Below are 45,960 nucleotides of genomic sequence, written 5' to 3'. Positions count from 1 at the left end.
TTTCGCAGTGGAGGGAGAGGGCGCACCAGGTGCCGTCGGCCCAACTCAGTACGCTAACCACGCGGCCTCGCTTTTCCTGTCGCCTGCGGTGGCGTTCGAGGCGCTGCATGAGACGAGTAGAAAATCCGATCCGGCGCAGTACGGAGAACGGATGCATCAAGGCGTTATCAGCGATCTTGCGATTCATGCTGCCCCCTGCGTATTCGCGAACAGTGGAGGCGGTGTTTCGCCTTTGAGCCAAGCGAGGATCTTGCTGTCTTCAGCACAGCGGCGACGGTGTACAACGGCCATTTGCTCGCGGCGTTGTGCAACACACTCCTCGACATAACCGTTCAGGTCGGAGGTCAAGCGCATATCTTGATGAGCGCGCTCGCTTGTCGTCTTCTCGACGGCAAGATCCTCATCCATGATCCGTTGCCATACCGCCGGATCGTTCGCGAATCCCGCTGATTGATCGACGAGCCAGTAGGTAACCCAGTCGGTCATGCCCCGCGATTTCAACGAGGCGAGTCGGCTTTCGCTCATAGCAAAATAGCCGGAGCCGTGAACGCTCGAAAACTCTCTGCGCACCGCATTTTTGCGGATCAGTTCGGGCAGCTCCCAAGGATTGGCTTTGAGTGGAAGTACGAGACCGTCAGGGCTGAAAAAAAACGCTTCCTGCTCTTCACCGTTCCAGCTCACACCCGCGATGGTGCGATGGCGCCAGTTGATTTCACCAGGTTGATAGAGTCGGAATCCGATGCTGTACGAGTCAAAGAATGGTCCCTTGAAAGGGCAGTAATTGCGCTTCATGCGGCCACCTGATCACGGGCCTCAATGCGGCTTTTGACCCAGCTCTGGACTTCAGAAAGAACCCACGCGACAGGAGCTCCGCGTGCGTTGCTATTGCTCAGTTTTACTGGTCGTGGAAAACCACTTTCAGGGCACTGCATCAGCTTGTAGAGAGTCGAGCGCTTGAGTCCCGTAGCTATCTCAAGACGCGGCATGCGAATGAGGGTAGTGGCGGGATCAAACGGAGTGGCTAGATCTGGTACGGCGGAAGGAGAGTCGAAAGGATTAGCAAGATTTGAAAAGGTTGGAGCGGTGAATTGGGTGAGGTTCTTTGTCATTGGTATTGCTCTCGATTGGTTTGGACGAGAGCAATGGTCTAGAGATTGGGCGGCGGTGAGCAGTTCACTTCCATTTGAAATTTCAGGTTTACACCACGAAGTTGCGCTTGAGAATTGCCTCGACACTTTTACGAGACAACGCCTTTTCGGTTTCAAGGGCGATCCATCCAGCGCGCTGCGCGGGTGGTTTTGCGACTTCCTGCTCGAGCCAGGAATGTACCTTCGAAGTTATGTCCCTGTGTGACATGCCGCTCGCCAAGTAATGAAGGCCCTGCTTAGTGATAGCCGCATCGCGGGTGGTCATGTCTTGAGCACGCCCTATCCCACTGACGACGCCACCTTTCTTGCGAATGGCGTTTTTTATAGCTCTATCTGCGGTTGGGGTCAGCTCATCATCGATAAGGCAGGGAAGTGAAGTAATCGGTTCCAGATGAAGCGCGTATTGCTCGAGCGCCTCAATGCGTTCGTGCGGGTCAATCTGAGTCTCGACGAAATTACAGTAGAAGCTCCAAGGCCAGTCGGTCGGATGCTTCGACACGTATGACCAGACCTTTTGATCGGCTTCACGCATCCAGTCGCTCAAAATGCCGAGTGCCTTCACAGCGCAGGCCATGATGTAGGCCGCATGTGCCTCTCGATCCGAAGCAGCGTGACACCCGCTGTATTGGCGAACCCAGTGTGCGAGGCGCGCTCTGTGGTCGGTAGAGGCGTACTGAAAAATGGTTTCCTCATGCATGGTCGCCTTGATGCACATGCTGCTGAGATCGCTGCTGATGCCGCTGCTCTGGATGCGCTGACAGCACTGATCGATCAAGTAACACACATCGGTGAGCTGTTCGCGGCACAGTGCATAAAGCGACTGGTCCGATAGGAAACCCCTCAAGCCAGAAGTGAGTGCCGAATGCGCGATGCTTTGGTTAGTAGTCATTGGTCAGTGGCTCGCGCATCGTCTCCGCTTTGATCCCACGCCCTATATTTTGCGAGCGTAACCAGCGAAAGCCCTTTGTCAGCGCGGAGCAAGCAGCGGCCCGCAGCAGGGCGAAGCCTCGTTTTGGCGTTACACGTTTGTGCCGAGTTACATCGGGTGTACGAGCATCCGCGCAATCGTGTAACAAGCCTTAGAGTCAATAAATTCAGGCGTTTGGTAACAGTCGTTACATGCGTAACACCTGTAACACCGTTTTTTGGGAGGATATGGAAACCCACGTTCATACCACTTCTTCAAAATGCCCGTGAGCGACATTTCCGGCAGCCAACTGATCCAGGTAATCCGCGTACCACTGCATCATCGTTGTACGTTGTTTGAGGTAGACGGCTTTGTTGTAAACACCGGCAACTCCATCCTTCACGTGTGAAAGTTGGGCCTCAATGTGGTTTTCATCAAAACCATGCTCGTTAAGGAGCGTGCTTGCGATGTGTCGGAATCCGTGGCCAGTTTGTCGACCTTCATAACCGAGGCGACGTAACGCCATCAGGAAGACAGTATTGGAGCGCGCTTTGGTTGTGTCGCTGCGGCCTGGGAAAAGTAACTGATAGCTGCCGGTCAAAACATACAGCTCTTTCAGCAGGGTTACTGCTTGGTGCGGAAGTGGCACTAGGTGCTCTCGGCGGCGTTTCATTCGCTCCGCCGGGATTGTCCATAGCGCTTTTTTTAAGTCGAACTCCGACCACCGAGCCTCCCGAATTTCGGACGGACGACATGCCAGCATGGAAAGCAGATGCAGGCCGATACGGATATCCATAGCACTTGGATACGCTCGGATTGCACGGAGCAGCGGAGGCAGTTCTTCTTGGGATACATGGGCGTAGTTTTCCGCCGGTTTCGTCTGAAGAAATTTGTGAAGGCCTTCCAACGGATTGTGGGTTGCCCGGCCGGTTACCCTAGCAAGATCGTATATCTCACGACACATTCCCCGTACACGGCTGGTCTGCTCAATAATCCCTTTCCGTTCCATAGAGCGAAGAAAGTCCATCCACTCCATCGGAAGGATCTCGCGATAGGAGCGCGTTCCGAAAACTGGGAAGACGTGAAGCTCTAAAGCGCCGATGGTTCGAACGGCGGTGCCGTTGGTCCAGCCTTTTCGTTTGGACGCGTACCACTCCCGAGCAAGTTTCTCAAAGGTATTACTGGCACTTTCCAACTCCGCAGCTTTCTTGGCTCGCATCGTTGCCAAGGGGTTGCTCCCTTCAGCTGTACTAGCCCGCAGTTCGGTCGCTTTCTGTCGTGCAGCAGATCCAGTAACTGCCGGGTAACTGCCTAGCCCTATCCAGGACCACTTACCGTCAGCCTTCTTGTATCGAAGCTGCCATGACTTTTTGCCATCCGGCCGCACTCGGAGATATACGTTGTTTCCATCGTGCTCGCGGTATTCCTTGGAGTCGGGTTCCAGAGTCGCTACGACCGTGTCTGCCAGAGGACGACGTTTGATTTCAGTGCGTTTCATTTCCTTGTACCCATCAGTTTCAATTTACATCCGTGGTACACGGGAGGATACAGCGCATGCTGGGATAGGGGTAGACAGGGACGGATAGCCAGAAACAAGAAAGCCCGCACAGGGCGGGCTTCTTGAGGTGTTTCGTAGACTGTCTGAGACAGGTCTAGATTGCTATTTGGTGGAGCCGGGGGGATTTGAACCCCCGTCCGCCAGTACTCCGCTGTCGGTACTACATGCGTAGCCGTGTCTATTAAGTTAACCCTCAGCGACCCGACGGGCAGGGTGCTTTGGGCGAGTTGTGTAAGTTTTAGCCGCTTCGTCCACAACGTACTGCACGGCGATTCTGTTCTATATGACAATCATTTCGGGTTTACAGACATCCCCTGATGATTGCTGGACCCGAAGGTACCAGGAGCATTGTCAGCTGCAATTAAGCAGCGAGAGCAACACCGTATTGGTCGTCATTGGCAACTATAAGTAGTTGCAACAGTGGATTTACGACTTCTGTTACCAAGTCGGCATGCACCTAGAGTTTCGCAACCGGCGTCGAATCCTAAACGGCCCCGAACTCATTGCCCGGTGAATCTGTTCGGGCAACAAGCGTGCACAGTGTACGTCAAAACGCTTGGCAGGCCAACCCGAAGGTTGGCCTGCGCGACATCAGTTACGCGTCGGGTTACGGATCTGCATCTTGCTGATGATGCCGTTGGTAACCTCGATGCATTCCTTGTCGTTGCCGGACGCCTGGGCCGCAGTGGCTTTTTCCTGTGCTTCCTTGATGTTATTCATGGAGCTTTCAGGAAGGGACGGCTGGCTGGTGACGAAGTCTTTGATGCTTTGAAGATTCCCGGCACAAAGGTCTTTGTCGGCCGCGAACACCGGCGAGGCCAGAAGTGCACCAGTGATAAACAATCCAGCAATTGCAGAATGCTTCATGGGTATCTCCTTGAACGATGGGGGCTCGGTGCTGCCGGACGGTCTGGCCGCGATGCCGAGGTCAAAACAAGCGAGGTCAGTATAGGACCTGTCTGGTTGACCGCTTCGCTGCGCAGGAATTCGGTTTTATTTGCAACGAATGTCAAATGGCCAGATCGGTCGACCAAGTGCCGATGCAGCCGACCTGTAAAAGGTCGGCGCATGAATCATTTTTTGGTGTCACCGGTAGCGTTTTGAATGTCCAGCAGGGTTTGCTGGGTTTCAGCGAGGCAGTCGTCAATCTTGCCTTGTGCTTTCAGGGCGCGGGCTTTGCTGACACTGGCCGAGACGCGCGCATTCAGATCCGGTGACGTCTGGTATTGAGTCTTGGCGCTATCGATTCTCTGCAGATTGGCATCGCACAAATCGGCGGGTTTTTCAGCGGCGAACGAAGTGGACGCCATCATCGAGGCAGTGACAAACAGACCTAACATTACAGAGCGGTTCATGTGTATCTCCTTGAACTGAGGGTTCAGACTTCGCTGACCGTTGAACAGGCCCCGAATGGTCCGGGGCATGTGCAGTGGACTACCGCCTCGCTCAAGGGTTCTGATTTTTGTTCAGCAGACTTTGGCCTGTGTCACCCGATCCACCAGATAAACCAGCCCGTGGTAGTCGATGCCACCGTGCTGGGTCAGGCCGATTTCGCAGGTGCGGCTCGTGGAAATGCCCTCGCTGCAGTGCTGCACGGCGTCCTTGAGCGTACGCAGCGAATGGCTGTTCAGCTCCGGTGTGGTGAAGCCTTTGTCGCCGGCAAATCCGCAGCAATGTATGCCTTCGGGAATCACCACGGTGTTGCTGCATTTGCGCGCCAGATCGATCAGCGCCTGGCTTTCGCCCAAGTGTTGAGTGCTGCAGGTCACATGCACGGCAATGGGCGCTTCCTGGGGTGTGAAGTCCAGACGATCCAGCAGATGCGTACGGATGAAGCGCACCGGATCGTACAGATCCAGTCGCGTTTCGCCGATGTCCTGCACCAGTCGCAACGTACACGGGCTGGTGTCGCAATAGATCGGATCGAGGCCGCCGCGACTGGCGTGGAGCAGGGCGCTGATCAGTTCCTGGCGCTTGTGCTCGGCCTGTTCGGCGTAGCCTTTGGAGGCGAACGGCTGGCCGCAGCAGAGATTGTCCTGGTTGTCGGGAAAGACGACCTGGTAGCCGGCCTTTTCCAGCAGGCCACGGGTTTTGTCGTACAGCGACATTTGTTCTTTATCACCCGCCGCCGGGCCCATCACCCGCGACACGCAAGCCGCCAGATAAACCACGCGCGGGCGCTCGTCGGCCACGCTCGGGCTGAAGCGAATGGCTTTTTCCGGCTGTGGCATGGCGTTGGTCCACAACGGCACCTGGCCTTTGGACAAGCGCGTCAGCGTCGCCGACAACTTCGCCAGACGCGGTGCGCCGAGCATCATCCGCGCGCCGTTGGCGACGTGCAGCGTGAAGCGTGCGCCTTGCAGGGTTTTGGCGAAATTTCCTTCGATCCAGTCAGCGGTTTTCTGATGCTTGGCGTGTCGGCCACGGAGTTTTTTCACCAGTTCGCCGGTGTTGATGCCTACAGGGCAGCGTTGCGCGCACAGACCGGTGGCGGCGCAGGTGTCGATGCCTTGGTAGTCGTAGGCTTTTTCCAGTTCGGTGGTGTCGACGCCGGCGCGTTTTTTCGCCTGGATATCGCGCCAGATCACGATGCGCTGGCGCGGGCTCAAGGTCAGGCCTTTCGATGGGCAGACCGGTTCGCAGAAACCGCACTCGATGCACTTATCCACAATCTCGTCCGCCGCCGGCAGCGGTTTCAGGTGCTTGAGGTGGATCTGCGGATCTTCGCTGAGCACCACGTCCGGATTGAGAATGCCGTTGGGGTCGAGCAGGCGTTTGAGCTGCCACATCAGTTGATAGGCGTCGCTGCCCCATTCCAGTTCCACGAACGGCGCCATGTTGCGGCCGGTGCCGTGTTCGGCCTTCAGCGAGCCGCCGAATTCCACCGCGACCAGTTGCGCGACGTCGTCCATGAACGCTTGGTAGCGTGCGATTTCTTCCGGGCTGTTGAAGCCTTGGGTGAAGACGAAGTGCAGATTGCCTTCCAGTGCGTGTCCGAAAAGGATCGCTTCGTCGTAGGCATGTTTGTCGAACAGCTCGATCAGGCGATTGACGCCGATCGCCAGTTGTTCGACCGGGAAGGTCACGTCTTCGATGATCACTGTGGTGCCGGTTTTGCGCACGGCGCCGACGGCGGGGAAGGTGTCTTTGCGGATGGCCCAGAGGCGGGCGTTTTCCACCGGGTCTTCAGTGAAGTCGACCTGCTTCTCAACGGGGAAATCGCGCAGGGACGCCATGATTTGCGCCAGTTGTTCCTGCAGCAATGTTGACGAAGCCGCGCGGGATTCGATGAGCAGCGCGCAGGCATTTTCCGACAGCAGCTGTACGAAAGCGGGCATGCCTTTTTTGTCCTGCACCGAGCGCAGACTGCGTCGGTCGAGCAACTCCACCGCTGACACTGGTTGGCTTTTCAGCACGGTGACCGCGTTGCAGCAGGTCTCGACATCGGGGAACACGATCAGCGCCGAGGCCTTGTTCGGGTGATCGATGACGGTGTCGTAAGTCACCGCGCTGATGAAGCCGAGCGTGCCTTCGGAGCCGACCAGCAGGTGGCTCAGGATATCCACAGGCTCGTCGAAATCCACCAGGGCGTTGAGCGACAGGCCGGTGGTATTTTTCAGACGGTATTTGTGGCGAATTCTTGCGGCCAGTTCGGTGTTGGCGCGGGTCTCGCGGCCTAATGTCGCCAAGCGTTCAAGCAGGTCGCCGTGGCTGGAGCGAAATGCCGCGACGCTGGCAGGGTCTTCGCTGTCGAGGCGCGTGCCGTCGGCCAGCACCAGACGAATCCCGGCCAGGGTGTGATAGGTATTCTGCGCGGTGCCACAGCACATGCCGCTGGCGTTGTTGGCGACGATGCCGCCGATCTTGCAGGCATTGATCGACGCCGGGTCCGGGCCGATCTTGCGCCCGAACGGTGCCAGCCAGGCATTGGCCTGCGCGCCGATCACCCCTGGTTGCAGGCGGATCTGCGTGCCTTGGCCGCGAATCTCGCGGGCGTTCCAGTTATCCCCAAGCACGATCAGCACGGAGTCGCTGATCGCCTGCCCGGACAGGCTGGTGCCGGCAGCGCGGAAGGTCACCGGCACGTGGTCGCGCTGGGCCAATTGCAGCAGCGCCACCACTTCGTCTTCAGACTCGACGCGGATCACCAGTTTCGGGATCAGCCGATAGAAACTGGCGTCGGTGCCAAAGGCCAGGGTCGACAGCGGGTCGTCGAAGCGCCGGTCTGCTGGAATCAGTCGCTCGGCATCACGCAGGAAAGCAGCAGGAAGACTCATTGATCCTCCAGAATCAGCACGACCAGATCTTTCGGGCCATGTGCGCCATACGCCAGCACCTGTTCAATATCGGCGGTTTTCGACGGGCCGGAGACCAGCAGCGCGTTGGTCGGCATGCCTTGCGCCCATTCGAATTCCTCTTGCACTTGATAGAAGTTGTCGCGGATTTCGCTGGCCTTGAGCAGGGCGAAATGCACCGGCGGCACCAGGCTCATCAAGCGCGGTTCCTCACGGGTAGGCCAGATGATCAGGCTGCCGGTTGCGGCGATGGCACCGAGGGTGCCAGTGAGGCTGGCCGGGGTGTCGTTGAACAGCTCGGCTTTCCACTCTTCCATTGGCCGGTCGTAGGACTTCAGTTCTGGCAGCTCGGGATTGTTCGCCCAGTGCTGTGCGATGCGTTGCCCGTGCGGTGTGGTCGGTGCGATCAGCAGGCTCGGCAACTGGCGGTCACGCAGCAGTTGCGCCAGTAATGCCGGCCACTCGGCGCCCGAGGTCAGGTGGATTTCGGTGTGCACCGCCTCCATCAGTTTGCGCAGTTGCGGGATGCGTTGCTCGGCGCTGTAGGTGTAGGGCTGGGTGACCAGATCGACATCGAAGTTGTCGGCAATTGGCGTGGTGCCGGTCAGACTTTTCCGCAGTTTGCCGAGGATATTTTGCTTGGCGCTCATCGACGCTCTCCCTGTTTGGCCAGATGCTCGCGGGCCATGTCATGCAACGAACGCGCGGCCGGTTTTGGCGCGCTGTGGTTTTGCGTCCATGGGCCGACATTGCTCGGCGTAAGGGCGCGCAGGCGCGTGGCGAAAAAAGCGAACAAGCGGTACAGCGTCGGCGAGCTGTTGAGTCTGGCCCAGGCGTTCCAGATGAAGCGCTCCTTGCGCGAATACTTGCTGCCCTGGCCACGCATCACCTGATTCGGTGCGTCCGGGGCTTTGACGTTTTCCTCGCGCAGACGGCGCAGGATCGCCGGGATCGGAATTTTCACCGGGCAGACTTCACCGCAGGCGCCGCACAGTGAGGACGCGCTCGGGTGGTCCGGGACCTTGGCCAGGCCGACCATGTGCGGGGTGATGATTTTGCCAATCGGCCCCGGGTAGACCTCGCCATAAGTGTGGCCGCCCACTCGGGTGTACACCGGGCAGTGATTCATGCAGGCGCCGCAGCGGATGCAGTTCAGGGTCTGGCGCAATTCACTGTCGGCGAAAGCCTGGCTGCGACCGTTGTCGAGCAGGACCAGATGCACTTCCTGCGGGCCATCGAGTTCGTGTTCCTTGCGCGGGCCGGAGATCATGTTGACGTAGGTGGTGATCGGAATGCCCAGCGCCGAGCGCGTCAGCAGTGACAGCAGCGGCACCACGTCGCGCAGGTTTTCCACGACTTTTTCGATGCCGGTGACCGCGATATGCACCGGCGGCACGGTGGTGGTCATGCGCCCGTTGCCTTCGTTTTCCACCAGCAGCAGGGTGCCGGTTTCGGCGACGGCGAAGTTGACGCCGGAGACGCCGATGTCGGCTTCGAAGAATTTCTGCCGCAGGACGCTGCGACCGATCTGAATGAGTTGGTCAACGTCCTTGGTGTATTCCACGCCAAGTTTGTCGTGGAACAAGGACGCGACCTGACCGGCATTCTTGTGGATCGCCGGCATAATGATGTGTGAAGGCTTCTCGTGGTCGAGCTGGACGATGTACTCCCCCATGTCGGACTCCAGACATTCAATGTCCCGAGCCTCGAGGAAATGGTTCATCTCCATCTCTTCGCTGACCATCGATTTGCCCTTGATCACTTGCCGCGCCTCGTGAGCGCGGATGATCGACAGGACGATGCCATTGGCCTCGTCCACCGTTTCCGCCCAGTGCACTGTCACACCGTTGCGGGTCAGGTTCTGTTCCAGTTGATCGAGCAGGTCGGGCAACTTGGACAGCGCGCGGGCCTTGATCGAATTGCCCAGTGCGCGCAAGTGTTCTCTTTCGTGGGCATCGCTGAAAGCCGCTGCCCGCTTGGTCATCAGTGAATCCATGGCAGTGCGGAAGTTGTTCCGCAGCTGCTGATCACCCAGGGCATTGTGTGCCCGGGTGCGGAAATCTTCTTCTACGGCGACCGTAGGAATAATCGTCGAGGTGCTCATTGCGCACCTCCGGTTCGCTGCCAGAGGAAGCTCGCCAGATGTTGCCCGCGCAACGCTTGCTGCTGTTTCTCCAGAGCGCCGTTGATGTTCATCAAACAGCCGCAGTCGGCACTCAGTACCTTGTGGGCGCCGGATTCTTTCAGCGCGCGGGTCTTGTCAGCCACCATCGCGCCGGAAATGTCTGGCATACGGACGCTGAATGTCCCACCGAAGCCACAGCATTCGCTTTCGTGGTCGTGATTAACCCGCTCCACGTTGCTCAACTGCGCCAACAACTCGCGGCCGTGCAGGTGGGTGTTCATTTCGCGGCGTGCCGAACACGAGGTGTGCAGCGCGACTTTCACCGGTTCGCCGCTGTCCTTGAGCTGCACCTTGCAGACGAACAGCAGAAACTCGGCCAATTCATAGGTGCGCGCTGCGAGCGCCTGCACCTGTTTCAACGTCTCCGGCTCGTCCTTGAACAAGTCGGCGTAATGCTCGCGCAGCATGCCGGCGCAGGAACCCGACGGCACCACCACCGGATAATCGCCGGCAAACAACGCCAGTTGCGAGCGCGCTACCGTCCGCGCCTGCTCGGTGTAGCCTGAGGTGTAGGCCGGTTGGCCGCAGCAGCTCTGCCCTTGCGGATACTCGACCCGAATCCCTTCGCGCTCCAGCAGATGGATCGCGTCCATCCCGGCTTCGGGGTAGAACAGGTCGACCACACACGTGCCGAACAGGTAGACCCGCGACGGTTTCTCGCTGGGGTATTGCCGAGGTTCGGGCAGTGGCGGTGCCACGCGGGTCGCGTTCGGCACAGCGTTGTAAAAAAGCTCGCTCATCAGGCGTGTCTCCGGGTGGGCCCGGTTATCCGTCTGCTGCGGCTGCCGAATATAAAGCGCATTGCTTTCAGCAGCCTTACAGACCCGGTGGTGAATTGCTGACGCCGGATCACGGGCCGGCGTCGGTTATTTCCGTCTTTCTTGTAGGTTTAGTGCACCAGCATGCCGGTGAACCAGTAGGCCTGAGCCAGGGTGATCAAACCGACAATCGTTGCAAAGAATAGGCTGTGCTTGAGGGTGAAGCGGAACAGATCCGATTCCTTGCCGACCAGACCGGTCGCGGCGCAGGCCACGGCGATCGATTGCGGCGAGATCATCTTGCCGGTCACGCCGCCGCTGGTATTGGCCGCCACCAGCAAAGTGTCGTTGACGCCGATCTGGTGGGCGGTGGTCGCTTGCAACGAACTGAACAGCGCGTTCGACGAAGTATCCGAACCGGTGAGGAACACGCCCAGCCAACCGAGGAACGGCGAGAAGAACGGGAACGCGGCGCCAGTACCCGCCAGCACCAGGGCCATGGTCGACGACATGCCGGAGTAGTTGGTGACAAAGGCGAACGCCAGCACCATGCCGATCGACAGGATTGGCCAGCGCAGTTCGTAGAAGGTCTCTTTCAAAGTGGTCAGACCAGTTTTGAAATTGATCTTCAGCACCAGCATCGAAATCAGCGCGGAGAAGAAAATCGCCGTGCCGGTGGCGGAAATCGGATCGAGCTTGAACACCGCTGGAATGGCAGTCGGATTGGCCACGATCGGCGCAGTCTTGATCACCAGTTGATCAAGGTGCGGAATCGCGAAGTTGAACACCCAGCCGTACATCGAGCCGCCGGCAGCGAACATAGCTTTGAAAGGCTTCAGCGTCCAGATCGTCACCAGCACAGTGAGGATCAGGAACGGCGACCACGCCTTGAAAATTTCCCCGAGGCTGTAGGGCGAAGCCACTGTGGTGCGCTTCTGGCCGAAACCGCCGACGCTGGCGCTGACCACCGAAGCCGACACGGCGCCGACGATGTGCTGGCCGGCGGCACGGCGCGGTTGCCAGACCTTGAGGAACAGGGTCAGGGAAATCAGGCTGGCCAGCGCCGAAGTGATGTCCGGCAGTTCCGGGCCGATGAAGTTGGAAGTGAAGTATTGGGTGATGGCGAAACTCAAGCCTGCCACCAGCGCGGCGGGCCAGGTTTCGCGCACGCCGCGCAGGCCGTCCATCATGAACACCAGCCAGAACGGCACGAACAGCGACAGCAGTGGCAGCTGGCGACCGGTCATGGCGCCGATCTTGAAGGCGTCGATGCCAGTGACCTGGCCCGCCACTATGATCGGAATCCCCAGCGCGCCGAACGCTACCGGCGCAGTGTTGGCAATCAGGCACAAGCCGGCGGCGTACAGCGGGTTGAAGCCCAGTCCTACAAGAAGTGCGGCAGTAATCGCTACCGGCGCACCGAAACCGGCAGCACCTTCCAGAAATGCGCCGAAGCAGAAACCGATCAGCAACACCTGCAAGCGCTGGTCATCGGTGATCGACAGGACCGAACTGCGGATGACTTCGAACTGACCGCTCTTCACCGTCAGCTTGTAGAGGAACACCGCCGCGACAATGATCCAGGCAATCGGCCACAGACCATAAGCGAAACCATAACCAGCGGCGGCGAACGCCATGTCCACTGGCATCTGGAAGGCGAAAATCGCCACGGCAATCGAAAGCGCGAGGGTGATGCTGCCGGCCACATGGCCTTTGAGACGGAACACCGCCAGGGCAAGAAAGAAGAACACGATGGGAATGACGGCCGCGAGAGCGGAGACGCCAAGACTGCCGAGCGGACTGTAGAGCTGTTGCCAGGTTTGCATGGTGGGGTGGCCCCTAATTGTTGTTGGTCAGGCACTGTAAGCAATCTTGGATAATTGGTAAGACCAATTTACAAGCGCTGTCGGCTAGGGTAAAAGCCTTGGTGGCGGTGTGTCAATTTGCCGCTCTGAAACTTTCGTCGAAGATGCGGTGCAGAGGGCAGCTGATCCGGTTTGGCGAAGTGGCGTCTGGCAGGTGTCGGCGGCGCGCGGATAGGCCAGAATAGACACCCCGGCGAGCGGTCGGGATCGTGGAGAAATGAGTTATGGGCTTTGATCAGATACGTCAGCGCCGTTTGTCTGACGATATTGTCGAGCGCCTCGAAGGGATGATCCTTGAGGGCACGCTGAAGTCGGGCGAGCGGCTGCCGGCCGAGCGAACGCTGGCCGAACAATTTGGCGTATCACGCCCGTCATTGCGCGAGGCGATTCAGAAACTGGCGGCCAAAGGCTTGCTGGTCAGTCGCCAGGGCGGCGGCAATTATGTGGTGGAAGGCCTGGGCTCGACGTTCAGCGATCCACTGCTGCAATTGCTTGAAAGCAATCCCGAAGCGCAACGTGATTTGCTCGAATTCCGGCACACCCTGGAGGCATCGTGCGCCTACTACGCCGCATTGCGCGCGACCGATGTTGATCGCGAGCGCCTGACCGCTGCCTTCGAAGAGCTGCAGGATTGCTACTCGCGTCACGAAGAAGTCAGCCGGGCGGAAGAGGGCGCGGCGGATGCGAAGTTTCACCTGGCGATTGCCGAAGCCAGCCATAACGCGGTGTTGCTGCATACGATTCGCGGCTTGTTCGATCTGCTCAAGCGCAACGTTGTGACCAACATCGGCGGCATGTACAAACAGCGCACGGAAACCCGCGACATGCTGATCTCGCAGCATCGGGAATTGTATCTGGCGATTATCGAAGGGCGTGCCGAGCAGGCGCGGGAAGTGTCCAGCCGACATATTCTGTATGTGCAGGAAGTGCTGGAAGAGGTACGTCAGGAGGTGCAGCGCATGGCTCGGGCGGAGCGGCGCAAGGGGATGTAGTCAGTTAGTTCTGCAAACGATCGTTCCCACGCTCTGCGTGGGAATACAGCAATGGACGCTCTGCGTCCGCGTTGTGACGCGGAGCGTCACGGGATGCATTCCCACGCAGAGCGTGGGAACGATCAGGGTGGAAAACTAATCTTCCTTGCCCTTGTTGCGCACCGCACGCTGCAATTCACGCCCGGCATCGCGCTCGCGCTCGGTGTCGCGCTTGTCGTATTCCTTCTTGCCCTTGCCCAGAGCGATCTCGCACTTGACCATGTGCTTGCTCCAGTACCAGGACAGGCAGACGCAGGCGTAACCCTTCTGCTGCACGGCGGCGGCAAGCTTGTCGAGCTCGCGGCGGTTGAGCAGCAGTTTGCGTGTGCGCACCGGGTCGGCGATGACGTGAGTGCTTGCGGTCATCAACGGCGTGATGTGGCTGCCGAGCAACCATGCTTCGCCATCCTTTAGCAGCACATAGCTGTCGACCAGCTGCAACTTGCTCGCCCGCAGACTTTTTACTTCCCAGCCGGCCAGGACCAGACCAGCCTCGAACTTGTGCTCGATGAAGTAATCGTGTCGCGCCTTTTTGTTCTGCGCGATGGTCCCTGTTGGGTGTTTCTTCTGTTTAGCCATAGGGGCGGCATTATATGGAGTTGTTCGGCTGTCGGCTACGGTGTTGCTGCGTGCTTGAGCAGGTTGAGTGAATCCCGGACAATGCGGCCTCTTTTTCTAACGCTTGGGCGTGATAAACGATGTCGACAGACAAGGTTTCTGTCCACGGCAGTTGGGCTAGCCGCTGGGTATTCATACTCGCCGCGACCGGTTCGGCCGTGGGACTGGGTAGTATCTGGAAGTTCCCCTACATGGTCGGGGTCTACGGCGGCGGCGCCTTTGTGCTGATGTTCCTGGCGTGCATCGCGCTCATCGGTGTCCCGGTCATGCTCGCGGAAACCCTGATCGGCCGGCGCGCCCGGCAAAGTCCGGCGAATGCCCTGAAGGTGTTGGCACTGGAAGCCGGGCACTCGGCGAAATGGTCGTGGGGCGCGTTTGCCGGGATGATCACGGCCCTGCTGATTCTTTCTTTCTACAGTGTGGTCGGCGGCTGGTCGCTGGATTACATCGTCGACATGGGCCGTGGCGATTTCCAGGGCGCGACGGCCGATCAGGTCGGCGCCTATTTCGGCAATGTCATCTCCAATCCATGGCGCCTGACACTTTGGCACACGATTTTCATGCTGCTGTCGGCCTTCGTGATCGCCAAAGGCGTGGTCGCCGGGCTTGAACGCAGCCTGCGAATCATGATGCCGCTGCTGTTCGTGATGATTCTGGTGCTGCTGGGCTACAGCATGACCACCGGGCATTTCATGGAAGGCGTGCATTTCATGTTCGACTTCCACCCGGAAAAAGTCCTCGACGGCCTGCTGCCGGCGATGGGGCACGCGTTCTTCTCGCTGAGCGTCGGCGTCGGCTCCATCATGATCTACGGCGCCTACATGCCGAAGAACACCTCGCTGTCGGGCACGGTGGTCGGTGTTGCGCTGTTGGATACTTTCGTATCGCTGGTGGCCGGTCTGGCATTGTTTCCAATTGTATTTGCTGCTGGTCTGAATCCAAGCGAAGGCCCGGGGCTGATGTTCGTCAGCCTGCCGTTTGCTTTTGGTAACGTTTTTTTCGGCCAGTTGATGGGCGTGGTGTTCTTTGTGCTGGTCGCGGTGGCTGCCTGGAGTTCGGCTATTTCGCTACTCGAACCGATGGTGGCTTACCTGGTTGAACGCACTAAAATCAGCCGCATCTGGGTGACGTTCTGGCTTGCGTTCACCTGCTGGTTCGTTGGTCTGGGCACGGTGTTTTCTTTCAATATCTGGAAGGAAGCCAAGTTTTTCGTGAACGAAGGCGGGGCGTTCAGCCTCTATCAATGGGGTGCGCAGAGCGGTCTCGACTTCTTCGGCGTGATCGATTTCTTCACCTCGCGGATCATGTTGCCCCTTGGTGGCTTGTGTTTCGTGCTGTTCGCGGGATGGGTAATGGGGCGTGAAGCGGTGCGGGATGAATTGTCCATCCGTAACCCGGTTCTATTTGCCCTGTCCCTGTTCTTGATGCGCTACGTGGCGCCTATCGGCATTCTTGTAGTCTTTGCCGCTCAGCTCTGGAAGTAACGCTTACATGACGACACATATCCAACGATCCGCGCTCCTGCCGTACCCGGCGCAGTTTCTCTACGACCTGGTCAACGACGTCGCGCGGTACCCGGAGTTTCTGCCGTGGTGCTCGGAGGCTGAAGTGCTGGAAAGCTCGCCGGAACACATGCGCGCCAGTGTCGGCGTGGCCAAGGGCGGTCTCAGCCAGCATTTCGTCACGCGCAATACGCTGGTGCCGGGGCAGTCGATCGAGATGAATCTCGAAGAAGGCCCGTTCACTCAGTTGCACGGCATCTGGGTATTCAAGGCGCTGAACGAAAAGGCCTGCAAGATCAGTCTGGATCTGTCGTTCGATTATGCCGGGCCGCTGGTGCGCGCTACGTTGGGCCCGCTGTTCAATCAGGCGGCTAACCAGCTGGTGGATGCTTTCTGCCAGCGCGCCAAGCAGATGCATGGTTGAGCCGGTGATCGAGATAGAAGTCGTCTACGCGGCGGTTGATCGCCAGGTTCTGCGTGCGATCAGCGTTGCTGAGGGCGTTAGCGTTCGGGCTGCGGTGCACGAATCGGGCATCGCGGCAGAGTTTCCTGAGTTGAATCTGGCGGAGTGTCCGCTGGGGATTTTTGGCAAGGTTGTGGCTGATGCGGATTCGCGCGCGGTTCAGGCGGGCGATCGCATCGAAATTTATCGACCGCTGCTGGCTGATCCCAAAGAAGTTCGACGCTTGCGCGCGGCCAAGGCTGCCGAGGCCAAAGCACGCAATTCTTGAACAGATCAAACGGCAGGCAATAAAAAACCCGGAATGTCCGGGTTTTTTATTGCCTCGCCTATTACTGCGGCGAGGTGTCCAGCGGCTCTGGTGTCGGAACCGGTACGGTTTCCACACCATCGACGTCCTTCTGGATCTGATCCAGCAAGGAGCCTGGTTTGGCTGGCTTCTCAGCTTCTGGCTTGTCGGTGTTTTCAGCCGGCGCGGTCACGGTAGTACCGCTGTCCTTGCCGAGAATGGCTTCATCACGGCTCACACCGGGCATGAAGTCACCGGACAGGCTGACGAGCTGGTCGTTGGAATTGAAGATAACGCTGATTCGTTCCTGCTGGCGTTCACCGCCACCCGGTTGCAGGCTGTACAGATAATCCCAGCGATCGGCATGGAACGTGTCGGCAAGCAGAGGGTTGCCCATGATAAACCGTACTTGCGGCCGGGTCATTCCCGGGCGTAACTGGTCTATCATGTCCTGCGTGACGACATTGCCCTGCTGGATGTCGATTTTGTAAACCCCGGGGAATGAACAACCGGCGAGTGCGAGCAGTCCCACAAAGGTGAAACTGGTTAGCAAGAGCTTGGTGTTTTGCATCGGTGGGCGACTTCCACTATCTTGGCTGGGACAACGTAAACGCCGATCATACCCGCATTAAGAGAAGCTGCGAAGCAGCATCGCGAGAAAGCTGACCATGGTTGAAAATAGCGAACTACGCAAAGCCGGCCTCAAAGTGACCCTGCCACGGGTCAAGATCCTGCAAATGCTCGACTCTACCGAGCAGCGCCACATGAGTGCCGAGGACGTCTACAAGGCGTTGATGGAAGCTGGTGAGGACGTTGGTCTGGCCACGGTTTACCGTGTACTGACCCAGTTCGAAGCGGCCGGCCTCGTGGTCCGCCACAACTTCGACGGCGGCCACGCGGTCTTCGAACTGGCTGACGGTGGCCACCACGACCATATGGTCAACGTGGAATCGGGTGAAGTGATCGAATTCTTCGACGAAGAAATCGAAAAACTTCAGAAATCGATCGTCGAGAAGCATGGCTTCGAGATGGTTGATCACAACCTGGTGCTGTACGTACGCAAGAAAAATTAAGCATGTCGCGCGAATTTCACATTCGCGAAACGAACGAAGGCGACCCAAGGGTCGCCTTCGTGCTTTCTACTATTTGTTACGCCTTGGCGGTCACCACCATTTTTTTCGCGTGAGCCAGGGATTCCTTGGTCAGATCGATGCCGCCGAGCATGCGCGCGACTTCTTCGATTCGCTCGTTCTTCGTGAGCTTCGCGACAGCGGTGTGAGTCGCCTTCTCGTCGCGGACCTTGTGCACGAACAGATGCTGATGCCCTTGCGCCGCCACTTGCGGCAAGTGCGTCACGGTCAGGACCTGGCCGCGATCACCGAGACGGCGCAGTAACTGGCCGACAATCTCGGCAGTCGGACCGCCAATACCTACGTCCACTTCGTCGAACACCAGGGTCGGCACGCGGGAGGTCTGGGCGGTAATGACCTGAATCGCCAGACTGATCCGCGACAGCTCACCACCGGAGGCAACTTTTGCCAGCGCCTTGAGCGGTTGACCGGGGTTGGCGCTGACCAGCAGTTCGACCTGCTCCAGCCCGTTTGGCAGCAACTCGTCGCTGCTGTTGGCTTTCAGTTCGATGGTGAATCGGCCGCCAGGCATGCCCAGGCGCTGGATTTCCTGCTCCACCGCACTGGCGAGGCTGCCGGCCGCTTGATGACGAAGGTCGCTCAGCTCGCGCGCTTTCTCCTGATAGTGGCGGGCATAGGACGCCAGTTCTTCGCCCAGGCGCTCGATGGATTCATCGTTAGCATTGAGGGTTTCGATTTCATCGAGCAGCTTCTGCTGCATCTCGCCGACTTCGGTCGGTTGAATCCGGTGTTTGCGCGCCAAGGTGTAGATAGCGTCGAGACGCTCTTCGAGGTATTGCAGGCGAGCCGGGTCGGCATCGAAATTGTCGAGGAAGCGATTGAGCTCACCAACCGCTTCTTCCACCTGAATCTGTGCGCTGGTCAGCAGACTGCTGGCTTCACCCAGCGCACCCACCGAACTGTTCACGCTGGAAAGTCGATTGAGGCTGGCGGTCAGCGCATTCAGCACATTGCCGGAGTCGCTTTCGCTGCATTGCTCGACCACTTGCCGGCAAATGCCCAGCAAGGTTTCGGCGTTGGTCAGGTTCTTGTGTTCCTGCTCCAGTTGCTCCAGTTCGTTTTCGCCGAGACCGAGGTTTTCCAGTTCTTCGAGCTGATAGCTGAGCAGTTGATGGCGTGCGCGTTGTTCGTCGCCAGAGTTGGAAAGGCGCTCCAGTTCCTGGCGGGTCTGACGCCAGCGTTGCGCGGCAAGCTGCACCTGACGCGCCAGATCGGTGGCGCCCGCATACTCGTCAAGCAGGCGGCGATGGGTGTCGGTCTTCAACAGCGATTGATGTTCGTGCTGGCTGTGTATGTCGATCAGCAGCTCGCCGAGGGCTTTGAGGTCGCCAAGCGGGCAGGGCGTGCCGTTGATATAACCGCGCGAACGACCTTCCGAGGTGATGACGCGGCGCAGGATGCAAGGCCCGTCGTTTTCCAGATCGCGCTCGGCCAGCCAGGCGCTGGCTTCAGGAATATCAGCCAGGTCGAAGGTGGCGAGAATGTCGGCTTTATCAGCGCCCGGGCGAACCACGCCGCTGTCGGCGCGATCACCCAGGGTGAGGCCCAGGGCATCGAGCATGATCGACTTGCCGGCGCCGGTTTCCCCTGTGATCACGCTCATCCCGCGATCAAGTTCGAGATCGAGATGTTCAACGATGGCGTAGTTATGTACGGACAGGTGCACCAGCATAAAGGCAGCTCCCAGGCTTGAGGTCTGGTTATTTATACAGTGTTTTGTTCAGGCCTGACAATGCCCTCGCTTAGCTCGATTTGCTTGATCGCAAAGTTTTCTTAGCGCATTCAAGAATGACTATTCAGCACTTTTTTGTAAGGACAATCGATTGCAGCCCTTGAAGCCTGATTTTGCGGCCCCATATATCGGGGCAGAAGCGCGAGTCAGGCTCGCGGACGAAATTGAAAGGAGAATTCTATGGCTGACGAACAGACAGTAGATACGCAAAACCCAGATGCCAATCAGGCGCCCGAAGGCTCGGGTGACGACCTGGCGACCCGTGTGCAAGTGCTCGAAGAGCAATTGGCCGCCGCGCAGGATCAGTCTCTGCGTGTTGCTGCCGATCTGCAGAACGTTCGCCGCCGTGCCGAGCAGGACGTCGAGAAGGCGCACAAGTTTGCCCTTGAGAAATTTGCCAGCGACCTGCTGCCGATCGTCGACAGCCTGGAGCGCGGCCTCGAGCTGTCGAGCCCGGACGACGAAAGCATCCGCCCGATGCGCGAAGGCATCGAGCTGACCCTGAAAATGTTCCACGACACCCTCAAGCGCTACCAGCTTGAAGCGATCGATCCGCATGGCGAGCCGTTCAACGCCGTTCACCATCAGGCGATGGCCATGCAGGAAAGTGCCGACGTCGAGCCGAACAGCGTGTTGAAGGTTTTCCAGAAGGGCTACCAGCTCAATGGTCGCCTGCTGCGCCCGGCGATGGTCGTGGTCAGCAAGGCGCCGGCACCGGTTTCGCCTTCGATTGACGAGCAGGCTTGAAATTAGCCGCAAGGCCCCCATTTAGAAGTCAAGCGTTTAAGTGCTACCGCAGTCAGCCACCACTGCTGCGGCAACAAAATCCAAAGTTTCGGGAGAGTGAACATGGGCAAAATTATCGGTATCGACCTGGGGACTACCAACTCCTGCGTCTCCGTGCTGGAAAACGGCAAAGCCAAAGTTATTGAAAACGCTGAAGGCGCGCGTACCACGCCGTCGATCATCGCTTACGCCAACGATGGCGAAATTCTGGTAGGTCAGTCGGCCAAGCGTCAGGCTGTAACCAACCCGCACAACACCCTGTACGCGGTAAAGCGTCTGATCGGTCGTCGTTTCGACGAAGAAGTTGTGCAGAAAGACATCCAGATGGTCCCTTACAAGATCGTCAAGGCTGACAACAACGACGCCTGGGTAGAAGTGAACGGCCAGAAAATGGCGCCGCCACAAATCTCGGCTGAAATTCTGAAGAAGATGAAGAAGACCGCCGAAGACTACCTCGGCGAGGCAGTGACCGAAGCGGTGATCACCGTTCCGGCCTACTTCAACGACAGCCAGCGTCAGGCCACCAAAGACGCCGGCCGCATCGCTGGTCTGGACGTAAAACGTATCATCAACGAGCCAACCGCAGCTGCTCTGGCTTACGGTATGGACAAGGCCAAGGGCGATCACACCGTGATCGTTTATGACCTGGGTGGCGGTACCTTCGACGTATCCGTTATCGAAATCGCTGAAGTTGACGGCGAGCACCAGTTCGAAGTGTTGGCCACCAACGGTGACACCTTCCTCGGCGGTGAAGACTTCGACATTCGTCTGATCGACTACCTCGTTGACGAATTCAAGAAAGAAAGCGGCATGAACCTCAAAGGTGACCCGCTGGCGATGCAGCGCCTGAAAGAAGCCGCTGAGAAAGCCAAGATCGAGCTGTCGTCCGCTCAGTCGACCGACGTCAACCTGCCGTACATCACTGCAGACGCGACCGGTCCTAAGCACCTGAACGTGAAGATCTCGCGTGCCAAGCTCGAAGCACTGGTTGAAGACCTGGTTCAGCGCACCATCGAACCTTGCCGCATTGCCATGAAAGACGCCGGTATCGACGTCAGCGCGATCAACGACGTGATTCTGGTCGGTGGTCAGACTCGTATGCCGCTGGTACAGAAGCTGGTTACCGATTTCTTCGGTAAAGAAGCACGTAAAGACGTCAACCCGGACGAAGCTGTTGCCATGGGTGCTGCGATTCAGGGCGCTGTTCTGGCCGGTGACGTGAAAGACGTGCTGCTGCTCGACGTCAGCCCGCTGACCCTGGGTATCGAAACCATGGGTGGCGTGATGACCGCGCTGATCGAGAAAAACACCACGATTCCTACCAAGAAATCGCAAGTGTTCTCGACTGCCGACGACAACCAGGGCGCTGTGACCATTCACGTTCTGCAGGGTGAGCGCAAGCAAGCCGCACAGAACAAATCGCTGGGCAAGTTCGACCTGGCCGACATTCCACCAGCTCCACGTGGCGTGCCGCAGATCGAAGTGACCTTCGACATCGACGCCAACGGCATCCTGCACGTCGGCGCGAAAGACAAGGCTACCGGCAAGACCCAGTCGATCGTGATCAAGGCCAACTCCGGTCTGTCCGACGAAGAAATCGAGCGCATGGTGCGTGACGCCGAGGCGAATGCCGAGGAAGACCGCAAGTTCGAAGAGCTGGCCGCTGCCCGTAACCAGGGTGACGCACTGGTGCACTCGACTCGCAAAATGATCGCTGACGCGGGCGACAAGGTCACCGCCGAAGAGAAGACTGCAATCGAAGCTGCTGTGGTTGCGCTGGAAGCCGCCGTCAAAGGCGACGACAAGGCTGCCATCGAAGCCAAGGTTGAAGAGCTGTCGAAAGTCTCCGCTCCGGTTGCTCAGAAGATGTACGCCGAACAGGCTCAGCCAGCTGATGGCGCGGCCCCGCAAGGCGAATCGGCTGAGAAGGCTGACGACGTTGTCGACGCCGAGTTCGAAGAAGTCAAAGACCACAAGTAAGTTGTTGGTCGCCCGGTTGACTGCCTTGCGGCGGTGACTGGTAGGATGTCGCCGCGCGGGAGCTTGCCTCCCGCGTTGGCGTATCTGGAATACGTGAATTTTTACAGCATGCGACACCGTTCGGATGTTGGCGGTATGGCCGGGAATGCTCCTGCTTTTCGCGCCGCAGATATCGCATCAATCAAGACCAGGATCGTTGAATTGACGTGAGTTGGGTCCGGGCCTTAATGGGGGCTCAACGAGTTTGGCGAGGCTCAGGAGGGGTTTGCCGAACGTCCTTAAGAGTGCAAAGAACTTATGGCAAAGCGTGACTATTACGAAGTATTGGGTGTCGAGCGGGGCACGAGCGAAGCGGACCTGAAGAAGGCCTATCGCCGTCTGGCCATGAAGCACCACCCCGACCGTAATCCCGGCGACAAGGCTTCGGAAGAAGCATTCAAAGAGGCCAACGAGGCCTATGAAGTGTTGTCCGACGCCAGCAAACGCGCGGCATATGACCAGTACGGTCATGCCGGCGTCGATCCGAGCATGGGCGGTGGCGGTGCCGGCTTCGGTGGCCAGAACTTCTCGGACATCTTCGGCGATGTCTTCAGTGATTTCTTCGGTGGCGGTCGCGGCGGTGCCCGTGGCGGCGCTCAGCGTGGCAGCGATCTGCGCTACACCCTGGAGCTGAATCTGGAAGAAGCGGTGCGCGGTACGTCGGTGAATATCCGCGTTCCGACACTGGTCAACTGTAAGCCGTGCGATGGTTCCGGCGCCAAGAAAGGCTCGTCGCCGACGACGTGCCCGACCTGCGGCGGCATCGGTCAGGTGCGCATGCAGCAGGGCTTCTTCTCGGTGCAGCAGACCTGCCCGCGCTGCCATGGCCAGGGCAAGATCATTTCCGATCCGTGCGACTCCTGCCACGGCGACGGTCGTGTCGAAGAGTACAAAACCCTGTCGGTCAAAGTGCCTGCCGGTGTTGATACTGGCGACCGTATTCGTCTGTCTGGTGAAGGTGAGGCGGGTACCCAGGGCGGGCCGACTGGCGACCTTTACGTTGTGATCAATGTGCGCGAACACGACATCTTCCAGCGTGACGGCAAGCATCTGTTCTGCGAAGTGCCGATCAGCTTCGTCGACGCAGCACTGGGCGGCGAGCTGGAAATTCCGACCCTCGACGGTCGCGTCAAACTGAAAATCCCCGAAGGCACGCAGACCGGCAAGCAGTTCCGCGTGCGCGGTAAAGGCGTGGCGCCAGTGCGTGGCGGCGGTGCCGGCGACCTGATGTGCCGTGTCGCTGTGGAAACGCCGGTCAACCTCAACCGTCGTCAGCGTGAACTGCTGGAAGAATTCCGCAGCTCCCTGGCCGACGACAACAGCCACTCGCCGAAAACCACCGGTTGGTTCGACGGTGTGAAGCGTTTCTTCGGCGATTTGTAAGGAGTCGGCATGCGACGTATTGCAGTGATGGGCGCCGCCGGGCGCATGGGCAAGACCCTGATTGAAGCGGTGCAGCAGACGCCTGGCGCCGGTCTGACGGCGGCGGTCGATCGTCCCGACAGCACGCTGGTTGGTGCGGATGCCGGTGAGCTGGCAGCGCTGGGCCGTATCGGCGTGCCGCTGTCAGGTGATCTGGATCGTGTGGTCGAAGAGTTCGATGTGCTGATCGACTTCACTCACCCGACCGTGACCCTGAAGAATCTCGCGTTCTGCCGCAAACACGGCAAAGCGATGATCATCGGCACCACCGGTTTCAGTGTTGAAGAGAAGCAATTGCTGGCCGATGCGGGCAAGGACATTCCGATCGTCTTCGCCGCCAACTTCAGCGTCGGCGTCAACCTCTGCCTGAAATTGCTCGACACCGCTGCGCGCGTGCTGGGCGACGATGTCGATATCGAGATCATGGAAGCCCATCACCGCCACAAGGTCGATGCACCGTCCGGTACGGCTGTGCGCATGGGTGAAGTGATTGCCGATGCCCTGGGGCGTGATCTGAAGAAGGTCGCGGTCTACGGTCGTGAAGGCCAGACCGGTGCGCGTGAGCGTGAAACCATTGGTTTCGCCACCGTGCGTGCTGGCGACATCGTTGGTGATCACACCGTGCTGTTCGCTGCCGATGGCGAGCGCGTCGAGATCACCCACAAGGCATCGAGCCGCATGACCTTCGCCAAGGGCGCGGTGCGTGCGGCGCTGTGGCTGGACGGTCGCGAGCCGGGCCTGTACGACATGCAAGACGTACTCGACCTGCGTTGAGTCGTTGCTGAACCCGGCGCAAACGTCCCGTTTTGCGCCGGTTTTTACCGCTTGGCGACGACCTGTCGCATTCTCCGGCCTTTAAGGCTCTTTAGCGGTGGACCAAAAACGCCCTTTTCTGTAAGCTACAGCTTTAGTGTGTCCACTAAAAGCGCGCAGAATAATTTCAGTGAAGAAGCGGGGTGACGTGTCCATACGTCACTCCGCTTTTTTACAACCTGCGATTGCCCTTTCATGCGTTATTTACGGGAGGTCTTCTTGACTAAGCCAGCCATACTCGCCCTTGCTGATGGCAGCATTTTTCGCGGCGAAGCCATTGGAGCCGACGGTCAGACCGTTGGTGAGGTGGTGTTCAACACCGCAATGACCGGCTATCAGGAAATCCTTACCGATCCTTCCTACGCCCAACAGATCGTTACCCTGACTTATCCGCACATCGGCAACACCGGCACCACGCCGGAAGACGCCGAGTCCGACCGCGTCTGGTCCGCTGGCCTGGTCATCCGTGACCTGCCGCTGGTAGCGAGCAACTGGCGTAACACGATGTCCCTGTCCGATTACCTGAAAGCCAACAACGTGGTGGCAATCGCCGGTATCGACACCCGTCGCCTGACCCGCATCCTGCGTGAAAAAGGCGCTCAGAACGGCTGCATCATGGCCGGCGACAACATCTCCGAAGAAGCGGCCATCGCCGCTGCGCAAGGCTTCCCGGGCCTGAAGGGCATGGACCTGGCGAAAGTCGTCAGCACCAAGACCCAATACGAATGGCGTTCGACTGTCTGGGATCTGAAAACCGACAGCCACGCGACCATCGAAGCTTCCGAGCTGCCATATCACGTGGTCGCTTACGACTACGGCGTCAAGGTCAACATCCTGCGCATGCTGGTCGAGCGCGGCTGCCGCGTCACCGTAGTGCCTGCGCAGACTCCAGCCGCCGATGTGCTGGCGCTGAAGCCGGACGGCGTGTTCCTGTCCAACGGTCCTGGTGACCCGGAGCCATGCGACTACGCGATCCAGGCAATCAAGGAAGTCCTGGAAACCGAGACGCCGGTATTCGGCATCTGCCTCGGCCACCAACTGCTGGCTCTGGCCTCCGGCGCCAAGACCCTGAAAATGGGCCACGGCCACCACGGTGCCAACCACCCGGTGCAGGATCTGGACACAGGCGTGGTGATGATCACCAGCCAGAACCACGGTTTTGCGGTAGACGAAGCCACCCTGCCAGCCAACGTGCGCGCGATCCACAAATCGCTGTTCGACGGCACCCTGCAAGGCATCGAGCGCACCGACAAGAGCGCGTTCAGCTTCCAGGGTCACCCTGAAGCGAGCCCGGGCCCGAACGATGTTGCGCCACTGTTCGACCGCTTCATCAACGAGATGGCCAAGCGACGCTAAGCGTTCGCCTTGAGACTGTAGAGAGAAGCCCGCGAGGGCGGCCCCGGTTCCGGCGGCCCCTTCGGGACTTCAGAAATCGATCAAGACGGCTTGCCGACTGACCTGCGGATTTGAGTGACAAACCATGCCAAAACGTACAGACATTAAAAGCATCCTGATTCTCGGCGCTGGCCCGATCGTGATCGGCCAGGCCTGCGAATTCGACTACTCCGGCGCCCAGGCCTGCAAGGCCCTGCGCGAAGAGGGTTACCGCGTCATCCTGGTGAACTCCAACCCGGCCACCATCATGACCGACCCGGACATGGCCGACGCCACCTACATCGAACCGATCAAGTGGCAGACCGTGGCCAAGATCATCGAAAAAGAGCGTCCGGACGCCGTGCTGCCAACCATGGGTGGCCAGACCGCTCTGAACTGCGCTTTGGACCTGGAGCGCGAAGGCGTTCTGGAGAAGTTCGGCGTAGAGATGATCGGTGCCAATGCCGACACCATCGACAAGGCTGAAGACCGTTCGCGTTTCGACAAGGCGATGAAATCCATCGGCCTGGCCTGCCCGCGTTCCGGCATCGCCCACAGCATGGAAGAAGCCAACGCGGTCCTCGAAACTCTCGGTTTCCCGTGCATCATCCGTCCGTCCTTCACCATGGGCGGCACCGGTGGCGGTATCGCTTACAACCGTGAAGAGTTCGAAGAAATCTGCGCCCGTGGTCTGGACCTGTCGCCGACCAAAGAGCTGCTGATCGACGAATCGCTGATCGGCTGGAAAGAATATGAAATGGAAGTTGTCCGCGACAAAAAGGACAACTGCATCATCGTCTGCTCGATCGAAAACTTCGACCCGATGGGCGTGCACACCGGTGACTCGATCACCGTAGCTCCTGCGCAAACCCTGACCGACAAGGAATACCAGATCCTGCGTAACGCCTCGCTGGCGGTACTGCGCGAGATCGGCGTCGAGACCGGCGGTTCGAACGTGCAGTTCGGTATCTGCCCGAACACTGGCCGCATGGTCGTGATCGAAATGAACCCGCGTGTATCGCGTTCCTCGGCACTGGCTTCGAAAGCCACCGGTTTCCCGATCGCCAAGGTCGCGGCCAAACTGGCTGTGGGTTACACCCTCGACGAGCTGTCGAACGACATCACCGGCGGCAAGACCCCGGCGTCCTTCGAACCGTCGATCGACTACGTCGTCACCAAGCTGCCACGCTTCGCCTTCGAGAAATTCGCCAAGGCTGACGCACGCCTGACCACGCAAATGAAGTCGGTCGGCGAAGTCATGGCCATCGGCCGGACCTTCCAGGAATCCCTGCAGAAAGCCCTGCGCGGTCTGGAAGTGGGCGTTTGCGGTCTGGACGAGAAGCTCGATCTGAGCAACCCGGACAGCATGAGCGTGCTCAAGCGCGAACTGACCGTGCCGGGCGCCGAGCGTATCTGGTACGTGGCTGACGCCTTCCGCGCCGGCCTGTCGGTCGAAGACATCTTCGGCATGAACATGATCGACCCGTGGTTCCTGGTGCAGATCGAAGACCTGATCAAGGACGAAGAGAAGGTCAAGACCCTCGGTCTGTCCTCGATCGACCGCGACCTGATGTTCAAGCTCAAGCGCAAAGGCTTCTCCGATCAGCGTCTGGCCAAGCTGCTGGGCGTCACCGAGAAAAACCTGCGTACGCACCGTCAGAAGCTGGAAGTGTTCCCGGTCTACAAGCGCGTTGACACCTGCGCCGCCGAGTTCGCTACCGACACCGCTTACCTGTACTCGACCTACGAGGAAGAGTGCGAAGCAGCGCCGTCGGGTCGCGACAAGATCATGATCCTGGGTGGCGGTCCGAACCGTATTGGCCAGGGCATCGAGTTCGACTACTGCTGCGTTCACGCTGCGCTCGCCCTGCGCGAAGACGGCTACGAAACCATCATGGTCAACTGCAACCCGGAAACCGTTTCCACCGACTACGACACTTCCGACCGTCTGTACTTCGAGCCGGTAACCCTGGAAGACGTGCTGGAAATCTGCCGCGTCGAGAAGCCGAAAGGCGTGATCGTCCAGTACGGCGGCCAGACTCCGCTGAAACTGGCTCGTGCTCTGGAAGCCGCTGGCGTGCCGATCATCGGCACCAGCCCTGACGCCATCGACCGCGCGGAAGACCGCGAGCGCTTCCAGCAAATGGTCGAGCGCTTGAACCTGCGTCAGCCGCCAAACGCCACTGTGCGTAGCGAAGATGAAGCTGTTCGCGCTGCGGCGAAGATCGGTTATCCGCTGGTGGTGCGCCCGTCCTACGTGTTGGGCGGCCGTGCCATGGAAATCGTATACAAAGAAGACGAACTCAAGCGCTATCTGCGTGACGCGGTGCAAGTGTCCAACGACAGCCCGGTGCTGCTCGACCACTTCCTCAACTGCGCCATCGAAATGGACGTGGATGCGGTCTGCGACGGCAAAGACGTGGTGATCGGCGCGATCATGCAGCACATCGAACAGGCGGGCGTTCACTCCGGTGACTCTGCGTGCTCGCTGCCGCCGTACTCGCTGCCGGCGCACATCCAGGACGAGATGCGCGAACAGGTCAAGAAAATGGCTCTGGAATTGGGCGTTGTCGGCCTGATGAACGTGCAGCTGGCTTTGCAGGGCGAAGACATCTACGTCATCGAAGTCAACCCCCGCGCCTCGCGTACCGTGCCGTTCGTTTCCAAGTGCATCGGTGTTTCCCTGGCCATGATCGCTGCGCGCGTGATGGCCGGTAAGACCCTGAAGGAAATCGGCTTCACCAAAGAAATCATCCCGAACTTCTACAGCGTTAAAGAAGCGGTGTTCCCGTTCGCCAAGTTCCCTGGCGTTGACCCGATCCTCGGCCCAGAGATGAAGTCGACCGGTGAAGTGATGGGTGTCGGCGATACCTTCGGCGAAGCATTCGCCAAGGCGCAGATGGGTGCCAGCGAAGTGCTGCCGACCGGCGGTACCGCGTTCATCAGCGTGCGCGATGACGACAAGCCACTGGTTGCAGGCGTGGCCCGTGATCTGATCAACTTGGGCTTCGAAGTGGTCGCCACTGCCGGCACTGCCAAGCTGATCGAAGCCGCAGGCCTGAAAGTGCGCCGCGTGAACAAGGTGACCGAGGGTCGTCCGCACGTGGTCGACATGATCAAGAATGACGAAGTCACGCTGATCATCAACACCACCGAAGGTCGTCAATCGATCGCCGATTCGTACTCCATTCGTCGCAATGCCCTGCAGCACAAGATCTACTGCACCACCACTATCGCTGCGGGCGAAGCGATCTGCGAAGCGCTGAAGTTCGGTCCGGAAAAGACCGTGCGCCGCTTGCAGGATCTACACGCAGGATTGAAGGCATGAGCATAACCAAGTACCCAATGACTGTTCAGGGCGCTCGCGCCCTGGAAGAGGAGCATGCTCACCTGACCAAGGTCGTCCGTCCGAAGCTCAGCCAGGACATCGGTACGGCCCGCGAGTTGGGTGACTTGAAGGAAAACGCTGAATACCATGCTGCCCGCGAACAGCAAGGCATGGTCGAAGCGCGTATTCGTGACATCGAAGGCCGGATTCAGAATCAGGTCATCATCGATGTCACGACCATTCCTCACACCGGTAAAGTGATTTTCGGTACTACCGTCGAGATCGCCAACGTCGAGACTGATGAAAGCGTCACTTACCACATCGTGGGTGAGGATGAGGCTGACTTCAAACTCGGCAAGATCTCCGTCGGTTCGCCGCTGGCCCGCGCCTTGATTGGCAAGGAAGAGGGTGACGTCGTCGCCGTCAAAACGCCAAGCGGCGTGATCGAGTACGAGATTGTCGAAGTTCGTCACATCTGAAAGAAGGCGCCCGCTGCATGCGGGCGCCATGCTTTGGCAACTGACCCAGATGCTTTGGGTCGGTGGCCTATGGTTGATTCATATCGGTTTGCAGCCGGCGTTGGGCCAGATCGGCCTGGCGCCGCTGTTGATCGACGAAGTGGCCAGTGCATTCGAAGTGCTGGTGGTGGGGTTCGCCGCTCTGTGCGTGATCTTTCAGGCTTTGGTGCTGGTACAGGCCGAGGGCCTTGGCAGTCTATGGCGGGATTTTCGCGGGCAGGTGCTGTTGATGGCGTTGTACGCGTGCGCGATGTATGTCGCTGTGCGTGTCGGCTGGCCGGATGCGCAGCGCTGGCAGGTATTCAGTTATCTGGTGCTGGGATTTTCCGGGCTGGTGCTGGTCATGCAGCCGGTGCCGGGATGGAGTGGCAGGGTGCGCGAAGCACACCCTTGACCCTGCACATCACTTGAAGCGATGAACGTTCGACAGCTGCTTGTTGGCGCTGAAGTTCTTGCGGTAGACCAGAGCCATCTTGCCGATCACCTGAACCAGGTCCGCTTTGCCGACCTTGCACAGTTCGGCGATGTGCGCCAGGCGCGACTCGCGATCGAGGATATTGAGCTTGATCTTGATCAGCTCGTGATCGGCCAAGGCGCGTTCAAGTTCGGCTAAAACACCTTCAGTCAAACCGTTGTCCGCTACCGTCAACACTGGTTTGAGGTGGTGGCCGATGGATTTGTACTGTTTCTTCTGCTCTGGAGTGAGCGGCATAATCTGACCCTTTCGTCTGGATTCTGTAAAATGGCGGCCATTTTACCCGAGGGTTCGTGGATCCGCCCAACTAATCACGACCCTAATCATCGAGGTGCCCAATGGCGCGTTCCAAGACAAGCCTTGGTTGGCTGAAAAGACATGTCAACGATCCTTATGTGAAGCAGGCGCAGAAGGATGGCTACCGCTCGCGTGCAAGTTACAAACTTCTGGAGATCCAGGAAAAATACAAACTCATCCGTCCGGGCATGAGCGTGGTCGACCTCGGCGCGGCGCCGGGTGGCTGGTCCCAGGTGACCAGTCGGTTGATCGGCGGTCAGGGTCGTTTGATCGCTTCGGACATCCTGGAAATGGACAGCATTCCGGACGTGCATTTTATCCAGGGCGACTTCACGGAGGATTCGGTGCTCGCTGAAATCCTGGAGGCCGTGGGTAATTCGCAGGTTGACCTTGTGATTTCCGATATGGCCCCCAATATGAGTGGTACGCCCGAAGTGGACATGCCCAAGGCCATGTTCCTCTGTGAGCTGGCGCTGGACCTGGCGGAACGGATCCTCAAGCCCGGTGGCAATTTCGTCATCAAGATTTTTCAGGGCGAAGGGTTTGACGTTTATCTGAAGGACGCTCGGAAGAAATTCGACAAGATCCAGATGATCAAGCCAGACTCTTCCCGTGGCAGCTCCCGTGAGCAGTACATGCTGGCCTGGGGTTATCGCGGCGGTGATGCGTAAAACAAGGTTTTTCGGCGGGGCGATAGGTTTTTCATATTTCGCTCTGCGGGCATAAGCGAATATTGTGTAGAAAGTGTTTCACAAAGGGTTACAGACGGCGCCTGCCAGAGTTGTAGGTAATGTAGTAAGTTAGGCCGGTGAATATCATGCGAAGCGCGCGCCAGTAGCGGAGCTTGCTTCAGAGGGTAGTTAATTGAACGATATGGCAAAGAATCTGATCCTGTGGTTGATCATCGCGGCAGTCCTGGTGACGGTGATGAACAACTTCTCCAGCCCTAACGAGCCGCAGACCCTCAACTATTCCGACTTCATCCAGCAGGTCAAGGATGGCAAGGTCGAGCGCGTAGCCGTTGACGGCTATGTGATTACCGGCAAGCGCACCGATGGCGACAGCTTCAAGACCATTCGTCCGGCAATTCAGGACAATGGCCTGATCGGCGATCTGGTCGACAATCATGTTGTGGTTGAAGGCAAGCAGCCTGAACAGCAAAGCATCTGGACTCAGCTCCTGGTGGCCAGCTTCCCGATCCTGGTGATCATCGCGGTGTTCATGTTCTTCATGCGCCAGATGCAGGGCGGCGCCGGTGGCAAGGGCGGGCCGATGAGCTTCGGCAAGAGCAAGGCACGCCTGCTCTCCGAAGATCAGGTGAAAACCACTTTGGCTGACGTTGCCGGTTGCGACGAAGCCAAGGAAGAAGTCGGCGAGCTGGTCGAGTTCCTGCGTGATCCGGGCAAGTTCCAGCGTCTGGGCGGTCGTATCCCGCGCGGCGTACTGATGGTCGGCCCGCCGGGTACCGGTAAAACCTTGCTGGCCAAGGCGATTGCCGGCGAAGCGAAAGTGCCGTTCTTCACCATTTCCGGTTCCGACTTTGTCGAAATGTTCGTCGGTGTCGGCGCCAGCCGCGTCCGCGACATGTTCGAGCAGGCCAAGAAGCACGCCCCTTGCATCATCTTCATCGACGAAATCGATGCCGTGGGTCGCCATCGTGGCGCCGGCATGGGTGGCGGTCACGACGAACGTGAGCAGACTCTCAACCAGTTGCTGGTGGAGATGGACGGCTTCGAAATGAATGACGGCATCATCGTGATTGCTGCGACCAACCGTCCGGACGTACTCGACCCTGCGCTGCTGCGTCCGGGCCGTTTCGACCGTCAGGTGGTCGTCGGCTTGCCGGATATTCGTGGTCGCGAGCAGATTCTGAAAGTGCACATGCGCAAAGTGCCAATGGGCGACGACGTTGCTCCGGCAGTGATCGCACGTGGCACTCCGGGCTTCTCCGGTGCTGACCTGGCCAACCTGGTCAACGAAGCGTCGTTGTTCGCTGCTCGTAGCGGCAAACGCATCGTCGAGATGAAAGAGTTCGAGCTGGCGAAAGACAAGATCATGATGGGCGCCGAGCGCAAATCCATGGTCATGTCCGAGAAAGAAAAGCAGAACACTGCTTACCACGAAGCCGGCCACGCCATCGTTGGTCGCGTCGTGCCTGAGCATGATCCGGTCTACAAGGTGTCGATCATCCCGCGCGGTCGTGCGCTGGGTGTGACCATGTTCTTGCCGGAGGAAGATCGCTACAGCCTGTCCAAGCGTGCGCTGATCAGCCAGATCTGCTCGTTGTACGGTGGCCGTATCGCTGAAGAAATGACCCTGGGCTTCGACGGTGTGACCACCGGTGCGTCCAATGACATCATGCGTGCAAGTCAGATTGCCCGGAACATGGTGACGAAATGGGGCCTGTCGGAAAAACTCGGTCCGCTGATGTATGCCGAAGAAGAGGGCGAAGTGTTCCTCGGTCGCGGCGGTGGCGGCCAGGCTGCCAGCTTCTCCGGTGAGACCGCCAAGCTGATCGATTCCGAAGTGCGCAGCATCATTGATCAGTGCTACGGCACCGCCAAGCAGATCCTCACGGATAACCGTGACAAGCTCGATGCCATGGCTGATGCGCTGATGAAGTACGAAACCATCGATGCCGAGCAGATCGACGACATCATGGCTGGCCGCACACCTCGCGAACCTCGCGACTGGTCGGGTGGCACCGGTACGCCTCCGCCGCCTGTCGTGCAGGACGAGCGTCCGGAAAAACCGATTGGCGGTCCGGCTGCTGACGTTTAAGGCTTGAAATGACTTCTGTACAGTCCCTGACCCGGTTGCCTTGCGGCAACCGGGTTCTTGATTTGGCCCAGACGCATGTCATGGGCATTCTCAATGTCACTCCTGATTCTTTCTCCGATGGTGGTCGCTATAGCCAGCTCGATGCGGCTTTGCGCCACGCCGAAGCGATGGTGTTGGCTGGCGCGACGCTGATCGATGTCGGCGGCGAATCGACCCGGCCAGGCGCGCGAGCGGTCTCTCCTCTGGAGGAACTTGAGCGCGTCGCGCCGATTGTCGAGCTGATCAATCGCGAGCTGGATGTCATCATCTCGGTCGATACTTCCACCCCGGCAGTCATGCGCGAAACCGCCCGGCTCGGTGCCGGACTGATCAATGATGTGCGTTCGTTGCGTCGCGATGGCGCGCTGGATGCGGCGGCGGCGACCGGATTGCCGGTTTGTCTCATGCACATGCTCGGCGAGCCGGGCGATATGCAGGACAATCCACAGTATCAGGATGTCACCCGCGAGGTCGGTGAGTTTCTCGCCGAACGCATGGATCAGTGCGCGCAGGCGGGTATTCCCGCCGAGCGGATCATTCTTGATCCCGGCTTCGGCTTCGCCAAGACCCTGCAGCACAATCTAAGCTTGTTCAAACACATGGAGGCCCTGCATGCACTGGGTCGACCACTGCTGGTAGGTGTTTCGCGCAAGAGTATGATTGGCCACGCTTTGAATCGTCCCGTGGGCGAGCGTCTGCATGGCGGCCTGGCGCTGGCAGCGCTGGCGTCGGTCAAGGGCGCGCGGATATTGCGCGTCCACGACGTGGCGGAAACTGTCGATGTAGTGCGAATGATCGCGGCCGTAGAATCAGCCGAATAAGAATGATGGAGCACTTATGAGCAAGAAATATTTTGGTACCGACGGCATTCGCGGTCGTGTAGGTGAATACCCGATCACGCCTGACTTCATGCTCAAGCTCGGCTGGGCTGCTGGTATGGCTTTTCGCAAGATGGGTGCCTGCAAGGTGCTGGTCGGCAAGGACACGCGGATCTCCGGCTATATGTTCGAGTCGGCACTCGAGGCCGGGCTGACCTCGGCGGGTGCCGATGTGATGCTGCTCGGCCCGATGCCGACGCCTGCCATCGCTTATCTGTCGCGTACGTTCCAGGCTGAAGCCGGCATCGTGATCAGTGCTTCGCACAACCCGCATGATGACAACGGCATCAAGTTCTTCTCCGGCAAAGGCACCAAGCTGCCCGATGAATTGGAGCTGATGATCGAAGAGTTGCTGGATACGCCGATGACCGTCGTCGAGTCGAGCAAGATCGGTAAAGTGTCGCGAATCAATGATGCATCGGGCCGCTACATCGAGTTCTGCAAGAGCAGCGTGCCTACCGGGACCAATTTCGCCGGCCTGAAGATCGTTATCGACTGCGCGCATGGTGCGACCTATAAGGTAGCGCCGAGCGTCTTCCGTGAATTGGGTGCCGAAGTCGTCGTGCTTTCCGCTCAGCCGAACGGGCTGAACATCAACGATAACTGCGGTTCCACGCATATGGGGCCGTTGCAGGCCGCCGTTCTGGCCGAGCATGCGGACCTGGGTATCGCCTTCGATGGTGATGGCGATCGGGTATTGATGGTCGATCACACCGGCGCCATTGTTGATGGTGACGACCTGCTGTTTATCATTGCCCGCGATCTGCATGAGCGTGGCAAGTTGCAGGGTGGCGTCGTCGGTACTTTGATGAGCAATCTTGGTCTCGAACTGGCCCTTGCGGATCTGTCGATCCCGTTCGTTCGCGCCAATGTCGGTGACCGCTACGTGATTGCCGAGCTGCAAGAGCGCAACTGGCTCGTAGGCGGGGAAAATTCCGGGCATGTGGTCTGCTTCAACCACACCACCACGGGCGACGCCATCATTGCGGCCTTGCAGGTGTTGATGGCTCTGAAATCCCGCAATGAAGGTCTGGCACAAACGCGCCAGGCGTTGCGCAAGTGCCCTCAGGTGCTGATCAACGTTCGCTTTGGCGGCGGTGAAAGCCCACTGGAGCATCCTGCTGTCAAGGAAGCCAGTGCCCGTGTCACTCAGGCGATGGCGGGACGCGGTCGCGTGCTTCTGCGCAAGTCCGGCACAGAGCCTCTGGTGCGCGTAATGGTCGAAGGCGAGGACGAGAACCAGGTTCGCGGCTATGCCGAAGAGCTGGCAAAACTGGTAACCGAAGTTTCTGCCTGATACGGCTTGCAAGCCATGATTGTGTTGGGTAACATCTGCGCCCACTTTGACCGACGAGGTACAGCATGCGTCGCCCTATGGTAGCTGGTAACTGGAAGATGCACGGTACCCGCGCCAGCGTCGCTGAGCTGATCAACGGCCTTCGTCATCTGGCCTTGCCAAGCGGTGTTGATGTCGCGGTGTTCCCGCCTTGCTTGTACATCAATCAAGTGATTGATGGCTTGAAAGGCAAGTCGATTTCGGTCGGCGCGCAGAATTCTGCGGTGGAAGCCATGCAAGGTGCGTTGACTGGTGAGATTGCTCCCAGCCAACTGGTGGATGCAGGTTGTTCCCTGGTGCTTGTCGGGCACTCCGAACGCCGCCAGATTATGGGCGAGCGAGACGGGATGCTGAATCGCAAGTTCGCAGCGGCACAGGCATGTGGCTTGATTCCGGTGTTGTGTGTAGGGGAAACCCTCGAGCAGCGCGAAGCCGGAAAAACTCTTGAAGTTGTCGGGCGTCAGCTTGGCAGCATCATTGAAGAGCTGGGTGTCGGTGCCTTTGCCAAGGCAGTGATTGCTTACGAGCCGGTCTGGGCCATTGGTACCGGGCTGACTGCAACGCCGCAACAGGCTCAGGATGTGCATAAAGCCATTCGCGAGCAGTTGGCGGCAGAGAATTCTGAGGTCGCACGAGGTGTGCGGCTTCTATACGGCGGCAGCGTGAAGGCGGCCAATGCGGTCGAACTGTTCGGCATGCCGGATATCGATGGGGGGCTCATTGGTGGAGCTTCCCTGAATGCAGATGAGTTCGGTGCGATCTGTCGCGCCGCGGGAAACTGAAAAAATGCTGGAAACAGTCGTAGTCGTTTTTCATCTGCTGGGTGCATTGGGCGTAGTTGCTCTGGTTTTGCTGCAGCAGGGTAAGGGTGCGGACGCTGGCGCGTCTTTCGGAGCAGGTGCTTCAAATACTGTGTTCGGAAGCCAAGGTTCCTCTACCTTTCTTAGTAAGTTTACTGCTATACTTGCCGCCGGTTTCTTCATAACCAGCTTGGGGTTAGGTTACTTTGCTAAAGAGAAAGCTCATCAGCTGACTCAAGCAGGTCTTCCAGATCCAGCAGTGTTGGAAGTACCTAAGCAACAACCGGCTTCTGATGATGTCCCGGTGCTTCAAGAGCAAAAGTCGGCTACTCCAGCGACTGACGTGCCTCCAGCTCAAGAGCAGAAGTAAGAAGAGTTCCAAACGTAGTATTGCCGAGGTGGTGGAATTGGTAGACACGCAACCTTGAGGTGGTTGTGCCCATAGGGTGTAGGGGTTCGAGTCCCCTTCTCGGTACCAATTAGTCAGGAGAGCCCGCTGTTGCGGGCTTTCTTGCAGGTGGAAGGTTACATTGACCCTAAAAGGGATCGGTCGTATACTTCCGCCCCAGCTTTGTCGCGGGGTGGAGCAGTCTGGTAGCTCGTCGGGCTCATAACCCGAAGGTCGTCGGTTCAAATCCGGCCCCCGCAACCAGTTTAAGGAGCCCCTTTTAAGGGGCTTTTTGTTAGCTGGATACTTTCAACGCCGCTGTTCGACGGCGTTTCAAGGATGGGCGTTATGCCCATTTTTTTATTTTGTAAAGCATGCACATATCATGCACTAGGGGGTTCAGGTGTCGAGCAAGCTAGAAGAGTTGCAGGCCTTGCTGGCCCCGGTGGTCGTGGCCCTGGGCTATGAATGCTGGGGTATCGAGTTTTCGGCTCAGGGTCGTCACTCGATGTTGCGCGTTTATATCGATAAAGAGGGTGGCGTGCTGGTGGACGATTGCGCCATTGTCAGCCGTCAGATCAGCGGTGTTCTGGATGTTGAAGATCCTATCTCCGTTGAATACACCCTTGAAGTTTCCTCGCCTGGCATGGAGCGCCCGCTGTTCACTCTTGAGCAGTTTGCCAAATTTGCCGGTGAACAAGTGAAGATCAAGCTGCGCTCGCCTTTCGAAGGTCGACGCAATTTTCAGGGCCTTCTGCGCGGTGTAGAAGAGCAGGACGTCGTGGTGCAGGTAGAAGACCACGAGTTCCTGTTGCCGATCGATATGATCGACAAGGCCAACATTATTCCCAGTTTTGACTGAGACGCGGATCCCGCGGATCCAATGGCTTGCGAAAGGCGAGGCGTACGATGAGCAAAGAAGTACTGCTGGTTGTTGAGTCGGTATCCAATGAAAAGGGTGTACCGGCAAGCGTAATTTTTGAAGCGCTGGAGCTGGCTCTGGCCACTGCTACCAAAAAGCGTTTTGAAGACGAAGTGGACCTGCGTGTGGAAATCAACCGCCACACCGGTTCCTACGAAACCTTCCGTCGCTGGACGGTCGTCGAAGAGAATGATCTCGACGATCCGGCCATCGAGACCTGGCCAAGCAAGGTTGCCGAAACGCACCCTGGCGCCAAGGTTGGTGACGTCGTCGAAGAGAAAATCGAATCCATCGAGTTCGGCCGCATCGCTGCACAGACTGCCAAGCAGGTCATCGTGCAGAAAGTTCGCGAAGCCGAGCGTGCTCAAGTGGTCGACGCCTATCGCGAGCGCCTGGGAGAAATCATCTCCGGCACCGTGAAAAAAGTCACCCGCGACAACGTGATCGTCGATCTGGGCAACAATGCTGAAGCGTTGCTGGCCCGTGAAGACATCATTTCTCGCGAAACCTTCCGTGTCGGCGTGCGTCTGCGTGCGCTGCTCAAGGAAATCCGCACCGAGAACCGCGGCCCGCAGCTGATCCTGTCGCGTACCGCGCCGGAAATGCTGATCGAGCTGTTCCGTATCGAAGTGCCGGAAATCGCCGAAGGCCTCATCGAGGTCATGGCCGCCTCCCGTGATCCGGGTTCGCGTGCCAAGATCGCCGTCCGCTCCAAGGACAAGCGCATCGACCCACAAGGTGCCTGCATCGGTATGCGCGGTTCGCGCGTCCAGGCGGTATCGGGTGAGTTGGGCGGTGAGCGTGTTGATATCGTGCTGTGGGACGACAACCCGGCCCAGTTCGTGATCAACGCCATGTCCCCGGCCGAGGTTGCGGCAATTATCGTTGACGAAGATGCCCATGCCATGGACATCGCCGTTGGCGCAGACAATCTGGCTCAGGCCATCGGTCGCGGTGGTCAGAACGTGCGTCTGGCCAGCCAGTTGACTGGCTGGACCCTGAACGTGATGACCGAATCGGACATCCAGGCTAAGCAGCAAGCAGAAACCGGCGACATCCTGCGCAACTTCATCGACGAGCTGGAAGTCGACGAAGAACTGGCTCAGGTGCTGGTAGATGAAGGCTTCACCAGCCTGGAAGAGATTGCCTACGTACCGGTGGAGGAAATGCTCAACATCGACGGCTTTGACGAGGACATCGTCAACGAGCTTCGTGCTCGCGCCAAGGATCGCTTGTTGACCAAAGCCATCGCTACTGAGGAAAAGCTGGCAGACGCCCATCCGGCCGAAGACCTGCTCTCGCTTGAGGGTATGGACAAGGATTTGGCGATGGAACTGGCGGTGCGCGGCGTAATTACCCGCGAAGACCTGGCCGAGCAGTCTATTGACGACCTGCTCGACATCGACGGCATTGACGATGATCGTGCCGGCAAGTTGATCATGGCCGCCCGAGCCCACTGGTTCGAGTAATTAGGCGCGGCCTGAGGAGAGAAGTGCATGACGCAAGTCACGGTGAAACAACTGGCCGATGAGGTCAAAACACCGGTAGAGCGCCTGTTGCAGCAGATGCGTGAGGCAGGTCTGCCGCACACCGCCGCCGACGAAAATGTGACTGACAGTGAGAAGCAATCCCTGCTGACTCACTTGAAGAGCAGTCACAAGGCGAAAGTGGAAGAACCACGCAAGATCACGCTGCAGCGTAAAACCACCAGCACCCTGCGTGTGGCTGGTAGCAAGAGCATCAGCGTTGAAGTTCGCAAGAAGAAAGTTTTCGTACAGCGCAGCCCGGAAGAAATCGAAGCCGAGCGCAAGCGTGAACTGGATGAGCGTCGCGCAGTAGAAAATGCTGCCCGTCAGAAGGCTGAAGAAGAAGCCAAGCAGCGCGCCGAAGAAGAAGCGCGTCGCCAGCCTGCTGCTGCGCAAACCGCTGCCAGCGACGCCGTTGCGGCGCCGGCTGCCGCTGCCGAACCTGTTCGCGAAAGCGCACCGGTGGCTGCTGCTCCTGCTCCATCGGCTGACGTTCGCAACAAGCAGAACGAACAGCGCCGTCCGGACAAGCCACGTGCCGACGACAACAATCGTCGCAGCGGTGGTGGTGATGGCGAGCGCAAAAACGCTCCGCATCGCGCATCGGTCAAAGAAAAAGCCCCGGCGCCACGTGTGGCGCCACGCACTACCGACGAAGAAAGCGATGGCTTCCGTCGTGGTGGTCGCGGCAAGGCCAAGCTGAAGAAGCGCAACGCCCACGGTTTCCAGAGCCCGACCGGCCCTGTCGTGCGTGATGTGCAGATCGGCGAGACCATCACGGTTGGCGATCTGGCCAATCAGATGTCGGTCAAAGCGGCTGAAATCATCAAGTTCATGTTCAAACTGGGTACCCCAGCGACCATCAACCAGGTGCTTGATCAGGAAACTGCTCAACTGGTAGCCGAAGAACTGGGCCACAAAGTGACCCTGGTCAGCGACACCGCTCTGGAAGATTCCCTGGCCGAGTCCCTGAAGTTTGAAGGTGAGTCGTTCTCCCGTGCACCAGTCGTGACCGTAATGGGCCACGTTGACCATGGTAAGACTTCCCTGCTCGACTACATCCGTCGTGCCAAGGTAGCTGCTGGCGAAGCCGGCGGTATCACCCAGCACATCGGTGCATACCACGTTGAGACTGATCGCGGCATGGTCACTTTCCTCGACACCCCGGGTCACGCCGCGTTTACCGCAATGCGTGCCCGTGGTGCCAAGGCGACCGACATCGTGATCCTCGTGGTTGCAGCGGACGACGGTGTGATGCCGCAAACCATCGAAGCGGTTCAGCATGCTCAGGCAGCTGGCGTGCCGCTGGTGGTAGCAGTGAACAAGATCGACAAGCCGGGCGCCGATCTCGATCGCATCCGCAGCGAGCTGTCGGTTCACGGCGTGACTTCCGAAGACTGGGGTGGCGACACGCCATTCGTTCCGGTTTCGGCGAAGATGGGTACTGGCGTGGACGAGCTGCTTGAAGCCGTTCTGCTGCAGGCCGAAGTTCTCGAACTGAAAGCTACTCCTTCCGCTCCTGGCCGTGGTGTGGTGGTTGAATCGCGTCTCGACAAGGGTCGTGGCCCGGTGGCAACCGTGCTGGTTCAGGACGGTACGCTGCGTCAAGGCGACATGGTCCTGGTCGGTTCGAACTACGGCCGTGTACGTGCCATGCTCGACGAGAACGGCAAGCCAATCAAGGAAGCCGGTCCATCCATCCCTGTCGAGATCCTCGGCCTGGACGGTACCCCGGACGCTGGCGACGAGATGAGCGTGGTTGCCGACGAGAAGAAAGCCCGTGAAGTGGCTCTGTTCCGTCAAGGCAAGTTCCGCGAAGTCAAACTGGCTCGCGCTCACGCCGGCAAGCTGGAAAACATCTTCGAAAACATGGGTCAGGCCGAGAAGAAGACGCTCAACATCGTCCTCAAATCCGACGTCCGTGGTTCGCTGGAAGCGTTGAACGGTGCCTTGAATGGCCTGGGCAACGACGAAGTACAAGTGCGCGTCGTGGGTGGCGGTGTCGGTGGTATCACCGAATCCGACGCCAACCTGGCACTGGCTTCCAACGCTGTACTGTTCGGCTTCAACGTGCGTGCCGATGCCGGCGCTCGCAAGATCGTCGAGCAGGAAGGTCTGGATATGCGTTACTACAACGTGATCTACGACATCATCGAAGACGTCAAGAAAGCCCTGACCGGCATGCTCGGCAGCGATGTTCGCGAGAACATCCTGGGTGTGGCCGAAGTGCGTGACGTGTTCCGTTCGCCGAAGTTTGGCGCGATCGCCGGTTGCATGGTGATCGAAGGTGTCGTGCACCGTAACCGTCCGATCCGTGTACTGCGTGAAGACATCGTTATCTTCGAAGGCGAGCTGGAATCCCTGCGCCGCTTCAAGGATGACGCTTCCGAAGTACGTGCCGGCATGGAATGCGGTATCGGCGTGAAGAGCTACAACGACGTCAAAGTCGGCGACAAGATCGAAGTCTTCGAGAAGGTTCAGGTTGCTCGCAGCCTCTGACTCGCGCACTTCAAGGGCCACGATGGGCCGTAGCATGCAAATGCACGGCACAGCGTCCGGACTCTAAACGCAACGCCCGGTCTGGCTTTTGTCAGGCCGGGCGTTTGCCGCTTTCAGACCTTGCGGGTTTCACCGCTGGGCAGTAACAGGTAACAAATCATGGCAAAAGAATACAGCCGTACCCAACGTATCGGCGATCAGATGCAGCGCGAGCTGGCGCAACTGATCCGTCGCGAAGTCAAAGATCCGCGCGTCGGCCTGGTCACCATCACCGCTGTGGAAGTGTCCCGTGACGTCGGTCACGCGAAGATTTTCATCACCGTGATGGGTCAGGACAACGCTGAAGACATCGCGCAAAGCATCAAGGTGCTCAATGCCGCCGCAGGCTTCCTGCGCATGCAGTTGGCCCGCGAAATGAAGCTGCGCAGCGTGCCGCAATTGCACTTCCACTACGACGAATCCGTCGTGCGTGGCGCGCACCTGTCGGCATTGATCGAGCGCGCCGTGGCTGAAGACAATCAGCACGTTGCCGCTCCAGCACCTGAAGACACCAAGGAGTAATTCGGTGGCTCAGGTCAAACGTATCCGTCGTAACGTCAGCGGCATCATCCTGCTCGACAAGCCGTTGGGGTTCACCTCCAACGCTGCCTTGCAGAAGGTGCGCTGGCTGCTCAATGCCGAGAAGGCCGGGCACACCGGCAGCCTCGATCCGTTGGCCACCGGCGTGTTGCCGCTGTGCTTCGGCGAGGCGACCAAGTTCTCGCAATACCTGCTCGATTCCGACAAGGGCTACGAGACCCTGGCGCAACTGGGCAAGACCACCACCACGGCCGATGCCGAAGGCGAGGTTTTGCAGGAGCGTCCGGTGACCGTTGGTCGCGCCGATGTCGAAGCGGTTCTGCCGAAATTTCGTGGGCAAATCAGTCAGATACCGCCGATGTACTCGGCACTCAAGCGTGATGGCCAGCCGCTGTACAAACTGGCACGTGCAGGCGAAGTAGTGGAGCGCGAACCGCGTTCTGTTACTATTGCGCGCTTGGAATTGCTGGCCTTCGAAGGCGATACTGCGCGGCTTGCGGTGGACTGCAGCAAGGGCACCTATATTCGGACCCTGGTGGAGGATATCGGTGAGCAACTCGGTTGTGGTGCGTACGTCGCAGAATTGCGACGGACCCAGGCCGGGCCTTTCACCCTGGCGCAGACTGTTACTCTCGAAGAGCTGGAAGCGGTACATGCCGAAGGCGGCAACGAAGCGGTCGATCGCTTCCTGATGCCATCGGACAGCGGCCTGCAGGATTGGCCGTTGCTGCACTTCTCGGAAGCGAGCGCGTTCTACTGGCTCAACGGCCAGCCGGTACGTGCCCCGGATGCGCCGAAGTTCGGCATGGTGCGGGTACAGGATCACAATGGTCGTTTCATCGGTATCGGTGAAGTGAGCGAAGACGGGCGTATCGCGCCGCGTCGCTTGATTCGGTCAGAATGACCGGAACCGGTCTGCGTTAAGCGGGCCGGCGAGTGTGGCTGTTAACAGGCATGGTCACTACTCATTTATAGATACAGGGATTTGTCCCTGGCCTGTTGAAGCTGTTTCCCTGAAACAGTTTCCTGATAAGGAAGGATTGCCTCATGGCTCTCGACGTTCAAGAAAAAGCTCAAATCGTTGCTGACTACCAGCAAGCTGTTGGTGACACTGGTTCGCCAGAAGTGCAGGTTGCACTGCTGACCGCCAACATCAACAAACTGCAAGGTCACTTCAAGGCCAACGGTAAAGATCACCACTCCCGTCGTGGTCTGATCCGCATGGTTAACCAGCGTCGCAAGCTGCTGGACTACCTGAAAGGCAAGGACGTAAGCCGGTACGCCGCGCTGATCGCTCGCCTGGGTCTGCGTCGCTAATCAGCGATTGCGCTATGAGGTTGGTGGTCTGTCGGGCGTCAGCGGTTTTCCGCTGGCGCCTTGCAGGCTCCCAGCCTCAAGTTTTATCTGCAGCATGGCTTTACCTGTAGCACCCGGACAATTGCCATCGGGCCGATTCCCGAGATTGCCCAAGAATTCGCAAGAAACCGTTTCCCCCAAGAGCCACAAAGAAGGTAGGACACCGTGAACCCGGTAATCAAAAAATTCCAGTTCGGTCAATCGACCGTTACCCTCGAGACAGGCCGTATCGCCCGTCAGGCCTCCGGCGCAGTATTGGTCACCGTTGACGACGACGTCAGCGTGTTGGTGACTGTTGTCGGTGCAAAGCAAGCCGATCCGGGCAAGGGCTTCTTCCCTCTGTCCGTTCATTACCAGGAAAAGACTTACGCTGCCGGTAAGATCCCTGGCGGTTTCTTCAAGCGTGAAGGCCGTCCTTCCGAGAAAGAAACCCTGACTTCCCGACTGATCGACCGTCCGATCCGTCCGCTGTTCCCAGAAGGCTTCATGAACGAAGTGCAGGTTGTCTGCACCGTCGTTTCCACCAGCAAGAAGACCGATCCGGATATCGCTGCGATGATCGGTACCTCGGCTGCCCTGGCCATTTCCGGCATTCCGTTCGACGGCCCGATCGGCGCTGCTCGCGTGGCTTTCCACGAAAGCACCGGCTACCTGCTGAACCCGACTTACGAGCAGCAGGCCGCTTCGAGCCTGGACATGGTCGTTGCCGGTACTTCCGACGCCGTGCTGATGGTTGAATCGGAAGCCAAAGAGCTGACCGAAGACCAGATGCTGGGCGCAGTACTGTTCGCTCACGACGAATTCCAGGTTGTGATCAACGCTGTTAAAGAACTGGCTGCCGAAGCCGCCAAGCCAACCTGGAACTGGGCTCCTGCGCCAGAAGCCACCGAACTGCTGGGCGCTATCCGTGCCGAGTTCGGCGAAGCGATCTCCCAGGCTTACACCATCACCATCAAGGCCGACCGTTACGCTCGCCTGGGTGAGCTGAAGGACCAGGTGGTTGCCAAGCTGTCCGGTGAAGAAGGCCAGCCAAGCGCTGCTGAAGTCAAAGCAGCCTTCGGCGAAATCGAATACCGCACCGTTCGCGAAAATATCGTTAACGGCAAGCCACGTATCGACGGTCGCGACACCAAGACTGTACGTCCGCTGAACATCGAAGTTGGCGTTCTGCCGAAGACTCACGGTTCGGCACTGTTCACCCGTGGCGAAACCCAGGCGCTGGTTGTGGCAACACTGGGCACCGCCCGTGACGCGCAACTGCTGGACACCCTGGAAGGCGAAAAGAAAGACCCGTTCATGTTGCACTACAACTTCCCGCCGTTCTCGGTAGGCGAGTGTGGTCGCATGGGTGGCGCCGGTCGTCGCGAAATCGGTCACGGCCGTCTGGCCCGTCGTTCGGTTTCGGCCATGCTGCCAGCCGCTGACGTGTTCCCGTACACCATCCGCGTGGTGTCGGAAATCACCGAATCCAACGGTTCGAGCTCGATGGCTTCCGTGTGCGGTGCTTCCCTGGCACTGATGGACGCTGGTGTACCGATGAAAGCACCGGTGGCCGGTATCGCCATGGGTCTGGTTAAAGAAGGCGAGAAGTTCGCCGTCCTGACCGACATCCTCGGCGACGAAGATCACCTGGGCGACATGGACTTCAAGGTAGCCGGTACCGCCAAAGGCGTGACTGCGCTGCAGATGGACATCAAGATCAAGGGCATCACCGAAGAGATCATGGAAATCGCTCTGGGCCAGGCCCTTGAAGCGCGCCTGAACATCCTCGGCCAGATGAACCAGATCATTGGCCAGTCGCGTACCGAACTGTCGGCCAACGCTCCGACCATGATCGCGATGAAGATCGACACCGACAAAATCCGTGACGTTATCGGTAAAGGTGGCGCGACCATCCGTGCGATCTGCGAAGAAACCAAGGCTTCGATCGACATCGAAGACGACGGTTCGATCAAGATCTTCGGCGAAACCAAGGATGCTGCAGAAGCTGCTCGTCAGCGCGTTCTGAGCATCACTGCAGAAGCCGAGATCGGCAAGATCTACGTCGGCAAGGTTGAGCGCATCGTCGACTTCGGCGCATTCGTAAACATCCTGCCGGGCAAGGACGGTCTGGTGCACATCTCGATGCTGAGCGACGCTCGCGTTGAGAAAGTGACCGACATCCTGAAGGAAGGCCAGGAAGTGGAAGTGCTGGTACTGGACGTGGACAACCGCGGCCGTATCAAGCTGTCCATCAAAGACGTGGCAGCTGCCAAGGCTTCGGGCGTTTAATCACCCCAACGCTTTAGCGCAATGAAGATGCCCCCGCCGTGCAAACGGCGGGGG

General features: G+C 58.7%; 41 protein-coding genes, 2 tRNA genes, 1 other RNA gene and 1 pseudogene. 28 read left to right on the top strand and 17 right to left on the bottom strand.

The features are described from left to right. From D8U82_RS28245 to D8U82_RS03370, 13 genes and pseudogenes are all read right to left on the bottom strand, one after another. Positions 1-187, bottom strand: a pseudogene (locus tag D8U82_RS28245) (hypothetical protein); the annotation flags it as partial. Beyond that, a complete protein-coding gene (locus D8U82_RS03425; RefSeq protein ID WP_130901653.1) occupies positions 184-792 on the bottom strand; it encodes a hypothetical protein in 609 nt (202 codons plus the stop codon). The pseudogene D8U82_RS28245 and the gene D8U82_RS03425, both read right to left, overlap by 4 nt. Further along, positions 789-1,109: an AlpA family phage regulatory protein gene (locus D8U82_RS03420; RefSeq protein ID WP_130901652.1), complete on the bottom strand. Its 321-nt coding sequence runs from the start codon at positions 1,107-1,109 to the stop codon at positions 789-791. The genes D8U82_RS03425 and D8U82_RS03420 overlap by 4 nt, the downstream gene beginning before the upstream one ends. Before the next feature lie 88 nt (positions 1,110-1,197). Next, positions 1,198-2,037 carry a hypothetical protein gene (locus D8U82_RS28015; RefSeq protein ID WP_177434105.1) on the bottom strand — a complete coding sequence of 280 codons (840 nt, stop codon included), beginning with the start codon at positions 2,035-2,037 and terminating at the stop codon, positions 1,198-1,200. A 280-nt stretch (positions 2,038-2,317) separates the two neighbouring features. Continuing rightward, complete coding sequence (locus tag D8U82_RS03410) at positions 2,318-3,553, bottom strand: tyrosine-type recombinase/integrase (protein WP_130901651.1); 1,236 nt, start codon at positions 3,551-3,553, stop codon at positions 2,318-2,320. Between the two features lie 167 nt (positions 3,554-3,720). Then, positions 3,721-4,109: a transfer-messenger RNA gene (gene ssrA, locus D8U82_RS03405) on the bottom strand. A gap of 95 nt (positions 4,110-4,204) precedes the next feature. Further along, positions 4,205-4,480, bottom strand: coding sequence for a hypothetical protein (locus D8U82_RS03400; protein ID WP_016771781.1), 276 nt, complete (start codon positions 4,478-4,480; stop codon positions 4,205-4,207). A gap of 206 nt (positions 4,481-4,686) precedes the next feature. Continuing rightward, the gene (locus D8U82_RS03395) at positions 4,687-4,968 is read right to left on the bottom strand and encodes a hypothetical protein (RefSeq protein ID WP_016771780.1); all 282 of its coding nucleotides are present in this window, start codon (positions 4,966-4,968) and stop codon (positions 4,687-4,689) included. A gap of 111 nt (positions 4,969-5,079) precedes the next feature. Then, positions 5,080-7,890 (bottom strand): FAD-binding and (Fe-S)-binding domain-containing protein, encoded by a 2,811-nt coding sequence (locus D8U82_RS03390; protein ID WP_130901650.1) that lies wholly within the window; start codon positions 7,888-7,890, stop codon positions 5,080-5,082. Beyond that, positions 7,887-8,558 carry a lactate utilization protein gene (locus D8U82_RS03385; protein ID WP_130901649.1) on the bottom strand — a complete coding sequence of 224 codons (672 nt, stop codon included), beginning with the start codon at positions 8,556-8,558 and terminating at the stop codon, positions 7,887-7,889. Before D8U82_RS03385 ends, D8U82_RS03390 begins: the two co-directional genes overlap by 4 nt. Then, positions 8,555-10,012, bottom strand: coding sequence for a LutB/LldF family L-lactate oxidation iron-sulfur protein (locus D8U82_RS03380; protein ID WP_130901648.1), 1,458 nt, complete (start codon positions 10,010-10,012; stop codon positions 8,555-8,557). Before D8U82_RS03380 ends, D8U82_RS03385 begins: the two co-directional genes overlap by 4 nt. Further along, positions 10,009-10,833 carry a (Fe-S)-binding protein gene (locus tag D8U82_RS03375; protein ID WP_016771777.1) on the bottom strand — a complete coding sequence of 275 codons (825 nt, stop codon included), beginning with the start codon at positions 10,831-10,833 and terminating at the stop codon, positions 10,009-10,011. Before D8U82_RS03375 ends, D8U82_RS03380 begins: the two co-directional genes overlap by 4 nt. Before the next feature lie 149 nt (positions 10,834-10,982). Continuing rightward, positions 10,983-12,677, bottom strand: coding sequence for a lactate permease LctP family transporter (locus D8U82_RS03370; protein ID WP_122601818.1), 1,695 nt, complete (start codon positions 12,675-12,677; stop codon positions 10,983-10,985). A 263-nt stretch (positions 12,678-12,940) separates the two neighbouring features. Between D8U82_RS03370 and D8U82_RS03365 the strand changes: the two genes are divergently transcribed. Next, positions 12,941-13,708 (top strand): FCD domain-containing protein, encoded by a 768-nt coding sequence (locus D8U82_RS03365; protein ID WP_016771775.1) that lies wholly within the window; start codon positions 12,941-12,943, stop codon positions 13,706-13,708. Positions 13,709-13,843: 135 nt separating this feature from the next. Here the strand turns inward: D8U82_RS03365 and smpB are convergent, their stop codons facing one another. Next, entirely contained in the window at positions 13,844-14,326 is a 483-nt protein-coding gene (smpB, locus tag D8U82_RS03360) for an SsrA-binding protein SmpB (protein ID WP_007953781.1), read from the bottom strand. Between the two features lie 119 nt (positions 14,327-14,445). Between smpB and D8U82_RS03355 the strand changes: the two genes are divergently transcribed. From D8U82_RS03355 to D8U82_RS03345, 3 genes are read left to right on the top strand one after another with little or no spacing between them, the layout of a single operon-like run. Then, complete coding sequence (locus D8U82_RS03355; RefSeq protein ID WP_016771774.1) at positions 14,446-15,849, top strand: sodium-dependent transporter; 1,404 nt, start codon at positions 14,446-14,448, stop codon at positions 15,847-15,849. 7 nt (positions 15,850-15,856) lie between these two features. Continuing rightward, on the top strand, positions 15,857-16,291 hold the full coding sequence (locus D8U82_RS03350) for a type II toxin-antitoxin system RatA family toxin (RefSeq protein WP_016771773.1): 435 nt from the start codon (positions 15,857-15,859) through the stop codon (positions 16,289-16,291). After that, positions 16,284-16,598, top strand: a complete 315-nt coding sequence (locus D8U82_RS03345) for an RnfH family protein (RefSeq protein ID WP_110603497.1) — start codon at positions 16,284-16,286, stop codon at positions 16,596-16,598. The genes D8U82_RS03350 and D8U82_RS03345 overlap by 8 nt, the downstream gene beginning before the upstream one ends. Before the next feature lie 61 nt (positions 16,599-16,659). Here the strand turns inward: D8U82_RS03345 and D8U82_RS03340 are convergent, their stop codons facing one another. Beyond that, a complete protein-coding gene (locus D8U82_RS03340; RefSeq protein ID WP_110603496.1) occupies positions 16,660-17,187 on the bottom strand; it encodes an outer membrane protein assembly factor BamE in 528 nt (175 codons plus the stop codon). 97 nt (positions 17,188-17,284) lie between these two features. Here D8U82_RS03340 and fur point away from each other — a divergent pair, with 97 nt between their 5' ends. After that, the gene (gene fur, locus D8U82_RS03335) at positions 17,285-17,689 is read left to right on the top strand and encodes a ferric iron uptake transcriptional regulator (protein ID WP_130901647.1); all 405 of its coding nucleotides are present in this window, start codon (positions 17,285-17,287) and stop codon (positions 17,687-17,689) included. A 76-nt stretch (positions 17,690-17,765) separates the two neighbouring features. Here fur and recN read toward each other — a convergent pair whose 3' ends face one another. After that, entirely contained in the window at positions 17,766-19,439 is a 1,674-nt protein-coding gene (gene recN / locus D8U82_RS03330; RefSeq protein ID WP_016771769.1) for a DNA repair protein RecN, read from the bottom strand. A 240-nt stretch (positions 19,440-19,679) separates the two neighbouring features. Between recN and grpE the strand changes: the two genes are divergently transcribed. The 8 genes from grpE (at position 19,680) to D8U82_RS03290 (ending at position 30,153) form a co-directional block, all read left to right on the top strand. Further along, entirely contained in the window at positions 19,680-20,246 is a 567-nt protein-coding gene (gene grpE, locus D8U82_RS03325) for a nucleotide exchange factor GrpE (protein ID WP_039759570.1), read from the top strand. Between the two features lie 102 nt (positions 20,247-20,348). Continuing rightward, positions 20,349-22,265 carry a molecular chaperone DnaK gene (gene dnaK, locus D8U82_RS03320; protein ID WP_042608859.1) on the top strand — a complete coding sequence of 639 codons (1,917 nt, stop codon included), beginning with the start codon at positions 20,349-20,351 and terminating at the stop codon, positions 22,263-22,265. Between the two features lie 297 nt (positions 22,266-22,562). After that, positions 22,563-23,687: a molecular chaperone DnaJ gene (dnaJ, locus tag D8U82_RS03315; RefSeq protein WP_016771767.1), complete on the top strand. Its 1,125-nt coding sequence runs from the start codon at positions 22,563-22,565 to the stop codon at positions 23,685-23,687. A 9-nt stretch (positions 23,688-23,696) separates the two neighbouring features. After that, positions 23,697-24,500: a 4-hydroxy-tetrahydrodipicolinate reductase gene (gene dapB, locus D8U82_RS03310; protein ID WP_041477928.1), complete on the top strand. Its 804-nt coding sequence runs from the start codon at positions 23,697-23,699 to the stop codon at positions 24,498-24,500. Positions 24,501-24,758: 258 nt separating this feature from the next. Further along, the gene (gene carA, locus D8U82_RS03305; RefSeq protein WP_016771765.1) at positions 24,759-25,895 is read left to right on the top strand and encodes a glutamine-hydrolyzing carbamoyl-phosphate synthase small subunit; all 1,137 of its coding nucleotides are present in this window, start codon (positions 24,759-24,761) and stop codon (positions 25,893-25,895) included. Positions 25,896-26,019: 124 nt separating this feature from the next. Then, positions 26,020-29,241 (top strand): carbamoyl-phosphate synthase large subunit, encoded by a 3,222-nt coding sequence (carB, locus tag D8U82_RS03300; protein WP_016771764.1) that lies wholly within the window; start codon positions 26,020-26,022, stop codon positions 29,239-29,241. 2 nt (positions 29,242-29,243) lie between these two features. Beyond that, positions 29,244-29,720 (top strand): transcription elongation factor GreA, encoded by a 477-nt coding sequence (greA, locus tag D8U82_RS03295; RefSeq protein WP_038861135.1) that lies wholly within the window; start codon positions 29,244-29,246, stop codon positions 29,718-29,720. Positions 29,721-29,748: 28 nt separating this feature from the next. Continuing rightward, positions 29,749-30,153 carry a hypothetical protein gene (locus tag D8U82_RS03290; protein ID WP_016771762.1) on the top strand — a complete coding sequence of 135 codons (405 nt, stop codon included), beginning with the start codon at positions 29,749-29,751 and terminating at the stop codon, positions 30,151-30,153. A gap of 9 nt (positions 30,154-30,162) precedes the next feature. Here the strand turns inward: D8U82_RS03290 and D8U82_RS03285 are convergent, their stop codons facing one another. Then, positions 30,163-30,471, bottom strand: a complete 309-nt coding sequence (locus tag D8U82_RS03285; RefSeq protein WP_016771761.1) for a YhbY family RNA-binding protein — start codon at positions 30,469-30,471, stop codon at positions 30,163-30,165. 101 nt (positions 30,472-30,572) lie between these two features. Here D8U82_RS03285 and rlmE point away from each other — a divergent pair, with 101 nt between their 5' ends. The 15 genes from rlmE to pnp all read left to right on the top strand — a co-directional run bounded on the left by rlmE (position 30,573) and on the right by pnp (position 45,906). Then, positions 30,573-31,202 (top strand): 23S rRNA (uridine(2552)-2'-O)-methyltransferase RlmE, encoded by a 630-nt coding sequence (gene rlmE / locus D8U82_RS03280; RefSeq protein WP_016771760.1) that lies wholly within the window; start codon positions 30,573-30,575, stop codon positions 31,200-31,202. Between the two features lie 202 nt (positions 31,203-31,404). Next, entirely contained in the window at positions 31,405-33,312 is a 1,908-nt protein-coding gene (gene ftsH / locus D8U82_RS03275) for an ATP-dependent zinc metalloprotease FtsH (RefSeq protein ID WP_016771759.1), read from the top strand. 8 nt (positions 33,313-33,320) lie between these two features. Beyond that, positions 33,321-34,172, top strand: coding sequence for a dihydropteroate synthase (folP, locus tag D8U82_RS03270; protein ID WP_056782869.1), 852 nt, complete (start codon positions 33,321-33,323; stop codon positions 34,170-34,172). A gap of 16 nt (positions 34,173-34,188) precedes the next feature. Further along, the gene (gene glmM / locus D8U82_RS03265) at positions 34,189-35,526 is read left to right on the top strand and encodes a phosphoglucosamine mutase (RefSeq protein WP_110603491.1); all 1,338 of its coding nucleotides are present in this window, start codon (positions 34,189-34,191) and stop codon (positions 35,524-35,526) included. A 65-nt stretch (positions 35,527-35,591) separates the two neighbouring features. Beyond that, positions 35,592-36,347 (top strand): triose-phosphate isomerase, encoded by a 756-nt coding sequence (tpiA, locus tag D8U82_RS03260; RefSeq protein WP_007915248.1) that lies wholly within the window; start codon positions 35,592-35,594, stop codon positions 36,345-36,347. 4 nt (positions 36,348-36,351) lie between these two features. Beyond that, positions 36,352-36,735: a preprotein translocase subunit SecG gene (gene secG / locus D8U82_RS03255; RefSeq protein ID WP_016771756.1), complete on the top strand. Its 384-nt coding sequence runs from the start codon at positions 36,352-36,354 to the stop codon at positions 36,733-36,735. Positions 36,736-36,757: 22 nt separating this feature from the next. Further along, positions 36,758-36,843, top strand: a tRNA-Leu gene (locus D8U82_RS03250). A gap of 97 nt (positions 36,844-36,940) precedes the next feature. Further along, positions 36,941-37,017: transfer RNA gene (locus D8U82_RS03245), tRNA-Met, on the top strand. Between the two features lie 139 nt (positions 37,018-37,156). Then, positions 37,157-37,615: a ribosome maturation factor RimP gene (rimP, locus tag D8U82_RS03240; RefSeq protein WP_007973115.1), complete on the top strand. Its 459-nt coding sequence runs from the start codon at positions 37,157-37,159 to the stop codon at positions 37,613-37,615. Between the two features lie 47 nt (positions 37,616-37,662). Next, a complete protein-coding gene (gene nusA, locus D8U82_RS03235; RefSeq protein WP_024011569.1) occupies positions 37,663-39,144 on the top strand; it encodes a transcription termination factor NusA in 1,482 nt (493 codons plus the stop codon). A gap of 27 nt (positions 39,145-39,171) precedes the next feature. Then, positions 39,172-41,700: a translation initiation factor IF-2 gene (gene infB / locus D8U82_RS03230; RefSeq protein WP_024011570.1), complete on the top strand. Its 2,529-nt coding sequence runs from the start codon at positions 39,172-39,174 to the stop codon at positions 41,698-41,700. Positions 41,701-41,859: 159 nt separating this feature from the next. Continuing rightward, the gene (gene rbfA, locus D8U82_RS03225; protein ID WP_016771753.1) at positions 41,860-42,261 is read left to right on the top strand and encodes a 30S ribosome-binding factor RbfA; all 402 of its coding nucleotides are present in this window, start codon (positions 41,860-41,862) and stop codon (positions 42,259-42,261) included. A 4-nt stretch (positions 42,262-42,265) separates the two neighbouring features. Then, positions 42,266-43,183, top strand: a complete 918-nt coding sequence (gene truB / locus D8U82_RS03220) for a tRNA pseudouridine(55) synthase TruB (RefSeq protein WP_024011571.1) — start codon at positions 42,266-42,268, stop codon at positions 43,181-43,183. 143 nt (positions 43,184-43,326) lie between these two features. Beyond that, the gene (gene rpsO / locus D8U82_RS03215) at positions 43,327-43,596 is read left to right on the top strand and encodes a 30S ribosomal protein S15 (RefSeq protein ID WP_016771751.1); all 270 of its coding nucleotides are present in this window, start codon (positions 43,327-43,329) and stop codon (positions 43,594-43,596) included. A 204-nt stretch (positions 43,597-43,800) separates the two neighbouring features. Next, entirely contained in the window at positions 43,801-45,906 is a 2,106-nt protein-coding gene (gene pnp / locus D8U82_RS03205; protein WP_024011572.1) for a polyribonucleotide nucleotidyltransferase, read from the top strand. Positions 45,907-45,960: the final 54 nt, after the last annotated feature.

Origin of the sequence: Pseudomonas sp. Sample_23 (assembly GCF_004307595.1) — a bacterium.
Classification (GTDB): Bacteria; Pseudomonadota; Gammaproteobacteria; order Pseudomonadales; family Pseudomonadaceae; genus Aquipseudomonas; species Aquipseudomonas atacamensis.
This window is presented reverse-complemented; position numbering and strand designations above follow the sequence as displayed.

Excerpts from the sequence above, each read along its gene's own strand:
- D8U82_RS03425 (WP_130901653.1), bottom strand. The coding sequence starts at position 792 with ATGAAGCGCAATTACTGCCCTTTCAAGGGACCATTCTTTGACTCGTAC.
- D8U82_RS03420 (WP_130901652.1), bottom strand. The coding sequence starts at position 1,109 with ATGACAAAGAACCTCACCCAATTCACCGCTCCAACCTTTTCAAATCTT.
- D8U82_RS28015 (WP_177434105.1), bottom strand. The coding sequence starts at position 2,037 with ATGACTACTAACCAAAGCATCGCGCATTCGGCACTCACTTCTGGCTTG.
- D8U82_RS03410 (WP_130901651.1), bottom strand. The coding sequence starts at position 3,553 with ATGAAACGCACTGAAATCAAACGTCGTCCTCTGGCAGACACGGTCGTA.
- D8U82_RS03400 (WP_016771781.1), bottom strand. The coding sequence starts at position 4,480 with ATGAAGCATTCTGCAATTGCTGGATTGTTTATCACTGGTGCACTTCTG.
- D8U82_RS03395 (WP_016771780.1), bottom strand. The coding sequence starts at position 4,968 with ATGAACCGCTCTGTAATGTTAGGTCTGTTTGTCACTGCCTCGATGATG.
- D8U82_RS03390 (WP_130901650.1), bottom strand. The coding sequence starts at position 7,890 with ATGAGTCTTCCTGCTGCTTTCCTGCGTGATGCCGAGCGACTGATTCCA.
- D8U82_RS03385 (WP_130901649.1), bottom strand. The coding sequence starts at position 8,558 with ATGAGCGCCAAGCAAAATATCCTCGGCAAACTGCGGAAAAGTCTGACC.
- D8U82_RS03380 (WP_130901648.1), bottom strand. The coding sequence starts at position 10,012 with ATGAGCACCTCGACGATTATTCCTACGGTCGCCGTAGAAGAAGATTTC.
- D8U82_RS03375 (WP_016771777.1), bottom strand. The coding sequence starts at position 10,833 with ATGAGCGAGCTTTTTTACAACGCTGTGCCGAACGCGACCCGCGTGGCA.
- D8U82_RS03370 (WP_122601818.1), bottom strand. The coding sequence starts at position 12,677 with ATGCAAACCTGGCAACAGCTCTACAGTCCGCTCGGCAGTCTTGGCGTC.
- D8U82_RS03365 (WP_016771775.1), top strand. The coding sequence starts at position 12,941 with ATGGGCTTTGATCAGATACGTCAGCGCCGTTTGTCTGACGATATTGTC.
- smpB (WP_007953781.1), bottom strand. The coding sequence starts at position 14,326 with ATGGCTAAACAGAAGAAACACCCAACAGGGACCATCGCGCAGAACAAA.
- D8U82_RS03355 (WP_016771774.1), top strand. The coding sequence starts at position 14,446 with ATGTCGACAGACAAGGTTTCTGTCCACGGCAGTTGGGCTAGCCGCTGG.
- D8U82_RS03350 (WP_016771773.1), top strand. The coding sequence starts at position 15,857 with ATGACGACACATATCCAACGATCCGCGCTCCTGCCGTACCCGGCGCAG.
- D8U82_RS03345 (WP_110603497.1), top strand. The coding sequence starts at position 16,284 with ATGGTTGAGCCGGTGATCGAGATAGAAGTCGTCTACGCGGCGGTTGAT.
- D8U82_RS03340 (WP_110603496.1), bottom strand. The coding sequence starts at position 17,187 with ATGCAAAACACCAAGCTCTTGCTAACCAGTTTCACCTTTGTGGGACTG.
- fur (WP_130901647.1), top strand. The coding sequence starts at position 17,285 with ATGGTTGAAAATAGCGAACTACGCAAAGCCGGCCTCAAAGTGACCCTG.
- recN (WP_016771769.1), bottom strand. The coding sequence starts at position 19,439 with ATGCTGGTGCACCTGTCCGTACATAACTACGCCATCGTTGAACATCTC.
- grpE (WP_039759570.1), top strand. The coding sequence starts at position 19,680 with ATGGCTGACGAACAGACAGTAGATACGCAAAACCCAGATGCCAATCAG.
- dnaK (WP_042608859.1), top strand. The coding sequence starts at position 20,349 with ATGGGCAAAATTATCGGTATCGACCTGGGGACTACCAACTCCTGCGTC.
- dnaJ (WP_016771767.1), top strand. The coding sequence starts at position 22,563 with ATGGCAAAGCGTGACTATTACGAAGTATTGGGTGTCGAGCGGGGCACG.
- dapB (WP_041477928.1), top strand. The coding sequence starts at position 23,697 with ATGCGACGTATTGCAGTGATGGGCGCCGCCGGGCGCATGGGCAAGACC.
- carB (WP_016771764.1), top strand. The coding sequence starts at position 26,020 with ATGCCAAAACGTACAGACATTAAAAGCATCCTGATTCTCGGCGCTGGC.
- D8U82_RS03290 (WP_016771762.1), top strand. The coding sequence starts at position 29,749 with ATGCTTTGGCAACTGACCCAGATGCTTTGGGTCGGTGGCCTATGGTTG.
- D8U82_RS03285 (WP_016771761.1), bottom strand. The coding sequence starts at position 30,471 with ATGCCGCTCACTCCAGAGCAGAAGAAACAGTACAAATCCATCGGCCAC.
- rlmE (WP_016771760.1), top strand. The coding sequence starts at position 30,573 with ATGGCGCGTTCCAAGACAAGCCTTGGTTGGCTGAAAAGACATGTCAAC.
- ftsH (WP_016771759.1), top strand. The coding sequence starts at position 31,405 with ATGGCAAAGAATCTGATCCTGTGGTTGATCATCGCGGCAGTCCTGGTG.
- folP (WP_056782869.1), top strand. The coding sequence starts at position 33,321 with ATGACTTCTGTACAGTCCCTGACCCGGTTGCCTTGCGGCAACCGGGTT.
- glmM (WP_110603491.1), top strand. The coding sequence starts at position 34,189 with ATGAGCAAGAAATATTTTGGTACCGACGGCATTCGCGGTCGTGTAGGT.
- tpiA (WP_007915248.1), top strand. The coding sequence starts at position 35,592 with ATGCGTCGCCCTATGGTAGCTGGTAACTGGAAGATGCACGGTACCCGC.
- secG (WP_016771756.1), top strand. The coding sequence starts at position 36,352 with ATGCTGGAAACAGTCGTAGTCGTTTTTCATCTGCTGGGTGCATTGGGC.
- nusA (WP_024011569.1), top strand. The coding sequence starts at position 37,663 with ATGAGCAAAGAAGTACTGCTGGTTGTTGAGTCGGTATCCAATGAAAAG.
- infB (WP_024011570.1), top strand. The coding sequence starts at position 39,172 with ATGACGCAAGTCACGGTGAAACAACTGGCCGATGAGGTCAAAACACCG.
- rbfA (WP_016771753.1), top strand. The coding sequence starts at position 41,860 with ATGGCAAAAGAATACAGCCGTACCCAACGTATCGGCGATCAGATGCAG.
- rpsO (WP_016771751.1), top strand. The coding sequence starts at position 43,327 with ATGGCTCTCGACGTTCAAGAAAAAGCTCAAATCGTTGCTGACTACCAG.